The 55564-nt window shown below is 72.5% G+C and carries 52 protein-coding genes and 3 pseudogenes (1 of these 55 running past the window's edge); 26 read left to right on the top strand and 29 right to left on the bottom strand.

Annotated features, from left to right (window positions below):
• Window positions 1-84: 84 nt before the first annotated feature.
• Window positions 85-579 (bottom strand): redox-sensitive transcriptional activator SoxR, encoded by a 495-nt coding sequence (soxR, locus tag ACWDZ4_RS16255; protein ID WP_451509042.1) that lies wholly within the window; start codon window positions 577-579, stop codon window positions 85-87.
• Window positions 580-699: 120 nt separating this feature from the next.
• On the opposite strand from soxR, the gene ACWDZ4_RS16250 reads away from it, so the two are divergent.
• The gene (locus ACWDZ4_RS16250) at window positions 700-1161 is read left to right on the top strand and encodes a MaoC family dehydratase (protein WP_451509041.1); all 462 of its coding nucleotides are present in this window, start codon (window positions 700-702) and stop codon (window positions 1159-1161) included.
• A 30-nt stretch (window positions 1162-1191) separates the two neighbouring features.
• Here ACWDZ4_RS16250 and ACWDZ4_RS16245 read toward each other — a convergent pair whose 3' ends face one another.
• From ACWDZ4_RS16245 to ACWDZ4_RS16230, 4 genes and pseudogenes are all read right to left on the bottom strand, one after another.
• Window positions 1192-1830 carry a TetR/AcrR family transcriptional regulator gene (locus tag ACWDZ4_RS16245; RefSeq protein ID WP_451509040.1) on the bottom strand — a complete coding sequence of 213 codons (639 nt, stop codon included), beginning with the start codon at window positions 1828-1830 and terminating at the stop codon, window positions 1192-1194.
• An 81-nt stretch (window positions 1831-1911) separates the two neighbouring features.
• On the bottom strand, window positions 1912-2199 hold the full coding sequence (locus ACWDZ4_RS16240; RefSeq protein WP_451509039.1) for a YiaA/YiaB family inner membrane protein: 288 nt from the start codon (window positions 2197-2199) through the stop codon (window positions 1912-1914).
• Window positions 2200-2294: 95 nt separating this feature from the next.
• Window positions 2295-3271, bottom strand: a pseudogene (locus ACWDZ4_RS16235) (D-2-hydroxyacid dehydrogenase family protein).
• Window positions 3272-3318: 47 nt separating this feature from the next.
• Window positions 3319-4470, bottom strand: a complete 1152-nt coding sequence (locus ACWDZ4_RS16230) for an acyl-CoA dehydrogenase family protein (protein WP_451509038.1) — start codon at window positions 4468-4470, stop codon at window positions 3319-3321.
• Window positions 4471-4543: 73 nt separating this feature from the next.
• On the opposite strand from ACWDZ4_RS16230, the gene ACWDZ4_RS16225 reads away from it, so the two are divergent.
• From ACWDZ4_RS16225 to ACWDZ4_RS16195, 7 genes and pseudogenes are all read left to right on the top strand, one after another.
• Window positions 4544-5209: a TetR/AcrR family transcriptional regulator gene (locus tag ACWDZ4_RS16225; protein WP_451509037.1), complete on the top strand. Its 666-nt coding sequence runs from the start codon at window positions 4544-4546 to the stop codon at window positions 5207-5209.
• Between the two features lie 14 nt (window positions 5210-5223).
• Window positions 5224-6006 carry an ArsR/SmtB family transcription factor gene (locus tag ACWDZ4_RS16220; protein ID WP_451509036.1) on the top strand — a complete coding sequence of 261 codons (783 nt, stop codon included), beginning with the start codon at window positions 5224-5226 and terminating at the stop codon, window positions 6004-6006.
• Window positions 6007-6280: 274 nt separating this feature from the next.
• Window positions 6281-6493 carry a hypothetical protein gene (locus ACWDZ4_RS16215; RefSeq protein ID WP_451509035.1) on the top strand — a complete coding sequence of 71 codons (213 nt, stop codon included), beginning with the start codon at window positions 6281-6283 and terminating at the stop codon, window positions 6491-6493.
• Window positions 6494-6587: 94 nt separating this feature from the next.
• Window positions 6588-6710: a hypothetical protein gene (locus ACWDZ4_RS16210; protein WP_451509034.1), complete on the top strand. Its 123-nt coding sequence runs from the start codon at window positions 6588-6590 to the stop codon at window positions 6708-6710.
• Window positions 6707-7498, top strand: coding sequence for an isocitrate lyase/PEP mutase family protein (locus tag ACWDZ4_RS16205; protein ID WP_451509033.1), 792 nt, complete (start codon window positions 6707-6709; stop codon window positions 7496-7498). The genes ACWDZ4_RS16210 and ACWDZ4_RS16205 overlap by 4 nt, the downstream gene beginning before the upstream one ends.
• 964 nt (window positions 7499-8462) lie before the next feature.
• Window positions 8463-9680: a glycosyltransferase gene (locus ACWDZ4_RS16200; RefSeq protein ID WP_451509032.1), complete on the top strand. Its 1218-nt coding sequence runs from the start codon at window positions 8463-8465 to the stop codon at window positions 9678-9680.
• Between the two features lie 602 nt (window positions 9681-10282).
• Window positions 10283-10714 (top strand): annotated as a pseudogene (locus ACWDZ4_RS16195) (AAA family ATPase); the annotation flags it as partial.
• A gap of 298 nt (window positions 10715-11012) precedes the next feature.
• Here ACWDZ4_RS16195 and ACWDZ4_RS16190 read toward each other — a convergent pair.
• The 6 genes from ACWDZ4_RS16190 to ACWDZ4_RS16165 all read right to left on the bottom strand — a co-directional run bounded on the left by ACWDZ4_RS16190 (window position 11013) and on the right by ACWDZ4_RS16165 (window position 16472).
• Window positions 11013-12101 (bottom strand): Zn-dependent alcohol dehydrogenase, encoded by a 1089-nt coding sequence (locus tag ACWDZ4_RS16190; protein WP_451509031.1) that lies wholly within the window; start codon window positions 12099-12101, stop codon window positions 11013-11015.
• Between the two features lie 19 nt (window positions 12102-12120).
• Window positions 12121-13515: an aldehyde dehydrogenase family protein gene (locus ACWDZ4_RS16185; protein ID WP_451509030.1), complete on the bottom strand. Its 1395-nt coding sequence runs from the start codon at window positions 13513-13515 to the stop codon at window positions 12121-12123.
• A gap of 80 nt (window positions 13516-13595) precedes the next feature.
• On the bottom strand, window positions 13596-14414 hold the full coding sequence (locus ACWDZ4_RS16180) for a dioxygenase family protein (RefSeq protein ID WP_451509029.1): 819 nt from the start codon (window positions 14412-14414) through the stop codon (window positions 13596-13598).
• A 43-nt stretch (window positions 14415-14457) separates the two neighbouring features.
• Window positions 14458-15363: a helix-turn-helix domain-containing protein gene (locus tag ACWDZ4_RS16175; RefSeq protein ID WP_451509028.1), complete on the bottom strand. Its 906-nt coding sequence runs from the start codon at window positions 15361-15363 to the stop codon at window positions 14458-14460.
• Between the two features lie 36 nt (window positions 15364-15399).
• On the bottom strand, window positions 15400-15645 hold the full coding sequence (locus ACWDZ4_RS16170; protein WP_451509027.1) for a DUF397 domain-containing protein: 246 nt from the start codon (window positions 15643-15645) through the stop codon (window positions 15400-15402).
• A complete protein-coding gene (locus ACWDZ4_RS16165; RefSeq protein WP_451509026.1) occupies window positions 15642-16472 on the bottom strand; it encodes a helix-turn-helix domain-containing protein in 831 nt (276 codons plus the stop codon). Before ACWDZ4_RS16165 ends, ACWDZ4_RS16170 begins: the two co-directional genes overlap by 4 nt.
• A 157-nt stretch (window positions 16473-16629) precedes the next feature.
• Between ACWDZ4_RS16165 and ACWDZ4_RS16160 the strand changes: the two genes are divergently transcribed.
• Complete coding sequence (locus tag ACWDZ4_RS16160) at window positions 16630-17076, top strand: ATP-binding protein (RefSeq protein WP_451509025.1); 447 nt, start codon at window positions 16630-16632, stop codon at window positions 17074-17076.
• A 9-nt stretch (window positions 17077-17085) separates the two neighbouring features.
• Here ACWDZ4_RS16160 and ACWDZ4_RS16155 read toward each other — a convergent pair whose 3' ends face one another.
• The 7 genes from ACWDZ4_RS16155 to ACWDZ4_RS16125 form a co-directional block, all read right to left on the bottom strand.
• Window positions 17086-17544, bottom strand: a complete 459-nt coding sequence (locus ACWDZ4_RS16155) for a DUF3574 domain-containing protein (protein ID WP_451509024.1) — start codon at window positions 17542-17544, stop codon at window positions 17086-17088.
• 109 nt (window positions 17545-17653) lie between these two features.
• Window positions 17654-18388: a class F sortase gene (locus ACWDZ4_RS16150; protein WP_451509089.1), complete on the bottom strand. Its 735-nt coding sequence runs from the start codon at window positions 18386-18388 to the stop codon at window positions 17654-17656.
• A gap of 49 nt (window positions 18389-18437) precedes the next feature.
• On the bottom strand, window positions 18438-19070 hold the full coding sequence (locus ACWDZ4_RS16145) for a hypothetical protein (RefSeq protein ID WP_451509023.1): 633 nt from the start codon (window positions 19068-19070) through the stop codon (window positions 18438-18440).
• A gap of 180 nt (window positions 19071-19250) precedes the next feature.
• Window positions 19251-20474 carry an MFS transporter gene (locus ACWDZ4_RS16140; RefSeq protein ID WP_451509022.1) on the bottom strand — a complete coding sequence of 408 codons (1224 nt, stop codon included), beginning with the start codon at window positions 20472-20474 and terminating at the stop codon, window positions 19251-19253.
• Entirely contained in the window at window positions 20474-21883 is a 1410-nt protein-coding gene (locus ACWDZ4_RS16135; RefSeq protein WP_451509021.1) for a CitMHS family transporter, read from the bottom strand. Before ACWDZ4_RS16135 ends, ACWDZ4_RS16140 begins: the two co-directional genes overlap by 1 nt.
• A gap of 121 nt (window positions 21884-22004) precedes the next feature.
• A complete protein-coding gene (locus ACWDZ4_RS16130; RefSeq protein WP_451509020.1) occupies window positions 22005-24230 on the bottom strand; it encodes a molybdopterin-dependent oxidoreductase in 2226 nt (741 codons plus the stop codon).
• 95 nt (window positions 24231-24325) lie between these two features.
• Window positions 24326-24934 (bottom strand): TetR/AcrR family transcriptional regulator, encoded by a 609-nt coding sequence (locus ACWDZ4_RS16125; protein WP_451509019.1) that lies wholly within the window; start codon window positions 24932-24934, stop codon window positions 24326-24328.
• Window positions 24935-25050: 116 nt separating this feature from the next.
• On the opposite strand from ACWDZ4_RS16125, the gene hmgA reads away from it, so the two are divergent.
• The 3 genes and pseudogenes from hmgA to ACWDZ4_RS16110 form a co-directional block, all read left to right on the top strand.
• Window positions 25051-26370, top strand: coding sequence for a homogentisate 1,2-dioxygenase (gene hmgA / locus ACWDZ4_RS16120; RefSeq protein WP_451509018.1), 1320 nt, complete (start codon window positions 25051-25053; stop codon window positions 26368-26370).
• A gap of 30 nt (window positions 26371-26400) precedes the next feature.
• Window positions 26401-27150: a GntR family transcriptional regulator gene (locus tag ACWDZ4_RS16115; RefSeq protein WP_344493190.1), complete on the top strand. Its 750-nt coding sequence runs from the start codon at window positions 26401-26403 to the stop codon at window positions 27148-27150.
• 30 nt (window positions 27151-27180) lie between these two features.
• Window positions 27181-28392 (top strand): annotated as a pseudogene (locus tag ACWDZ4_RS16110) (type ISP restriction/modification enzyme); the annotation flags it as partial.
• A gap of 498 nt (window positions 28393-28890) precedes the next feature.
• Here the strand turns inward: ACWDZ4_RS16110 and ACWDZ4_RS16105 are convergent.
• On the bottom strand, window positions 28891-29604 hold the full coding sequence (locus ACWDZ4_RS16105) for a TetR/AcrR family transcriptional regulator C-terminal domain-containing protein (RefSeq protein ID WP_451509017.1): 714 nt from the start codon (window positions 29602-29604) through the stop codon (window positions 28891-28893).
• 64 nt (window positions 29605-29668) lie between these two features.
• Here ACWDZ4_RS16105 and ACWDZ4_RS16100 point away from each other — a divergent pair, with 64 nt between their 5' ends.
• The 3 genes from ACWDZ4_RS16100 (at window position 29669) to ACWDZ4_RS16090 (ending at window position 32754) form a co-directional block, all read left to right on the top strand.
• Window positions 29669-30634, top strand: a complete 966-nt coding sequence (locus ACWDZ4_RS16100) for an ATP-binding cassette domain-containing protein (protein ID WP_451509016.1) — start codon at window positions 29669-29671, stop codon at window positions 30632-30634.
• Complete coding sequence (locus ACWDZ4_RS16095; protein ID WP_451509015.1) at window positions 30631-31413, top strand: ABC transporter permease; 783 nt, start codon at window positions 30631-30633, stop codon at window positions 31411-31413. The genes ACWDZ4_RS16100 and ACWDZ4_RS16095 overlap by 4 nt, the downstream gene beginning before the upstream one ends.
• 138 nt (window positions 31414-31551) lie before the next feature.
• Complete coding sequence (locus tag ACWDZ4_RS16090; RefSeq protein WP_451509014.1) at window positions 31552-32754, top strand: CaiB/BaiF CoA transferase family protein; 1203 nt, start codon at window positions 31552-31554, stop codon at window positions 32752-32754.
• A 28-nt stretch (window positions 32755-32782) separates the two neighbouring features.
• Here the strand turns inward: ACWDZ4_RS16090 and ACWDZ4_RS16085 are convergent, their stop codons facing one another.
• Both ACWDZ4_RS16085 and ACWDZ4_RS16080 read right to left on the bottom strand, forming a co-directional pair.
• On the bottom strand, window positions 32783-33046 hold the full coding sequence (locus ACWDZ4_RS16085) for a hypothetical protein (RefSeq protein ID WP_093801570.1): 264 nt from the start codon (window positions 33044-33046) through the stop codon (window positions 32783-32785).
• A 702-nt stretch (window positions 33047-33748) separates the two neighbouring features.
• Entirely contained in the window at window positions 33749-34558 is an 810-nt protein-coding gene (locus ACWDZ4_RS16080) for an SGNH/GDSL hydrolase family protein (protein ID WP_451509013.1), read from the bottom strand.
• Window positions 34559-34742: 184 nt separating this feature from the next.
• Here ACWDZ4_RS16080 and ACWDZ4_RS16075 point away from each other — a divergent pair, with 184 nt between their 5' ends.
• The 6 genes from ACWDZ4_RS16075 (at window position 34743) to ACWDZ4_RS16050 (ending at window position 43316) form a co-directional block, all read left to right on the top strand.
• Complete coding sequence (locus ACWDZ4_RS16075; RefSeq protein WP_451509012.1) at window positions 34743-35156, top strand: hypothetical protein; 414 nt, start codon at window positions 34743-34745, stop codon at window positions 35154-35156.
• 1 nt (window position 35157) lies between these two features.
• Window positions 35158-36300, top strand: coding sequence for a GNAT family N-acetyltransferase (locus tag ACWDZ4_RS16070; RefSeq protein WP_451509011.1), 1143 nt, complete (start codon window positions 35158-35160; stop codon window positions 36298-36300).
• A 321-nt stretch (window positions 36301-36621) separates the two neighbouring features.
• On the top strand, window positions 36622-37440 hold the full coding sequence (locus tag ACWDZ4_RS16065) for a glycosyltransferase family 2 protein (RefSeq protein WP_451509010.1): 819 nt from the start codon (window positions 36622-36624) through the stop codon (window positions 37438-37440).
• The gene (locus ACWDZ4_RS16060; RefSeq protein ID WP_451509009.1) at window positions 37437-38489 is read left to right on the top strand and encodes a glycosyltransferase family 2 protein; all 1053 of its coding nucleotides are present in this window, start codon (window positions 37437-37439) and stop codon (window positions 38487-38489) included. Before ACWDZ4_RS16065 ends, ACWDZ4_RS16060 begins: the two co-directional genes overlap by 4 nt.
• Before the next feature lie 20 nt (window positions 38490-38509).
• Window positions 38510-39286: a polysaccharide deacetylase family protein gene (locus tag ACWDZ4_RS16055; protein ID WP_451509088.1), complete on the top strand. Its 777-nt coding sequence runs from the start codon at window positions 38510-38512 to the stop codon at window positions 39284-39286.
• On the top strand, window positions 39279-43316 hold the full coding sequence (locus ACWDZ4_RS16050; RefSeq protein WP_451509008.1) for a lipopolysaccharide biosynthesis protein: 4038 nt from the start codon (window positions 39279-39281) through the stop codon (window positions 43314-43316). The genes ACWDZ4_RS16055 and ACWDZ4_RS16050 overlap by 8 nt, the downstream gene beginning before the upstream one ends.
• 76 nt (window positions 43317-43392) lie before the next feature.
• On the opposite strand, the gene ACWDZ4_RS16045 is transcribed toward ACWDZ4_RS16050, so the two are convergent.
• On the bottom strand, window positions 43393-44817 hold the full coding sequence (locus tag ACWDZ4_RS16045) for a xylan 1,4-beta-xylosidase (RefSeq protein ID WP_451509007.1): 1425 nt from the start codon (window positions 44815-44817) through the stop codon (window positions 43393-43395).
• 140 nt (window positions 44818-44957) lie between these two features.
• On the opposite strand from ACWDZ4_RS16045, the gene ACWDZ4_RS16040 reads away from it, so the two are divergent.
• Window positions 44958-46067: a DUF5925 domain-containing protein gene (locus tag ACWDZ4_RS16040; protein ID WP_451509006.1), complete on the top strand. Its 1110-nt coding sequence runs from the start codon at window positions 44958-44960 to the stop codon at window positions 46065-46067.
• Between the two features lie 145 nt (window positions 46068-46212).
• On the opposite strand, the gene ACWDZ4_RS16035 is transcribed toward ACWDZ4_RS16040, so the two are convergent.
• Window positions 46213-46587: a GntR family transcriptional regulator gene (locus tag ACWDZ4_RS16035; RefSeq protein ID WP_451509005.1), complete on the bottom strand. Its 375-nt coding sequence runs from the start codon at window positions 46585-46587 to the stop codon at window positions 46213-46215.
• A 70-nt stretch (window positions 46588-46657) separates the two neighbouring features.
• On the opposite strand from ACWDZ4_RS16035, the gene ACWDZ4_RS16030 reads away from it, so the two are divergent.
• Window positions 46658-47578 (top strand): N-acetyltransferase family protein, encoded by a 921-nt coding sequence (locus ACWDZ4_RS16030; protein ID WP_451509004.1) that lies wholly within the window; start codon window positions 46658-46660, stop codon window positions 47576-47578.
• Complete coding sequence (locus ACWDZ4_RS16025) at window positions 47559-48047, top strand: DUF402 domain-containing protein (protein WP_451509003.1); 489 nt, start codon at window positions 47559-47561, stop codon at window positions 48045-48047. Before ACWDZ4_RS16030 ends, ACWDZ4_RS16025 begins: the two co-directional genes overlap by 20 nt.
• Window positions 48048-48053: 6 nt before the next feature.
• On the opposite strand, the gene ACWDZ4_RS16020 is transcribed toward ACWDZ4_RS16025, so the two are convergent.
• From ACWDZ4_RS16020 to ACWDZ4_RS15995, 6 genes are all read right to left on the bottom strand, one after another.
• A complete protein-coding gene (locus ACWDZ4_RS16020; protein ID WP_451509002.1) occupies window positions 48054-48362 on the bottom strand; it encodes a hypothetical protein in 309 nt (102 codons plus the stop codon).
• Between the two features lie 376 nt (window positions 48363-48738).
• Window positions 48739-49896, bottom strand: a complete 1158-nt coding sequence (locus ACWDZ4_RS16015) for a methyltransferase domain-containing protein (RefSeq protein WP_451509001.1) — start codon at window positions 49894-49896, stop codon at window positions 48739-48741.
• Window positions 49897-50173: 277 nt separating this feature from the next.
• Window positions 50174-50677 (bottom strand): GNAT family N-acetyltransferase, encoded by a 504-nt coding sequence (locus tag ACWDZ4_RS16010; protein ID WP_451509000.1) that lies wholly within the window; start codon window positions 50675-50677, stop codon window positions 50174-50176.
• Window positions 50674-52173, bottom strand: a complete 1500-nt coding sequence (locus ACWDZ4_RS16005; RefSeq protein ID WP_451508999.1) for a tripartite tricarboxylate transporter permease — start codon at window positions 52171-52173, stop codon at window positions 50674-50676. Before ACWDZ4_RS16005 ends, ACWDZ4_RS16010 begins: the two co-directional genes overlap by 4 nt.
• A 3-nt stretch (window positions 52174-52176) precedes the next feature.
• Window positions 52177-52713 carry a tripartite tricarboxylate transporter TctB family protein gene (locus ACWDZ4_RS16000; RefSeq protein WP_451508998.1) on the bottom strand — a complete coding sequence of 179 codons (537 nt, stop codon included), beginning with the start codon at window positions 52711-52713 and terminating at the stop codon, window positions 52177-52179.
• Window positions 52710-53693 carry a Bug family tripartite tricarboxylate transporter substrate binding protein gene (locus ACWDZ4_RS15995; RefSeq protein WP_451508997.1) on the bottom strand — a complete coding sequence of 328 codons (984 nt, stop codon included), beginning with the start codon at window positions 53691-53693 and terminating at the stop codon, window positions 52710-52712. The genes ACWDZ4_RS16000 and ACWDZ4_RS15995 overlap by 4 nt, the downstream gene beginning before the upstream one ends.
• Before the next feature lie 143 nt (window positions 53694-53836).
• On the opposite strand from ACWDZ4_RS15995, the gene ACWDZ4_RS15990 reads away from it, so the two are divergent.
• Together ACWDZ4_RS15990 and ACWDZ4_RS15985 are read left to right on the top strand one after the other, a co-directional pair.
• Complete coding sequence (locus ACWDZ4_RS15990) at window positions 53837-54541, top strand: response regulator (protein WP_451508996.1); 705 nt, start codon at window positions 53837-53839, stop codon at window positions 54539-54541.
• Window positions 54542-54756: 215 nt separating this feature from the next.
• Window positions 54757-55564 carry the 5' portion of a lytic polysaccharide monooxygenase auxiliary activity family 9 protein gene (locus tag ACWDZ4_RS15985; protein ID WP_451508995.1) on the top strand. It continues 197 nt past the right edge of the window, so the window shows 808 of its 1005 coding nt (coding positions 1-808); its start codon is at window positions 54757-54759; its stop codon lies off the right edge, out of view.

The raw sequence follows: 55564 nt of genomic DNA, 5'->3' as shown, positions 1-55564 counted from the left end.
CTCCACGTCGCCCGTGCCCCCGCGTTGCTTGTACCGGCGCCCGCCGCCTCGCCGCCCGCCGCCTCGCGGTGGCGCCGCCGCGGCTCAGGCGCCCGGTCGCTTCTTGCGGTCCGGCGAGGCGCTCCGGCGTTCGGGGAGCAGCCGGGAGCCGGACATGCGCTCGCCGAAGACGTCGTCCGGGTTGGACAGCACGCAGGTCTCCAGCGACAGACAGCCGCAGCCGATGCAGTCGGTGAGGTGGTCGCGGAGCCGGCCGAGCTGCTTGATCCGCTCGTCCAGTTCCGAACGCCACGCCTCGGAGAGCCGCGCCCAGTCCTCGTGGTTGGGGGTGCGCTCCTCGGGGAGTTCCGCCAGGGCGTCCCTGATCGTCGCGAGCGGGATGCCGACGCGCTGCGCCGCGCGCACGAAGGCGACGCGGCGCAGCGCGTCACGGCCGTAGCGTCGCTGGTTGCCCGGGGTCCGGCGGCTGCTGATCAGGCCCTTGGACTCGTAGAAGTGGAGGGCGGACACGGCGGCGCCGCTGCGCGCCGACAGCTGGCCGACCGTGAGCTCGTGGATCTTCTCTGGTATCTGCGGCACTCCTCGAACCCTACTGGCCCTGTCGTTGACAGAACACAGGAGCCGAACCATGCTGAGCAAGCGCTTAGACAAGCCGTCGGAACGCGCGTACGCAGCCGCATGAGAGGCAGGGGCCGGGACATGGCAGAACCGAGGATCTTCACTTCCGCCGAGGAACTGCGCGCCGGGGTGGGCGAGCAGCTGGGGCACAGCGAGTGGCTGGACGTCGACCAGAAGCGGATCGACCTCTTCGCCGAGGCCACCGGCGACCACCAGTGGATCCACGTGGACCCGGAGAAGGCCGCGGCGGGCCCGTTCGGAACGACGATCGCGCACGGCTACCTGACGCTGTCGCTGCTGCCGGCGCTCGTGCCGCAGATCATGCGGGTCGAGGGCGTGAAGATGGGCATCAACTACGGCACCGACAAGGTGCGCTTCCCGTCGCCCGTGCCGGTCGGCTCGCGGCTGCGCGCGACGGCGGTGCTCAAGGAGGTCACCGAGGCGGGCGGCGGCGTACAGGTGGCGGCCGTCGTCACGGTGGAGCGCGAGGGCGGCGACAAGCCGGCGTGCGTGGCGGAGTCGGTGTCCCGCTACTACTTCTGAGCCGCTGCCGCTGCCCCGGCCACGGCCGAGTTACTTCTGAGCCGTGACCATCCGCAGGACGAGGTCGGCGTACAGCGCGCCGACCTCGTCGGGCGTCCTGCGCCCCTGCGTGTTGAACCAGCGCGCCACGTCGATGCACAGCGACAGCACGGCGAGGGTGGTGCCCGGGACGTCCGGGACGTCGAACTCCCCCGCCTCCACGCCGTCGTTCAGGATGCGGCGCACGGCGGCGTCGCTGCGGCGGCGCAGTTCGACGATCTCGGTGCGGTGCTCCTCGCTGAGCGCGTCGAGTTCGTACTGGACGACGCGCGCCGTGGTGTGCCGTTCCGCGTGCCAGCGGACGAAGGAGCGTACGGCGCCGTCGAGCCGCTCGGCGGCCGTGCCGGAACCGTCCGCCGCGGCCCGGAGGATCTTCAGGGCCTTGTCGTGCCCGATGCGGCTGATCCGGTGAAGGAGCTCTTCCTTCGTCTTGTAGTGGATGTAGAGCGCGGCGGGGCTCATCCCCGCGCGGCCGGCGATGTCGCGGGTGGTGGTCGCGTGGTAGCCCCGCTCGGCGAACGCCTCGACGGCGGCGACCAGCAGCTTCCTGGCCGCCTCGGGGGTGACCTCGCCCCACGGCTTGCCCGTGCCGTCGGCCGTCTCGCCGGCCGTCTCGTCCGCCGCACCCATGGCTCGCCCCTTCCGTCTTCGGTCCCGCAGGAACGAACACCATACCCCGAAGGTGAGCAAGCGCTTAGAGCCTGCCCGGCCTCAGAGCTTCTGGAACGGGTCGTGCTCGGCGAGGAGCTTCTCCAGGCGGGCCTGGTCGACGCGGCTCACGATCTGCCCGGCCTCCTGCCGGTCCCTGATCACCTTGGCGAGGGTGAAGGCGGAGGTCACCAGGTACAGGACGCCGATGCCGAGGAAGGCACGCACCCAGGGGTCGGCGTCCATGGAGAGGATGCCCAGGGTCACCGCGCCCAGGGCCACCGCGAAGGCGGCGACGGCCTGCCCGTAGTACGCCGTCGTGTTCTGCTGCTTGACCGGTGTGTCGCTCATGACCGACAGCATGGGCGGGGGCGGCGCGGGCCGCATCCGCTCCCGTACTCACTTCGCGTACTCACTCACCCCACGTGCGCACCCGCTTCGCGTGCTCAGAGCCGGCGGACCGGATCTCCCTCCAGGAAGGCGGCGATGTCCTCCACCGCCTGCCCGTAGTAGATGAGGTAGTTGCGTTCGGTCACGTAGCCGAGGTGCGGCGTGGCGAGCAGGTTCGGCAGCGAACGCAGCGCGTGGCCGTCGGGGAGCGGCTCCGTTTCGAACACGTCCACGCCCGCGCCCGCGATCCATCCCTCGCGCAGCGCCCGGACGAGCGCCGCCTGGTCCACGATGGCGGCGCGCGAGGTGTTGACGAGGTAGGCCGAGGGCCGCATCCGCTTCGGCTCGTCCGGGCCCAGCAGCCCGCGGGTCCGGTCGCCGAGGACCAGGTGGACCGAGACGAAGTCGCTGGTTTCGAGCAGCTCCTCCTTGGTGGAGGCGAGCCGGACGTCCTCGGCCCGCGCCCGCTCGGCGGTCGGGTTCCGGCTCCAGGCCGTCACGTCCCTGCCGAAGGCCCTGCCGATCCGCGCCACCCTGCTGCCGGTCCTGCCGAGGCCCGGCAGCCCCAGGCGGCGGCCGTACAGGTCGGTGCCGACGGTGCTCTGCCACGGGCCGTGCTCGCGCAGGGCCGTGTTCTCCCGCACCACCTGCCGGGCCAGCCCGAGGATCGGCGCCCAGGTGAGCTCGACCGGCGGCGCGGAGCCGCTCGCCGTCCCGCACACCGTGACGCCGCGCCGCACACCGTGACGCCGCGCCGCGCGGCGACGTCGAGGTCGATGGACGCGTTGCGCATTCCCGGGGTGATCAGGAGCCTGAGGCGGGGCAGCCGGGCGAACAGCCGGCCGGTGAACGGCGTGCGCTCCCTCATCACGACGACGATCTCGCAGTCGCCGACCGCTTCGGCCAGCTGGTCCTCGTCGGCGAAGTGCCGCCGGTACGAGGTCACTTCCACCGCGTCGGCCACCCGGGACCAGTCGGCGGCGGACAGCGCGACGCCCTGGTAGTCGTCGAGCACGGCACAGCGCAGCTTCATCGTCGTCCTTCCGGTCACGGAGCTCAGACGTGAGTACGCAGGCCGGTTCAGAAAGCGGAGACCCCCGTCAGGGCGCGGCCGATGACGAGCTTCTGGATCTGGCTGGTGCCTTCGTAGAGCGTCATCACGCGGGCGTCGCGCAGCAGCTTGCCGGCCGGGTACTCGTCGATGTAGCCGTAACCGCCGAAGACCTGGAGGGCGTTGTTCGCGGCGCGCACGGCGGCCTCGGAGGCGAAGAGCTTCGCCTTGGACGCCTCGGTGACGAACGGTTCCCCCCGGTCGATCAGGTCGGCGACGCGCCAGGTCAGCAGGCGGGCGGCGTCCACGTCCACCGCGATGTCGGTGATGAGCTCCTGGACGAGCTGGTGGTGGGCGATGGTCCTGCCGAACTGCTCGCGCTCGGTCGCGTACTTCACCGCCGAGTCCAGGGCCGCCTGGGCGATGCCGACACAGCCCGCCGCGACCGACATGCGGCCCTTGGCGAGGGCGGACATGGCGACCGAGAAGCCCTTGCCCTCGCTTCCCATCATCGCGGAGGCGGGGACCCGTACGTCCTCCAGGGACAGCTCCGCGGTGGCCTGGCCGCGCAGACCGAGCTTGCCGTGGATCTCGCGGCGGGTGAGGCCCGGGGTGTCGGTGGGCACCAGGAACGCGGAGACGCCCTTGTGGCCGGGGGCGTCGGTGGAGCGGGCGAAGAGCAGCACCACGTCGGCCCAGGTGCCGTTGGTGATGAACATCTTGGAGCCGTTGATGACGTACGCGTCGCCGTCGCGCACGGCGCGGGTGGTGAGGTTGCCCGCGTCGGAGCCCGTGCCGGGTTCGGTGAGTCCGAAGCAGCCGACCAGGTCGCCGGAGGTGAGACCGGGCAGCCACTGCCGCTTCTGCTCCTCGGTGCCCCAGTGCGCGATGGTCTTGGCGACCAGACCGAGCGATACGGACACGATGCCGCGCACCGAGGAGTCGCCGCGGCCGAGTTCCTCGGTGACGAGGCAGTACGCGAGGTGGTCGCCGCCGGAGCCCCCGTACTCCTCGGGGATCGTCAGACCGAGGAAGCCGAGGGCCCCGAGCTTCTTCACGACTCCGCGGTCGACGCTCTCGGCCCGGTCCCAGGCGACGACGTGCGGCGTGATCTCGCGGTCGGTGAAGTCCTTGGCGAGCTGCCGCACCGCGGCCTGCTCCTCGCTGAGCTCCAGATTCATCCCGGCACCCCACTTTTCACGAGCGTTTAATTAGCACTGCTAGTTTCTTGTTGGCATGCCTACTATGTGCCGCATGGCCCGACCGCGCAAGCCCCTCCTCAGCCGTGACCGCATCGTGGGCGCGGCGGGTGCGCTCGTGGACTCCGAGGGGCTCGACGCGGTCTCCACGCGCCGGCTCGCCGCCGAGCTCGGGGTCAGCGGGCCGTCCCTCTACAACCACTTCCGCAACAAGGAAGAGATCCTCGACGCGGTCGCCGACACGGTCAGCGCCAAGGTCGACCTGTCGATGTTCGACCCGGCGGACGGCCGCGACTGGCGGACCGCGCTGCACGACTACGCCGTCTCCTACCGCGCGGCGCTCACCGAACACCCCAACATCGTCCCGGTGCTGGCGCGGGGGCCGGGGCGGCGGCCCGCGGGGCTGCGGGTCGCCGACGCCGTGTTCGGCGCGATGGTCAGGGCGGGGTGGCCGCCGGCCCAGGCGACGTACATCGGCGCGCTGATGCGGTACTTCATCACCGGCTCGGCACTCGGCTCGTTCGCGAGCGGCTTCGTCGACGACGAGACGGCGTACGACCCGGCGGACTATCCGCACCTCGGCCAGGCCCATCTGCTCGCCGAGCGGCGGCAGAAGGTCGACGAGGGCGCCTTCGAGACGGGGCTGCGGGCGCTCGTCGACGGCTTGGCGCTCCAGCACGCGCAGTTGGGGACGGTTCGGCCCGCGCCGAACCGTCCGTGACGCACCCTGGGACCATGGCGCACCACGGCTCCCCCGCTCCCTCCCCTTCTCCCCCCGCCCCCTCCCCTTCTCCTTCCCCTGCGGGCCGCCTCGCGGCGCTCGCCGCGCTCCTCGCCGACGAGACCCGGGCCTCCTTCTGCCTGGCACTGCTCGACGGGCGGGCCTGGACGGCCGGCGAGCTGGCGCGCCACGCGGGGGTGGCCGCGTCGACCGCGAGCGAACACCTCGGCAAGCTCGTCGGCGGCGGGCTCCTCGCCGAGGAGCGGCAGGGCAGGCACCGGTACGTCCGGCTCGCCGACGCGCGGGCGGCGCACCTCGTCGAGGACCTCGCCGCCCGGACGGCGCCGCCGGCCGGCGAGCGGCCGGGCCGGCCCCGCTCACTGCGGGCGGCGAGTGCGAGCAGCGCGATGGCGCGCGGGCGTACGTGCTACGACCACCTGGCCGGGCGGATCGGCACCGTGATCGTGGACGCGATGACCGCCCGCGGCCTGCTGCGGCAGGACGCGGGATTCGCCCTCACGGACGAGGGAGTGGGCTGGTTCGGCGCGCTGGGCATCGGCCTGGAGCGCACGGGCCGACGGCCGCTGGTGCGCGCCTGCCTCGACTGGACGGAGCGCCGGCCGCACCTGGCGGGGGTGGCGGGAGCGGCGCTGTGCCGTCACGCGCTGGATACGGGGTGGTGCGTACGGATCGGTTCGGGGCGGGCGGTGAAGGTGACGCCGGAGGGGGAACGGGCGCTGCGCGAGGCGCTGGGGATCGAGCCGGGAACGCTCCTGCGGACACCGGCCCGCGACTGAGGCGGGCCGGGACTGGTGCGGGCCGGGACTGGTGCGGGCCGGCGCCGCCGGCGTGCCCCGGGCCAGGACCGGGTTGCCCGGATCGATGGAGGCTCGCAGCGCGCCCTTCGGCGCCAGGTCCCCGGCGACGGCAGCAGTCGAGGTCGTCATGGGGCGCAGTGCAGGACCGTCCCCCGGCCTTCCCCGTATGCGAAAAGCCGTGCCCTTCCGCCTGTCCGCTGCCAGACTGGCGGTGCTCAGTCCGTCCAGTACCAGAGTGAGGAAAACAGCGATCATGCGTGCCAGGACTGCGGGAGTGATCGGCGGGGCGCTCGCCCTTGTCGCCCTGACGGCCGGCGCCGCCCAGGCGGGCCACCACCAGACCCACAGCACCCCGCCGGCGGGTCAGCACCAGCCCCACAGCGTCGCGTCGGCCGACGACGTCTCGGTCGACAGCGGCCCGTACAAGCCCGTCGGCGCGCTCAACAACCCCAGCCCGCTGGGCTGATCGTCCGGGTCCTCGCCCACCGGCCCCGGTGGGCGAGGAGGACCTCCCGCACTCTTCGGTGAGGGCCGAACTGTCACGGCGTTACGTTCAGGGCATGACGATGCCCGCACCGGACGCACGTGCCGTGCTCTGCGCCCCCCGGTTCCTCGTGCCCGAAGCACCGGCCCACGGCGTACTCGGCGTACTCGGCGTACTGCTGGAGGAGACCGCCCCGTGAACCGCTGCGAAGCGTTCCGCGCCCTGCACCACCGCCCCGGCGCCCCGCTGGTCCTCCCCAACGCCTGGGACCACGCCTCCGCCGCCGCGCTCGCCGAGGCCGGTTTCGCCGCCGTCGGGACGACCAGCCTCGGGGTCGCCTCGGCGGCCGGAAAACCGGACGCGACCGGCGCGGCACGCGAGGAGACCGTCCGTCTGGGCACCTCGCTCGCCCGGCTGCCGGTCCCGGTGACCGTGGACATCGAGGGCGGGTTCGGCGCGGATCCGGCCGGGGTGGCGGAGCTGGCGGCGGAGCTCGTACGGGCGGGGGTGGCCGGGGTGAACATCGAGGACGGGCGCCCCGACGGCACGCTCGCGCCGGTGGCGTACCAGCAGGAGCTGATCGGCGCGGTGAAGGCGGCGGCGCCGGCGCTGTTCGTCAACGCGCGCACAGACACGTACTGGCTGCCGGGCCACGCGGACGGGACGACGCGCCGGCTGTCCGCCTACCGGGAGGCGGGCGCGGACGGCTTGTTCGTGCCGGGGTTGCAGGACGAGCCCGTCATCGCCGCCCTGACGGCCGGGTACGAGGCGCCGCTCAACATCCTTTACGTCCCGGGGCGGTTGACGCTCGCACGGCTGGCCGAGCTGGGCGTGGCCAGGGTCAGCACGGGGTCCCTGCTGTTCCGGGCGGCCGTTCAGCACGCGGTGGACGTGGCGGGGGTGGTGGCCCGGGGCGGCGGGGTGGACGTGGCGGGCGTGCCGGCGTACGCGGTGGCTGACGGGTGGGCGGACTCGTACGGGAAGTAGGACGCGGGTCCGTCCTGCGGGGGCTTCTCCCCTGCCCGCCCCCGCCCCCCCGTCCCCGTCCCCGCCCCGTCCCGAACCGGGGGCGCCCCCAGGTACCCAGACCCCCTGCGGGCGTGTCCTCAAGCGCCGGACGGGCCGGGTACCCCCGCAGGGTCAGCCGTGCGCTTCCGGCGGCAGCGCCCGCCCCCGGCCATCGCTTCCCCGAACGCCCCCTCCCCCGCGCCGCTTTCGCCCGCGCCCTGTCCACGTCGGCGCGTTCCGACGGCGGCAGGCTCGCGTCCACCGAATCGCGGAGGGCGGGGGCCGTGCCCAGGAGTTCGGCGGCGCGGGCTGCCTCGCCCGCCGCCGCCCGCGCGCCCGCCGGGCCCTCCGGAGCCAGGGCCGCCGCCCGGGGATCACCCGTCCTGCGAGCCGCCGTCAGGCCCTCCAGGTGGAGAAAGAGCGCGCGCTCCGCGTCCCCGCGCTGTCTGGCGACGCAACCGAGCCGCGCCAGGACCAGCGCGGTGCCGGAGTCGACACCGAGGCGGCGGTTCCACTCCAGCCGGAGGTGCGGGTACTGCTCGGCGGTGCCGGGGTCGCCCCGGCGGCGGGCACCGAGGGCGAGGCCGGCCGCGGCGAACTGTTCGGCGGGGCGGTGGGACCGCTCCGCCGCGAACCGCGCGGCCCGCCCGGGGTAGTCGGTGGCGCGCCGCGTACGCCTTCCTGGCGCAGGCGGGCCGCCTCCTCGTACGATCCGGCGATCTCCGCCAGTACGCAGCCTCGGACTGATCGCCGTACGCGGCAGCGGCGCCGCTTCGCGAGGGGGTTGTCCGTCCACAGCGGACGGCAAAAAAACAAAGGCAAGGAGTGAGTACTCTCCTTGCCACTCTCAACTTATAGCGCACTGGGGGGCTTGCCGCAAGGCCCCGGTCGTGCCGCAGAATCGTCGGCCGAAGCCGGAATCTGCGGAAGTGAGAGTCACGAAATGCGTGTGTTGTTGTCGACGTACGGGTCGCGCGGCGACGTCGAACCGCTGGTGGGACTCGCGGTGCGGTTGCGGGAGCTCGGCGCGGAGGTACGGGTGTGCGCGCCGCCGGACGAGGACTTCGCGCGGCTGCTGGCCGGTGTCGGCGTGGAGCTGGTGCCGGTCGGCCGGTCGGCGCGCGCGCTGATGACCGGGGCACCACCGCCGTCGTCGGCGAACCTGCCCCAGCGTGCGGCGGAGTTGATCGCCGGCCAGTTCGACGCGGTCACCGCGGCGGCCGAGGGGTGTGACGCGCTGGTGGCGACCGGGGCGATGCCGGCCGCGGCCGGCGCGCGGTCGGTGGCCGAGAAACTGGGCATCCGCTCCGTGTCCGTGACCTTCCAGCAGCTCACCCTGCCGTCGCCGTACCACCCGCCCCTGGCGTATCCGGGCCGGCCGTTCCCGCCGGAGGTGACCGACAACCGGGTGCTGTGGGACCTGGACGCCCAGAGCGTCAACGCGCTGTTCGGTGAGGCGCTCAACACGAACCGGGCGTCGATCGGCCTGCCCCCGGTGGACAACGTCCGCGACTACGTCGTCGGCGGCCGGCCGTGGCTGGCGACGGACCCGGTCCTGGACCCGTGGCAGGAGACGCCGGGCCTCGACGTCGTACAGACCGGCGCGTGGACCCTGCCGGACGAACGCCCGCTGCCGGCCGAGCTGGTGGCGTTCCTGGAGGCCGGCGAACCACCGGTGTACGTGGGCTTCGGCAGCATGCCCATGCACGCCTCGCGGGACGCCGCCCGGGTGGCCGTCGAGGCGGTCCGCACGCAGGGCCGCCGCGCACTCGTCTCCCGCGGCTGGGCCGACCTGGCCCTGATCGACGACCGGGACGACTGCTTCGCCGTCGGTGAGGCCAACCACCAGGCACTGTTCGGCCGGGTGGCCGCCGTCGTGCACCACGGCGGCGCGGGCACCACGACGACGGCCGCCGGGGCCGGCGCGCCGCAGGTGGTGGTACCCCAGGCGGTGGACCAGCCGTACTGGGCCGGCCGGGTGGCCGAGCTGGGCATCGGCGCGGCGCACGACGGTCCGACTCCGACCTTCGCGTCCCTGTCGGCCGCGCTCAGGACGGCCCTGAGCCCCGAGACGGGCGTACGGGCGAGGGCCGTGGCCGGCACGGTCCGCACCGACGGGGCGGCGGTGGCCGCGAAGCTGCTGCTCGACGCGGCCGGCTGAGGAAGGCCGCCGGTACCCGCGTGAACCACGCGGGACCGTCGTACCAGCACCCAGCGCCCAAGGCCCAGAGCCCAGAGCCCAGGATCCAAACCCCACCCGGTGTCCGGAGCACGAGAACCTGCACGCCCTGGCGAGCTGGACCGACACCGGCCACCGGGCGGGTCCACGCCGGGCGGAGCGTCGCCCGTCATGGCCACCGGGTTCGTCACGCCGGTCCGTCCGGACGCCTCGCCGCGCGCAACGGCCGCAAGCGGCCTCACAGCGGAGCTCACGCCATGAATCCCCTGACCACCAGCGCGTTCGACCTTCCCGACCGCCCCTCCCCCAAGGCCGACCCGGCGCTGATCGCCGGCGACGAGCAGCACTTCGCGGCCATCGCGGAGTGCCTCGACCGGACGATCGCCGACCTGTCCGACCGCCTCGCCGCCGAGCGCAGGGCGCCCGGCGGCCTGGGCCGGCAGGCGATGGACCGGGACACCGAGATCCACCGGCTGACCGCTCGCCTGCGCGCGCTGCGTCGCTTCGGTCTGGACCTGTGCCTCGGACACATGGCCGGCGCGGACGGCTCCGAGCCCGTGTACGTCGGACGGCTCGGCCTGACGGACAGGCTGGAACGGATCGGGTTCGACCGGATCAGCCTGGCCTCGCTGAACATCAACTGCCGGACGCCGGAAGAAATCATGGCGGAAGCCGAGCCGGTCATCCGGGCCGTGCTCCCGGACGCCAACGTGCCGGCCTCGATCCGCAGCGGCGGCGTCCCCGTCGTCCACGGATCCGCTGCGGATCTGAGCCGGGTCCTCGACACCTGGCTCGCCGCGCACGACGAGGGGATCGCCTGTGTCATCGGTGATCCCGCGTTCCGGCCGACGTCCCGCGTCCGGTCGCTGACCCCGGAGCTGTCGAAGGGGCTCGAGTTCGACCTGGTCGTCCTCGTCGACCCGCAGGCGTTCGGCGAGGGGGTCGAAGGAGCGGTCGACCGCTATGTCGCGATGACCCGGGCGACCCGGCAACTCGTCGTCCTCACGAGCTCCTGACGCCGCCCTGGCGGACGGCCGGTGCGGCCTGCCGTGGCGTCCGTGAGCGGGGAAGGTGCCGTGTCCATGCGGTGCACACTCCGGTGGGTGCGGGGACGGAAGAGGGGTGGCGCCGTGATGTGCCGGGACCGTACCGACCGGGTGGTACGGAGGTCAACGGGTCCGGCAGCAGGACTTTCTCCCGCCGCACCGCCCGTACGGAGCGGCGTACGGGCAGCACGAGCACCCCGGCCGCGGGGAAGCGGCCGGGGTGCTCGTGGTGGTGCCCGTGGGTGTCCGCGTGCCGGAGAAGGCCGCTTCAGAAGACGACCAGGGCGCGACCCCCCTTGCCCGCCAGCATGTTGTCGAACGCGGCGGGAATGCCGTCGAGTCCGATCTGTTCGGTGACCATGCTGCTCAGGTCGAGGCGGCCGGCGCGGATGTGGCCGGCCAGTACGGGCAGGTCGCGTGCCGGGTCGGAGTTCCCGTAGACGCAGCCCGAGAGCGTACGGCCGAAGTGGAAGATCTCCAGGGCGTTGAAGGTGACCTGCTGGTCCTTGCCGCCGATGCCGACGACCGTGGTGCGCCCGCCGCGGCGGGTCGATTCCCAGGCCGTGCGGATGGTGACGGCCCGTCCCACGCACTCGATCGCGACGTCGACGCCCTGCGCACCGCCGGTCAGCTTGCGGATCTCCTTCGCGGTGGTCTGCGAGGCGATGACGAAGTCGGTGGCCCCGGCGGCCCGCGCCAGCTCCTCCTTCTCCGGGGAGACGTCGACGGCGACGATCTGCCCGGCCCCGGCGATCCGGGCGGACTGGAGGACGGCGAGTCCGACCCCTCCGACGCCGAAGACGGCGACCGACTCGCCCTCGCGGACCCGCGCGCTGTGGTGGACGGCTCCGTACCCCGTGAGGACCGCGCACCCGAGCAGCGCCGCGTCGGTGAGCGGGATGCCGTCGGGGACCGGCAGGACACAGTTCGCGGCGACGACGGTCTCCTCGGCGAACGCCGCGACGTTCAGGCCGGGGTGGAGGTCGGTGCCGTCGGCGGTACGGGCGTGGACGCTGCCGGCGCCGGACAGGGCGTTGGCGCACAGCCACACCTCGCCGATGGAGCAGTGGTGACAAGTGCCGCAGGAAGGTGCCCAGTTGAGGACGACCGGGTCGCCGGGGGCGACGTGCGTGACGCCCTCGCCGACGGAGACGACGGTGCCGGCGCCCTCGTGGCCGAGTACGGCGGGGACCGGCACGCGCATGGTGCCGTTGGTCAGGGAGAGGTCGGAGTGGCAGACCCCGGCGGCGGCGAGCCGGACCCGCACCCGGCCGGGGCCGGTCTCCGGCAGCTCGATGTCGGTGATCTCCAGCGGAGCACCGACGGCGGACAGGACGGCGGCACGGACACGGGCCATGGTGTGCGTTGCTCCCGGATCAGAACTGGAGGGACTTGGTCTGGAGGTACTCGGAGAGGCCGTGCGACCCCAGCTCGCGGCCGACGCCCGACTGCTTGTAGCCGCCGAAGGGGGCGAGCGGGTTGAAGCGGCCGCCGTTGATGTCGACCTGGCCGGTGTCCATGCGGCGGGCGAAGGCGACGGCCTCCGCGTCGTCGGCCGCCCAGACGGCGCCGGCGAGGCCGTAGACGGTCCCGTTGGCGATCCGCAGGGCCTCGTCCTCGTCGGCGTACTTCAGGAGGGAGACGACCGGGCCGAAGATCTCCTCCTGGGCGATGGTCATGTCCGGCGTGACGTCCGCGAAGACGGTCGGGGCGACGTAGTAACCCGTGTCGAGCGGCGCCTCGGGGCCGCCCGCGACGATGCGCGCGCCCTCCTCGACGCCCTTCTCGATGTAGCCGCGCACGCGCGCCTGCTGCTTGGCGTTGACCAGCGGGCCGACGCGGTCGCCGACGGTGTACTTCGCGACGGCGGCGGCGGCGGCGGCCACCGCCTCGTCGTACTGGTCCTCGTGGACCAGCATCCGGGTCCAGGCGCTGCACGTCTGGCCGGAGTTTCCCATGACGTTGGCGACGCCGACGTTGACCGCCTTGGCCAGGTCCGCGCCCGGCAGGATGACGTTCGCCGACTTGCCGCCCAGCTCCAGGGCGACGCGCTTGACGGCGGCCCCGGCCGTCGCGCCGATCTTCCTGCCCACGGCGGTGGACCCGGTGAAGGACACCAGGTCCACGCCCTCGTGCTCGGCCAGCGCCTGCCCGGCGACCGGTCCGAGGCCGGTGACGAGGTTGAAGACACCGGCGGGGATGCCGGCCTCGTCCACGGCCTCGGCGAAGAGCTGGGCGGTCAGCGGGGTGTCCTCGGCGGGCTTGAGGACGACCGTGCAGCCGGCCGCGAGGGCGGGGGCCACCTTGGCGACGATCTGGTGCAGCGGGTAGTTCCACGGCGTGATCGCGCCGACCACGCCCACCGGCTCCAGGAGGACGGTGGAGTTCCCGACCTTCTCCTCGAAGGAGTACGTCGCGGCCAGCTCGGCGTACGAACCGGCGACCAGGATCGGCACGCCCGCGTGCACCATCTGCGAGAAGCCGAGCGGCGCGCCCAGCTCGGCGGTGACCGTCTCGGCGATCTCGTCCTTGCGGGCCACCAGCACGTCGCGCAGGGCGGCGATCCTCGCGGCGCGCTCGGCGGGCGGGGTCGCGGCCCAGCCGGCGAAGGCGTCGCGTGCGGCCCGTACCGCCGTGTCGACGTCCTCGGCGGTGCCGGCCGGGACGTGGCCGATGACCTGCTCGTCGACCGGGTTCACGACCGCGATCGTGTCCTGGCCTGCGGCTTTCTGCCACTGGCCGCCGATGTACATCGCGTCGTGGGGCTTCATCGCATTCCTCCAGGAGTGGCGTTGGCGTCCACGCCCCAAACTAGCGCTGTTAGTTTTTGGGCGCCAGGGGCCCCGGCAGCCTACTGCGCCCGCCAGATCGCCGGTACGTTCGGCGGCTCCCAGCCCACCTGGGCGGTGTGCCCCTGCAAGCACGCGTACGAGCGTCCGCCGTAGGTCACCCTGTCGCCGGCCCGGTACACCGTCCCCGCCTTCCAGGTGCCCCCGGCCGGCGGATCGGTCGGCGGGTCGGTCGGATCCCCCGGCCCCGGCGTCTGCGGCACGTTCAGCACGAAGTCGAAGCTCGCCTCGCGCGCCGGGCCGTTGGTCCGGACGGTCATCAGCAGCTCGGGGTCGAAGATCGTGTCGGTGGTGTTGCGCGGCTCGCCCGGGAAGTACAGCTGGGTCGTCAGTACGGGGCGGCCGGGCGCCTGCACCTTGACGTGGAGGTGGCGGGTGCGTCCCGGATACAGCCCCGGCACGATGGTGGTCAGCGAGAACCTCCCCTGCGCGTCACTGAACTGGTGCCCCCGGAAGCGGTAGCCGCTGTTGTCGTACGCCCCGTTGGTGTCCGCCTGCCAGAAGTCCAGCAGAGCGTTCGCGATCGGCAGGCAGGCCGCCCCGAACACGTAGCCGGTGACGGTCAGCCGGGTGCCCGGGGTGCTCGCGTCGACCAGCGAGGTGCGGCGCGGCGAGTTCGGCTTGAAGTACGGCCCCTCGGTCTGCGCGGGCGTCGGGTCGTCCCCGTCGTCGCAGGCCGGGGTGAAGGCGGGTAAGGCGCCCCGGTCGCGCGCGGTCCGCGCGAGCGCCGGTACGCCGGCCATCGCGATCGGCACCGAGGCGCCGGCCGCGAGGGCGGCTTTCAGTACGGTCTTGCGGCTGAGGTGACTGTCACGGTCCATCGGGGGACTCCTTGACGACGTGGGGTCGGGGATTGGTCCGAACCTACGCAGGGGGCCGGGGATGGTCGATGGACGGAATGCGGTAGTCGTGGTGCGAAGCACCGCTGCCCCGCCGGAACTCGCTGGGGCTCAGCCCCGTCTCCCGCCGGAAGTACCGGCAGAAGTACGCCGGATCGGCGAACCCCACCTCCCCCGCCACCTGCCGCACGGTCAGGTCGGTCAGCGCGAGCAGCCGCTTCGCCTCGTGCGTCCTGGTCTGCCGGACGAGCTGCCCCGGGGTGCGGCCGGTGACCTGTTTGACGACCTCGTCGAGGTACCCGACGCTCACCCCCATCCGCGTGGCCCAGGACCGCACCGACCGGACACCGGCCCCCGGGCCGGCCAGCAGCCGTACGAACTCCTGCGCGACCGCATCCGCCCGCCGCGGGCTGCCCGGACCACCGCCGCCGGGCCCGGACATGCGGGTGGCGCGCAGGATCAGTACGTGCAGACAGGCGCGCAGGACGTCGGCGAACCGCGGTCGCCCGAGGGTGTATTCGCGTTCCATCTCGGTGACGAGCGGGGCGATGTCGGCCGTGTCCGTACGGGAGAGACTCAGCCAGGGCTGTTCACCGAGCTTGCGCAGCAGGTCGCGGTCGCCGGGGTGATCGAGCAGGAAGTCGTCGGTGAAGAGGATGACGACGCCCTGGAGGCCCGAGACGTCCTCCCAGTAATGGACCTGCCCGGGCACGACGAAGGACAGGTGCGGGGGACGAAGCTCCCACCGGGAGAGATCGAGGACGTGGGCGCCCGTCCCGCCCGTGACGTGCACGATCTCGTAGAAGGTGTGCCGGTGCGGAAAAGCCGCCCGTGAGAGCGGCCCGATGGTGTCGAAGGACCCGATGGCGAACGGCAGCAGATGGACCTCGGGCACGTCGAGCCGGTGCAGTGGTACGGGACCGTCGTCCATCCGCCCCTCCCCTCCCGCCGGGCGCGACCCGGCCGCTCAGCCTCGCGCGGCGAGGACGAGGAAGTCCGCCCAGGCGCGGGGCGGGAGGGCGAGGGCGGGGCCGTCCTTGTCCTTGGAGTCGCGCACGTGGACGGCGGCGGGGCAGGCGGCCACCTCTATGCAGTCATCGCCCTGGGCACTGCTGTAGCTGGACTTCTGCCAGGACAGGGCGACTTCGACGCAGCTGTCGCCCTGGGCGCTGCTGTAACTGCTCTTGAACCAGGCGAGTTCGGTGGTGCTCATAGGGCTCCTCGGATCCGCTCCAGCAGGCCACGCGAGTCCTTGGGGGTAAGTGCCTGCGAGCGCAGTGTCGCATAACGCTGATGGAGCACGGCAACCTCTTTCACGACCGAGATCAGCCGACCGTTCTGCTGCCCCTCGGAGTATGCGAATCGCCGCCCGTCCGGCGTCTCCAGCAGTTGCAACGGGCCCGCAAGACAGGCGTGGTGCTCGCAGCCCAGCGGCATGAGTTGCAAGACAACGTTCCGTGGCTTCGTACTGTCCAGCACGTGGTCAATAAGCTCGGATGTGACCTCGACGCCGCCGATACGACGCCGGAACACAGCCTCGTCGACGATAAAACTGAACGAGGTATTGGGCCGCTCACGCAGCAACCGCTGCCGATCCATCCGGGCGGCCAGCTGAATCTCCATCTGCTCATCCGACAGCGGCGGAGTGTCGTCCTCGAACACGGCACGCACATAGCTCTCGGACTGCAACAGGCCCGGCACCAGCCTGCACTCGTACGTGTCCAGACTGACCGCCGTCCGCTCCAGCCGCGCCCACTTCCTGAACCAGGCCGCCAGCCCCGGCTGCCGCGTCAGGTGTCCGAATGCCCTCCGCAGCGCCCCCGTGCCCCCCAGCACCGGCTCCGCCCGTTCCACGAAGTCCCTGTCCGGCATCCGCCTCCCCAGCTCGATCGACTCGATCATGTGCTTGGAGAACTGCACCAGCGCCCCGAACTCCTCCCTCGTGAAGCCCGCGTGTTCCCGCAGCCCCTGGACGAAAGCCCCGAAGGTCTTCATGCTGTCCGACGAATCCGGCTCGTCGTGTTCCCAGTCCCCGGCCATGCCCGGCCACCTCCCAGTGAGCGGATCTCCCCGCATTCAGCTCACCCAGGGTTACGGCATGGACGGCCGTACCGTCTACAGCGTGCGTCCGTACGGTGACCCAGCGTACGGACGTGTCCGCTGGCGAACCACGTCGACGGCCCGCCACGGTGGCCCCATGCATACCGAGATCCAGCCGTCCGAGGCCCAGCCGCCCCTTACCGTACGTGTGTTCCGGCAGCGGTTCTCCGCCACCCGCAAAGCGGCCAGGCTGGCCAGACTGCTGGCCGTGCACCAGTTCCACGAGTGGGGCATTCCGTACGGCAGCGACTCCTCCGACGCCGCCGCGCTGATCGTCGCCGAGCTCACCGCGAACGCCGTCACCCACGGCCGCGTCCCGGGCCGCGACTTCGAGCTGCGGCTGGCACTGGAGGCCGGCGGCCTCCTGCGCATCGAGGTCACCGACGCCCGTACCGAACGCCGGCTGCCCGCGCCACCGCCCCGGGCCCCGGCTCCCGACGCGGAGGCGGGGCGCGGCCTGCTGCTCGTCGAGGCGCTGGCCGCCACGTGGGGCGTCACCGGCCGGCAGGTCGGCAAGACGGTGTGGGCGACGTTCCGGCCGTGAACCGGAGGATCAGAAGTCGGCCCGGGTCGGCTCGTCGAGGCGGGCCACGGACTCCTGGGCGTACGCGCGCTCGTAGGCGTCGCGGATCCGCTCGATCCGCGCGTCGCGGGTCTCGGCCTGCGACGCCGGGTAGAGGAGGATCAGTTCGTACGAACGCTCGCGCCCGATCGTGCCGTCGGCGTCCCGCCACTGCCCGCGGCCGTCCTGCACGGTCAGCCCTTCCGGGAAGCCGCGCGTCACCTGCCGGTCGACGAAGCCCATGAACTGCTCGTCGGTGACGTCCGGCCCGCCGTCGGGCCGCTCGGTCCCGAAGAACAGCCGCGTTTCCACGTACGCCTCCCCCCGCGCGGCGGCTCGGGACGGCGGGGCCTCCCCGCCGAACGTGGCGTACGCGGCGGGGGCGCCGGCGGCGAGGAGTACGCCCGCGCCGGTGGTGGCCAGGCGGGCGGGTGTGATCCGGAGTGGCACGGTGAAACCCTTCGGTCGGTCGGAACCCGCGGTACGGGAAAGCCCCCGGCCGGGCCGGCGACCGACGGCCGGACCGAGGGGCTTTCCCGTACCGCGGGGACCGGAACCGTCAGGCGTATTTCACGTCCGTGAGGTGGGCGAAAACGACGACGTTGGAGCCGTAGCCGGTCTTCTTGTCGAAGCTCCCGCCGCAGGTCAGTACCCGCAGCTCCGGGCGGCCGGTCTTGTTGCCGTACACCTCCGTGTCGGGGAAGGCGTCCTTCTTGTACGTCCGCACGGCGTCGACGGTGAACACCGCGGTCCGGCGGTCTTCCCGTGCGACGTTGATGACGTCGCCGGGGTCGAGTGCGTTCAGGTTCAGGAAGATGGCCGGTCCGGTCCGGGTGTCCCGGTGGCCGACGAGCAGGGAGGTCCCGGCCTCCCCGGGGGTCGGGCCGTCCTTGTACCAGCCGACCAGGCGGGGGTTGTCCACCTGCGGGGTCGCCAGCCGGCCCTCCGGATCGAGCCCGAGGCCGATCACGGGCGCCTCGATGGTGAGGGTGGGCACAGCCACCCTCACGACGGGAGAGGGCGGCAGCGGCGGATGCGACGCCGGGACCGGCGTCGGCGTCGGTGTCGGCGTCGGCTTGGGCACCACGGGTGTCGCGACCGGCCGGGTCTCCGTCGGCGTCGGCGTCGGAGCCGCCGGCGTGGACACCGGCGGCTCCGGACTCGGTGAACTCGGTTTCGGCGCCGGGTTCTTGGCGGCCGTGTCGTGAGCGGCGGCGACCGGGGCGTCGGGGGGCGTATCGCCACACCCCCGGACGACACCGGTCACCAACGACACCGTCGCGGCCGCCGTCATCGCCAGGCGGCAGCCCCGGCTCGGTCCGCGCCGACGGCTGTAGGGGGTGTTACGCGGCGCCATGGGCGCGGCGGCGGGCCCGTCGGACGAAGATCAGCCCGGCCACTCCGGCGGCGCCCGCGACCAGTGCGGGGGCCACGGCGCTCGACGAACCGGCGTCGGCCCCGGTGCCCGTGCCCGAGGTCCCGCCGCCGCCCGCGGGGACGGGGCCGCGCGGGGCGGGTTTCTCGGTGGCCTTCTCCGCGGCCTTGTCGTCGTTCTTCGCGCAGTCGACCTTGAAGATCTTCTGCTTGGAGACGCCGCCCGGGAACGTCCAGTTGAGCTGGTAGTGCCCGTTCGGGAGCGAGAAGTCCGCGGTGTGCCCCTCGCCCTTCACCATGACGATGCCTCCCGTCAGGATGGGCTCGGCGGGCGCCTTCGGCTGCGGAGGGGTGACCGTCCAGTTGACCAGCTGCACCGTCTCGAAGTTGGACGCGGCCAGGTTGAACGTGCAGACCTCGTAGTGGTCCTTGGTGTCGGAGAAGCTGGTACCAGCCTTGTGGATCTTGATTTCTCCGCTGTCACCGGGCACGGCGAGAGCTGCCGACGCGCCCCACAGGGACACTCCTGCGAGAGCCAGCGTGGCGAGGGCGGCCGTGCCCGAACGGACACCGTGGGAGCGGAGAGATGCCGAGGTGGTCATGCGGGGCTCCTTCAAGCCGAGATGATTGTCGTACTGATCACTCGATCGCCTGATTAGATGTCACATATCGGGCAGGAAGAGGCGGCGAAACGCTGAGAAATCGTCAGATGTAACCTGACTGGCCGACAGGAACCGTCTGCCGCCCGGGGGACCCGGAGCGTCCGCGCCCTCGCGGGACCTCTACTTCGCCGGGGTGCGGCGGGGCGCGGGCGCGGCGGGTGCGCCGGCGGCCCGTTCCGCGGGGCGGGGGCCCCTGTCACGTACCGCCAGGGCCGAGGCGCCCAGGAGCAGGGCCGCCAGCAGCACGAACGGGGCCGCCGTGCCCGCCGCACCGGCGGCCAGGCCCGCCGAAGCGGGCGCCGCGACCTGGCCGAGACGGTTGCCGGTCAGCCGCAGCGCGAGCGCCGTCGAACGCGCTTGTGGCGGGGCCGCCCGGACCACCGTCGTCATCGACAGGGGCTGGCCCACCCCCAGGCAGAACCCGAGGGCGGCCAGCATCGGCGCCATGCCCCACACCGGCACCGGCAGCGCGACGCCCACGCACAGCAGCCCGGCCAGCAGGCAGGTGACGGTCAGCAGCGCGGTGCGGCCGAGCAGCCGGATCATCGGCGTCATCACCAGCCGGCAGGCGATCGTCGCCGCGGCCCGCAGGCTCAGCAGCAGGCCGACGACCGAGGGCGAGACACCCCGGTGTTCGCCGATGACCGGGAGGTACGCGGTGAGGATGTCGGTCGCGGAGAGCACGGCGAGGCTGATGAAGATCCCGGCCGGCACACCGCGGGTGCGCAGGATGCGGTGGACGGGCACCTCGGCGCGGTCCGCCCCCTCCACGCGCTCCGCCCGGTGTTCGATCCGCCAGAGCGAGGTGAGCGAGACCGCCGCGACGCCCGCCGCGACGATCAGGGCCAGAGCGCTGGTGCGGGCCATCGCGCCCTCGTGCCCGTCGACCAGCAGCCCGGCGGCGACGGGGCCGACGAGCTGGCCGAGGGAGGCGCCGATGGTGAAGTGGCCGAAGTCGCGGTCCTGTTCGGCCGGGGCGGACTGGCGGGCGACGATCGACTGGGCGCCGATGACGAAGCACAGGTGCCCCAGGCCCATCACGCCGCTCCAGGCGGCCATCGCCACAAGGGAGTTCGCCAGGCCGCCGGCCGCGCAGCCGGCCCCGATCAGGAGGACGCCGACGGGCAGGAGGGGGGCGCACCGCCCGTGATCCGTCCGGCGCCCCAGCGGTACGGCGGCGAACAGGGGCAGCAGCGCGTACACACCCGCGATCACACCGATCGCGCGCTCGTCCGCGCCCAGCGCGAGGGCCCGGTACGAGACGGCCGGGCGCGCCATCGACACCGCCGCCTGCGCGAAGCCGAAGGCGATGACGAGGCGCAGCAACCACCCCCGGCCACGCATCAGATGATGCCGAAGAGAATTCCGGCGCCGAGCACCACCAGCGAGGTGAGCGCGGCCCATTTGACGGTGAACCTGGTGTGGTCGCCGAACTCGACCTTGGCCATGCCGACCAGGACGTACACGGCGGGCACGAGCGGGCTGGACATGTGCAGGGCCTGGCCGACGAGGGACGCGCGGGCGATCTCCAGCGGCGGGACGCCGTGCGCCGCGCCCGCTTCGGCGAGTACGGGCAGGACGCCGAAGTAGAAGCCGTCGTTCGACATGAAGTAGGTCAGCGGGAGGCTGAGCAGACCGGTGACGATCGCCATGTGCGGGCCCATGCCCTCGGGGATCGCGCCGACGAGCCAGTCGGCCATGTGCTCGACCATGCCGGTGCCGGTGAGCACGCCGGTGAAGACGGCGGCGGCGAAGACCATGCCGGAGACGTTGAGGACGTTGTCGGCGTGGGCGGCGATACGGGCCTTCTGGTCGGCCATGTTCGGGTAGTTGACCGTGAGGGCGAGGGCCGCGCCGATGAGGAAGAGCACCGGGATCGGCATCAGCTGCATGATCATCGCGGTGAGCAGCGCGACGGTGAGCCCGGCGTTGAACCAGTAGAGCCTGGGGCGCAGGGTGGCGCGGTGGGGGTCGAGCCCCTGGAAGCCGTCGCCGTCCGCGGAGTACGCCGGACCGGTGTCCGCGTCGGCGGCGTCCCCCGTGCCGCCGGTGCTCCTGCAGGGCTCTTCGCCACCGCCGCCGGCCGTGACCAGGACCTCGGCGTCCGCATCCACCTGGACCGCCTCGTCCGGCGTGAGGTACCCCAGCCGCTTGCGCTCCCGCCGGCCCAGTACGTACGCCAGGGCGAAGACGAAGACCAGGCCCGCGCCGAGCGCCGGGATCATCGGCACGAAGATGTCGGCCGCGTCCAGCTTCAGCGCGGTGGCGGCGCGGGCGGTCGGCCCGCCCCAGGGGAGGGTGTTCATGACGCCGTTCGCGGTGGCGGCGACGCCGGTCATCACGACCAAGCTCATCCCGAGCCGCTTGTACAGCGGGTACATCGCCGAGACCGTGATCATGAAGGTGGTCGAGCCGTCGCCGTCGAGCGAGACGATCGCGGCGAGCAGGGCCGTGCCCACCACGATCCGCAGCGGGTCGGCCTTGCAGAAGCGCAGGATGCCGCGCACGACCGGGTCGAAGAGTCCGACGTCGATCATCACGCCGAAGTACACGATGGCGAACATCAGCATCGCCGCCGTGGGCGCGAGATTGCCGACGCCCTCGAGGACGTACTCGCCGAGCTCGGCGCCCTGTCCGACGAACACGCAGAAGAGTGCCGGGATCAGTACCAGCGCCGCGATCGGCGACATCTTCTTCGTCATGATCAGGACCAGGAAGGTCGCGATCATGACGAATCCGAGGATGGTCAGCATGTTGGGATACCTCACGTTCGCCCTTGAACTTCCACCAGACCAGGCGGTTCGTTGACGTTAGGTCCCGCTGCGGCGCGTTAACAAGATGTTGACGTGCGAGCAATAAGCGCAAAAGCCCAGGTCACGATATGGGTGCTACGTCGACGGAGAATCCGTTGAGCACAGCCGTGCCGGACAGCGGGTCGAGCCGGCTCCCGTCGAGCAGCTGGTTGACGTTGACGCCGGGGGTGGCGGCGGCGACCGCCGTGCGGGTGCCTTCCCGGTCGTGTCCCCAGCCGTGCGGCAGGCTCACCACTCCGGTGCGTACCGCGTCCGTCACCTCCACCACGGTCTCCAGCGCGCCCCCCTCGGCGCTGATGCGGGCGCGCTCCCCGTCGGTGAGACCGAGCCGCGCCGCGTCGTCGGGGTGGACCTGGAGCGTGCAGCGGTTGCTGCCGCCGTTGAGCCTCGCGATGTTGTGCATCCAGCTGTTGTTGGACCGCAGGTGGCGGCGGCCGACGAGCACCAGCCCGGCGGGCCGCTCGCCGAGCGCGCGCCGCAGCCGGGGCAGATCGGCGGCGAGGGGCGCGGGCAGCAACTCGACTTTCCCGCTCGGGGTCTTGAGGACCTGCGGAAGGCGCGGCCGCAGCGGACCGAGGTCGATGCCGTGCGGGTGGGCGAGGAGATCGTCCAGTACGAGGTCGTACGGGCCCAGGCGCAGCATCATGTCGAGGCGGCGCTCGGGTCCGCCGCACCCGGTGAGCGCGGCGGCGAGCCCTTCGGGGTCGTCGCCGTGGACGGGCGAGTGGGGGGTGGCGACGGCCTTGGCGAGGGCCCGCTCGATGGCGAGGCCGTCGACGGACGCCGGATCGGCGCCGTGCATGCCGCCGACCGCGAGGATCAGTCGGGCGTGGATCTCGCTCTCGTCCATCCGGCCGCCCTCCAGGGGGACGGTGGCCGGGCTGTAGCGCGCCTGGTTGTGCACGGCGAAGCCGTTGAAGGCGAAGTCGAAGTGCGCGCTCTGGGAGGGCGGCGGCGGGGGCAGCACGACATCGGCGTGGCGCGAGGTCTCGTTGAGGTACGGATCGACGCTGACCATGAAGTCGAGGTGCCCGCTCAGGGCGCGGTCGAGGCGGTGCCCGTCGGGCGCGGAGAGCACGGGGTTGGCGGCGATGGTGATCAGCGCGCGCACCCGCCCCTCACCCGGGGTGTCGATCTCCTCGGCCAGCGCGGCCAGCGGCAGTTCGCCCTTGGCCTCCGGGTGGCCACTGACCCTGCTCTTCCAGCGGCCGAGCGCGAACCCCTTGCCGGGTCCGGCGGGGCGGGGCGCGGGGGCGGTGGCGGAGAGCGGGAAGAGGGCGCCGCCGGGGCGGTCGAGGTTGCCGGTGAGGATGTTCAGTACGTCGACGAGCCAGTTGGCCAGGGTGCCGAACTCGACGGTGGAGCTGCCGACCCGGCCGTACACCGCGGCGGTGGGCGCGGCGGCGAGCCCACGGGCCAGCAGGCGGATCTCGTCGGCGGGGACGTCGCAGGCCGCCGACACCGCTTCGGGTGTGAAGTCCCGTACGGCTTCCCGTACTTCGGACAGCCCTTCGGTCCACTCCCCCAGCTCTCCCAGGTCCGTCAGCTTCTCCTCGAAGAGGACCTGGGCCAGCGCGGCGAGCAGCAGCGCGTCCGTACCGGGCCTGATGGGGACGTGCCGGTCGGCGAGCCGGGCGGTGCGGGTGCGGCGCGGATCGACGACGACGAGCGTGCCGCCGCGGCGGCGCAGCGCCTTGAGCCTGCCGGGGAAGTCGGGGGCGGTGCACAGGCTGCCGTTGGAGTCGAGGGGGTTGGCGCCGAGGAGCAGCAGATGGTCCGTACGGTCCAGGTCGGGCACCGGGATGGCGAACGGGTCGCCGAAGAGCAGCCCGCTGGACACGTGCTTGGGCATCTGGTCGACGGTGCTGGCGGTGAAGAGGCTGCGGGTGCGCAGCAGGGAGAGGAGGAGGGGCGGGTAGAGGGCGCCGGCCATGGTGTGCACGTTGGGGTTGCCGAGCACGACGCCGACGGAGTTCGGCCCGTACTCCTCGGCCAGCGGCCGCAGCCGGGCGGCGACGAGGTCGAACGCCTCGTTCCAGGTGGCCTCCCGCAGGACGCCGTCCTCACGGACGAGGGGCCCGGTGAGCCGGTCCGGGTCGGCGTCGAGGTCCGCGAAGGCGGCGCCCTTGGGGCAGACGAAGCCGTGGCTGAAGACGTCGTCACGGTCGCCGCGCGCTCCGGTGACCGTGGTGCCCTCGATGGTGAGGGTCAGGCCGCAGGTGGCTTCGCAGAGCGGGCAGATGCGCAGGGCGGTGCGGGATGCTGCGGCTACGTCTTGACCGGGCATGGGCCCTCCAGGGGCGGCGACGGTGGCGCGGGGCACGGGAGCACAGCCGAGCATACCGACCGGTAGGCACGGCGGGGAGGGCCGGACCGCGGGGATCAGTCGAAGGTCTTGGCCAGATAGGCGTGCAGGACGGCCCGGGTCTCGCCGATGAGGTCCGGGTCGCCCGACGGCCGGACCCGGAAGGCCAGTTGGAGGAGGGCGTCGGCGGCCTCGACGGCGACCAGGACCGTCCGGCGCAGGCCGGCGTCCGGGGCGCGGCCGAGGTGGGCGCAGAGCAGGTCGGTCAGGCGGTCGGTGACGCGGTAGTCGATGTCGGCGCCCGGTTCGCCGACCGGGACCTGGACGCCGAAGTCGACGAGGGCGAAGCCGGGGGCGGTGCGCTTCATGGCGATGTACTCGTCGAGCACGGCGTCGATGGCGCCGCGCCAGTCCTCCCCCGGCAGCGCGGAGATCCGGCCGCTGATCCGCTCGGCGTAACGGTCGAGGTTGCGCAGCGCCAGGGCGTCGGCCAGGGCGCGCTTGTTGGTGAAGAAGCGGTAGACGGAGCCGATGGGAACGCCCGCGCGGGCGGCGACGGCCCGGGTACTCAGCCGTTCGTAGCCCGTCTCGTCGAGGAGCTGGGCACAGGCGTCCAGTATCCGGGCGAGCCGGTCGGCACTGCGTTGCTGTACGGGGGGTCTGCGGAGCGAGTTCGTCGGGGGCACGGGCCCATGATGCCGACAGTCCCACGGGCACGGCACCCGTTGACGGGCGCGCTCTCGAATCCTACTGTCGACCATAGGATTCACGCAGGTACCCTTCGGCACCCCGGGAGCGGACGATGAACGGCATCGAGCAGGCGAGAAAAACGGCCGAGGGACTGGCCCACTCCTCGGGCTTCGGCAACGAGCACAGCTCCGAGGCCGTCCCCGGCGCACTGCCGCACGGCCGCAACTCGCCCCAGCGCGCACCGCTGGGTCTGTACGCCGAGCAGCTGAGCGGATCGGCCTTCACCGAGCCGCGCGCCCACAACCGGCGCTCGTGGCTGTACCGGATCAGGCCGTCGGCGGCCCACCCGCCGTTCGTACGCACCGACAACGGCCACGTGCGCGGCGCGCCCTTCACCGAGACCGTCCCCGACCCGAACCGGCTGCGCTGGAACCCGCTGCCCGAGCCCGCGCCCGGCACCGACTTCCTGGCCGGCCTGTGGACGGTGGGCGGCAACGGCGACGCGACGCAGCGCACCGGCATGGCGATCCACCTCTACCACGCCAACTCCGCCATGACGGACCGGGTGTTCAGCGACGCGGACGGCGAACTGCTGATCGTTCCGGAGCGCGGGGGACTGCTCCTGCGCACCGAGTTCGGCCTGCTGCGCTGCGAGCCGGGGCACATCGCGCTGATCCCGCGCGGGGTGCGCTTCCGCGTGGAGCTGCTGGACGAGAGCGCCCGCGGTTACGTCTGCGAGAACTACGGGCAGCCCTTCCAGCTCCCCGACCTCGGCCCGATCGGCGCCAACGGCCTGGCCAACGCCCGCGACTTCCTCGCTCCGGTGGCGGCGTACGAGGACACCGAGGGCCCGGTCGAAGTCGTCAACAAGTTCTGCGGGAACCTCTGGTCGGCGACGTACGGCCACTCGCCCCTGGATGTCGTCGCCTGGCACGGCAACCACGTCCCGTACGTCTACGACCTGCGCCGCTTCAACGTCATCGGCTCCATCAGCTACGACCACCCGGACCCGTCGATCTTCACGGTCCTCACCTCGCCGTCCGACACCCCGGGCCTGGCGGGCGTCGACTTCGTCGTCTTCGCGCCGCGCTGGCTGGTCGGCGAGGACACCTTCCGGCCGCCGTACTTCCACCGCAACGTGATGAGCGAGTACATGGGTCTGATCGAGGGCGCGTACGACGCGAAGGCCGAGGGCTTCGTGCCGGGCGGCGGCTCGCTCCACAACATGATGTCGGCGCACGGGCCCGACCGCGAGACCTTCGACCGGGCGAGCGCCGCCGAGCTGAAGCCGCAGAAGATCGACGACGGCCTGGCCTTCATGTTCGAGACGCGCTGGCCGGTCACGGCGACCGCGCAGGCGGCGACCGCCGACCATCTCCAGGCGGCGTACGACGACGTGTGGCAAGGTCTGCAACGCCACTTCAGGTCGTAGTACGAACCGTACCTACGGAGACATGAACCCGTGACCGCATTCGCCCCCGACTCGCTGGTCCTGAACCGGAAGCTGCCGCTCTGGTACCAGGTCTCGCAGTCCCTGCGCGCCTCCATACTGGGCCGCACGCCCGACGCGGCGCTGCGGCTGCCCACCGAGGAGCAGCTCGCCGCGCACTACGGCGTGAGCGTGCTCACCATGCGCCAGGCCCTCAAGGAGCTGGAGGCCGAGGGCCTGATCAGCAGGCACCGGCGGCGCGGCACGTTCATCGAGCCGGGCGCCCGGCGCGGCGCCCCGCGCCGGCTGCTCGGCTCGATCGACGCGATCGTGGCCCAGCAGTCCGGGGAGCTGACGACGATCCTGGGGCACGGGCCCACGCCCGTCCCCGGGGACCTCGTGGAGCACTTCCCGGACACGGACGAGGTGATCACCTACCGGCGGCTGCGCAGCGACGGGGAGAGCGGCGAGCCGACCAACTGGGCGGAGAACGCGGTACGCCCGGAGGTCGCCGCCGGCATCGACCTGGCCGATCTCGAACGCTGGCCGATGACGAAGGTGCTGCGCGACGCGGTGGGCGTACGCATCAGCAAGATCACGGACACCGTCGAGGCGCGGCTCGCGGACCCCGAGACGGCCGGCCTTCTCCAGGTCCCGCTGCTCAGCCCGATCCTGCACTACACAGGTGTGACGTACGACCGGGAGGGGCGGGTCGTGGACGTGGCCCGCATCCGGTACCGGGGCGACCGCTTCTCCTTCTCGGTGACGGTGGACGCGCACTGACCGGCCGGCCGCCGTGGCTACCATGCCCGCATGACTGCGACGCGGTCCGGGGTCCCGGACGCTGCCCCGCTGCTCGGTGAACTCATGCCCTGGTCGGTGGCTCCTCCGCGGCTGGGCCGCGACTGGGTGCTGGCGCCGGACCGGCGTACGCTGCGGGCCCGTTGGGACGCGCTGGTACGGGCCGAAGGCGCCGGGCGCGAGGAGCTGTTCGGGGCCACCCGGGCGCGCACGACGCGCAGTTCGGTGGCCGCGCTGCCGGGGCAGCGGACCGGTACGGGCCGGCTCGCGCGGGAGAGCGGGCCCTGCCCGGAGCCGGTGCGCGTCCTGCGCGGCCCCTTCGACGAGCAGTGGCTGATCCCGGACCACCGGCTGATCGACGCCGCCCGGCCGGAGCTGTGGCGGGTGGCCGACGCATCGCATCAGCTCTTCGCCGTGGAGCAGGGGTACGTGCCCGGTCCGGCGGCCGGGCCCGCGCTGCTGGTCGGCGCCCTGCTGCCGGACGGCCGCTCCCCCGCCGGCCGCCCCGGCCGCATCCGCCCGCTGTACCGCCGCCCCGGCGGCCGCGAACCGAACCTGGCGCCGGGGCTGCTGCGGCTGCTGAGCGGGCGTTACGGGCACGAGGTCGCGGCCGGGGACGTGCTGGCGTGGGCGGTGGCGGCGGCGGAGCCGTCACCGGCGGGGGCGGCGGTGCCGCTGCCGGCCTCGGCGGAGGTCTGGGCGGCGGGGGTCGGGCTGGGGCGGCGGATGACGGCGGTGCAGGTGCGCGGCGCGCGGGGCGGGGACCGCCCCCGGCTGCCGGGCGGCCGGCGCCCGTACGTCCGGTCGGCGGTCACGGCGTGGCCCGACGCACTGCGGTACGACGCGCAGGCGGAGGTGGTGCACCTCGGGGAGGGGCGCGTGTCGCCCGTACCGGCGGCGGCCTGGGACTTTCACGCGGGCGGGGTGCGGGTGCTGGAGCTGTGGTTCGAGCGGCGTACGGCGGTGGGCGAGCCGGGCACGCTGGAGGCGATCCGCCCTTCGGCGTGGCCCAGAGAGTGGACGTCCGACCTGCTGGAGCTGATCACGGTCCTGACCCTGCTGGCCCGGCTGGACGCGGGCCGGGAGGAGTTGCGGGAGGGGAGGCGGATCACCCGCGACGAGCTGACGGAAGCGGGGGTGCTGCCGGTGCCGGACGCGGCGCGGCGCCCGGCGTCGGTCCTGGACCACCAGGAGGAGGGCCCGGAGGGCCAGTTCGCGCTGCTCCAGGAGAGCGCGGCGGGCGCCCGCCCGGTGCGCCGGGGGCATCGCGAGAGCCCCGGCGACGGCCCGGGCCCTGACGCTAGGGCACGAAGAGGAAGAACACTCCGGCGAATCCGGCCGCGCCGAGGACGGTTCCGGCGACCGCGGTCCCCATGCGTCCGACGCCCTGGCCGGCGTAGTGCATGCCCGCCACTCCGAAGGTGACGGCGAGGGGTCCGGCGATGAGCGCCAGGGGGAACACGGGCACCCATGGCCATAGCGCGGAGAGGACGCCGAGGACCAGTGCGGTGGGGCCCAGCGCGACGGCGGGCGTGTCGGTCCGGTCGGGCACGATCGGTTCAGGCATGACCCGCTCCCCCTTTGAACGCGTTCAAAACGTACGGCGACCGTAGCAACAGGGCCGGGGGGCCGACCGGGTGGGGCCAGGACGCGACGGAGCCCCCGCCGCCGGGCGGGGGCTCCGGGAACAGCGGCGGCGGCTCGGACGGGAGTCCGCCGCCGCTACGCGAAGCTGCCCACCACGCGTTCCAGCATCCGCTCGAACGCGCCGTCCGGATCGACCGGCCCGGCGCCCTCCGCGAACGCCCGCGCCATCCGCGGGTACTTGCCCGTGGCGATCGCACGCCCGAGGTAGGCGTTCCGCACCGCGTCCTCCTGCTCCTGCGACCACGGCAGCGACCGCGACCGCTCGGCGGTCGCGAGCTCGTGGGCGACATACGTCGTCACCATGCCGTTGACCATCGCCACCAGCTCCAGCTTCGTCCCCGGCGGTACGTCCAGCCCCTCCAGGCAGCCGAGGCAGTGCTCCAGGTACCGGAGCACGTTGGGGCCGAAGCTGTGGACCGGTGACATCAGGCCCGGCAGCCACGGGTGCCGGTGCATCAGCGCCCGCGCCCGGTGCCCGAGCGCGACCATCTCCGCGCGCCAGTCCCCCGACGGCTCCCGGGACAGGTCGAACTCCCCGCTGACGGCGTCGACCATCAGCTCGTACAGGTCCTCCTTGCGCGGCACGTAGTTGTAGAGCGACATCGTGCCGCAGCCGATCTCCGCGGCCACTTTGCGCATCGACACCGCGTCGAGCCCGTCCGCGTCCGCGATCCGCACCGCCGCGGCCGCGATGTCGGCGCGGCTGTACGCCGGCCTGGGTCCGCGGCCGGCCCGTTCGGGACGGGCCCAGATCACCTCGGGTGTCGCGGAACGCCCGTCGACCGTCATGGATCATCACCTCGCCCACCATCCTAGTTACGTACAGCGTACGTAGTGCGGTACGGTGGGCCGCATGACAACTACGTACGCTGTACTTAGTGAAGGTCTGGAGAAGCGGTTCGGCGCCGTCCACGCCCTGCGCGGCCTCGACCTCGCCGTCGAACAGGGCACGGTCTGCGGCATCCTCGGCCCGAACGGCGCCGGCAAGACCACCGCCGTCCGCGTTCTCACCACCCTCACCGCCCCCGACGCCGGCACGGCGGCCGTCGCCGGTCACGACCTGCTCCGCGCCCCCGGCGCCGTGCGCCGCGTGATCGGCGTCACCGGCCAGTACGCGTCGGTGGACGGCGACCTCTCCGGCCGCGAGAACCTCCGCCTCTTCGCCCGGCTGCTGCGCATCAGGGGCGCGGCCGGCGCCGCCCGCGCCGACGGACTCCTGGAGCGGTTCGAACTCGCCGAAGCCGCCGACCGCCCCGCCCGCACCTACTCGGGCGGCATGCGCCGCCGGCTCGATCTCGCGGCCGGCCTGCTCACCCGGCCCGAGGTGCTCTTCCTCGACGAGCCGACCACCGGACTCGACCCGCACAGCAGGAACCAGATCTGGGACGCGGTGCGCGACCTCGCGGACCGGGGCACGACCGTGCTGCTCACCACGCAGTACCTGGAGGAGGCGGACCGGCTCGCCGACGACATCGTGCTGATCGACCGGGGCCGGGCCGCCGTCACCGGCACTCCCGCCGAGCTCAAGGCCCGTATCGGCTCGTACGCCGAAGTGGTGGTCGCCGACGGGTCCGCGATGCTGCCGGCGGCCGCCGTACTCGACCAGCTCACCGGCGCGGAGCCGGCCCTCGACCACGAGCGGCGCACGGTGGGGGCCGTCACGGCCGACCCCGCGCTCACCCTCCCCCGGATCGTCCGCGAACTCGACGCGGCGGGCGTGCCGGTCCTCGACGTGGGCCTGCGGCCTCCGACGCTCGACGAGGTCTTCCTGCGCCTGACCGACCGCAGTCCCCACCCCTCGAAGGAGCGCGCCGCATGAGCACCCTCGCGTACGACGGCACCGCCATGCTCGGCCGTCACCTCCAGCGCATCAAGCACGCCCCGGGCGTACTGATCCTGACGCAGACCATGCCGATCACCATGCTGCTGTTCTTCGGCTACGTCTTCGGCAGCGCGCTCGCCGTGCCGGGCCAGGAGTACCGCGCCTTCCTGGTGCCGGGCCTGCTGGCCGCGACCGCCGCCAACGGCATCATGACCGGCATGTTCCAGGCCGCCCAGGACTCCCACCGCGGCGTGATGGACCGTTTCCGCACGATGCCGGTGAGCCGGGCGGCGGTGCCGCTCGGCCAGACCGCCGCCGACCTGCTGGTCACCACCCTCGGCCTGGTGCCCCTGGCCCTGGTGGGGCTCGCGGTCGGCTGGCGCGTCGAGGGCGGGGCGCTCGCGGCGCTCGGCGCCTTCGGCCTCCTCGCCCTCTTCCGCTTCGCGACCGCCTGGGTGGGCTGCTACCTGGGCCTGCTCACCCGCAACGAGGAGGCGGCGGGCCAGCTCGGGAGCGCCACTTTCGTCCTGCCGCTGCTCTCCAGCGCGTACATCCCCACCGACGGCCTGCCGGGCTGGCTGCGCACGCTCACCGAGTGGAACCCGATCAGCGCCGCGGCCGGCGCCGTGCGCGACCTCTGCGGGAACGCCGCGCCGGCCGCGGACGCCGCCTGGCCCTCCGCCCACCCGGTGGCGGGGACGATCGCCTGGTCGCTGGTGCTGCTCGCGGTCTTCGTGCCGCTCACCGTCCGCACGTACGCGAAGAGCGGACGGTGAGCGGCGGCCTCCGGCCCCGGACGGCGGCCCGCTGCCGGTTGTTGTACGAGGCGGCCGGTTCGCGCGCCGTCCCCGGCGGGTTTTCCGCCAACGTGTCCGAGTGACAAAGGTGTTACGTACACGATAGTCAGTGCTGTCATGAGCACTCAGCCCCAGCCCCTTCCCCTGGACGGCATCACCGTCGTCGCCGTCGAGCAAGCCGTGTCGGCGCCCTTCGCCACCCGCCAGCTCGCCGATCTCGGCGCCCGCGTCATCAAGATCGAGCGCCCGGACGGCGGCGACTTCGCCCGGGGCTACGACACCGCCGCGCGCGGCCTCGCCTCGCACTTCGTGTGGTGCAACCGCGGCAAGGAGTCCCTCGCCGTGGATCTGAAGGACCCGCGCGGCCTGGACGTGGTGCGCCGGCTCGTCGCCGGAGCCGATGTGTTCGTGCAGAACCTCGCGAACGGCGCGGCGGCGCGGCTCGGCCTGGACGCCGCGGCCCTGTGCGCCGCGCACCCGCGCCTGGTCGCCGTCGACATCTCCGGTTACGGCGCCGACGGGCCGTACGCCGGCAAGCGGGCGTACGACATGCTCGTCCAGTGCGAGGCGGGGCTGGTGTCCGTCACCGGCACGCCCGAGCAGCCCGTCAAGGCGGGGATTCCGGCGGCCGACATCGCGGCGGCGATGTACGCGTTCTCCGGGGTCCTGGCCGCGCTGCTGCGGCGCGGGACGACCGGGCTCGGCGGGCCGGTCGAGATCTCGATGCTGGAGGCGCTCGGCGAGTGGATGGGGCATCCGCTGCACCACGGGATGCACGGAGGCGAGGCGCCGGCGCGCACCGGGGTCGCGCACGCCGTCATCTCGCCGTACGACGCCTACCCGACGGCGGACGGCGGCCAGGTGCTGCTGTCGGTGCAGAACGACCGGGAGTGGCGGCGTCTGGCCGAGCGGGTGCTCCGGCGGCCGGAGCTGGCGGACGATCCCGCCTTCGCCACCAACACCGCCCGTACGGGCAACCGGGTCACGACGGACGCGGTGGTCGCGGGGGCGCTGGGAGTGATGAGCGCGCCGGAGGCGATCGCGGCACTGGATGCGGCCGGGATCGCCTGTGCCCGGCTGAACACGGTGGCCGACGTGGCGGCGCATCCGCAGTTGACGGCGCGGGACCGCTGGCGGGAGATCGGTTCACCGGCGGGGCCGCTGCGGGCGATGCTGCCGCCGATCACGATGCCGGGCGGGGCGGACCCGCTGATGGGTCCGGTTCCCGCGCTCGGCGAACACACCGACGCGCTGCTGCACGGCCTGGGGATGACGGACGTACAGGTGTCAGCGCTGCGCCGGGACGGTGTGGTCGCCTGAGCGCGTCCGTGAATCCGGTCCGCCCGGGTCAGTGGCGGCTGCCGAAGAGCGAGCGACGCAGCCGCCGCAGCGGGGCGAAGAGCGAGACGCGCGCGCCCCTGCCCGTCCGCGAGTGCGCGACATCACGTGATGTGAGCTCGCGCATCAGCAGTGTCGCCTCCGCCGTTTCGCCGTGCGGTACGGCTGGTCCGCCGAGCACCGCGAGATGGCGGTCGAGGCGCGAGCTGGTCGCGCTGCTCCCGCATGTGATCGCAGGCACTCGAGGCCTGCTGCGCACCGTTATCTGTTCCATGTCACTCCCCACCCGTACGAGGGCACCCGGCCCGGGCAGGTTAACCCTATCCCCCCGTCAGGGCACACATGTATCCCGCCCATGTGATTCACCACCGCAGTACGGGTGTTGACGATCACTCTCCGAATACATCTGATTCCAGGGCGAGTTGGACAGTTTACGCACCATGCCCTCTCGGACGGGCGGATTGAGCCCCAAAAGGGCTGCACATGGCTTGAGTTGAGCAGGCTTCGGCGGGTTTCCGTCGTGATGCCGTTCCGCTGCGGACAGGAGGCTCACCGGCGAGCGGACAGCCGGGCAACGAGCAGCGGGTGGCGGGTGGCGGGTGGCGGGTGGCGGCGGACCGTTACCGCACGCCGCACGGGGCGCAGGCGGCGTCCTTCGCCGCGACGTTCACCGTCGGCCGCGTCCCGGCCGAGGTCGTCCACCGGTGGGTGGCCGGGGGCGGCGAGTCGTCCGGCCCCGGCCGGACGACACTGCGTTTCGGCCGGGGCCGAGGAGAGGACGAAGCAGGTGGAGTACACCGAGCCGACGTACAAGGAAGGACGGAGTCCTCCACGACGGGGGCGGCGCGGCGGTCAGGGACCCGGTGCGGGCCGCTTCCGGCACCGGGTCGGTCGTTCCCGGTGATCTGTGAGCAGGAGGCCCCGGCCCCGGCGGACGGAGCCTCCTGCCCGGCCGGCGACGCGGCGGGTGCGCGGGTCAGGCGGCGGAGGTGAAGACGGGCAGGTAGCCGCCCGACTGGCCTGCCGCGGTGGGGTGGTACGAATCGCCGATGTTGGTCCACTTCACGCTGTGCAGCCACGGCGCCGACGAGCAGATCTCGTGACCGGTGAAGGCCTCGGTCACCTGCGCGAAGGTGTAGCCGTGGTCCGCCGCGCGCTTGGCGGTGGCGGCATTGAGGTGGTCGGAGGCGTCGTTGATCGCGGCGCGCTCCCGCTCGGTGAGCCCGGCGATGCAGTTCCCGCTGAGCTTGTAGAAGCGGGGGTAACCGAGCACGACGACGTGCGCCGCGGTGGCCTTCGCCCGGATCGCCGAGTACACGGAGTCGAGCTTGCCGGGCAGGGTGGTGTCGACGTAGGCGCGCGCCTCGGCGATCCGGGCCAGGCAGGCGGAGTCGGACTGGAGTACGCACGTCGTCATGACGTCCGCGAAGCCGGCGTCGTTGCCGCCGACGGTGAGGGAGACGAGGTCGGTCGAGGCGTTGAGCGGCCCGAGCTGACCGGTTGTCACATCACCCGTACGAGCGCCCGAGCAAGCGGTGAACGCGAACGTCGAGGGTGAATACGACGCCGCCCACAGGGCCGGGTAGGCGCGCGTGCTGCGCTTGCAGGCGCCGCTGGCGCTGTCGTAGCTGCCGGCCCCGACACCCGAGGAATAGGAGTCGCCGAGGGCCACGTAGTCCGGGGATTGGGCCTGTTCGGCCGCATGCGCCGCGCTCGCCCCGGTGAGGGCGAGCGCGGCGGCGAGCAGGAGCGAGGATGAGAATGCCGCGATTCGGGACAGTTTCATGGAACCTCCCTTAGCAGGATTTCCGCCTCAACTTTCGTAGCAGTCCCCCTACATCACCGGAAGTGTCCATGCCAATAACTTTCGCCGGGGCCTTCCGCACCGTCTCTCCGCATCCTTGACGCGCCCGAGCGGGCTGAGCGACATTGAAGCCCGGCATCCGGCGCGTCGGGGGGCGAAGTCGCCAATGCAGGCCATCGGTAACAAGCCATCAGCGGCTGTCACGGACTCGCTGCCCGTTCTCGCGGGCGCGGCGCTCGCCGTATCGGCGGTCGGCGCCGTCCTGGCGCTCGCCGACCTGGCGTCGCCGCTTCGCGCGCCGTTCACCCTCTTCTTCCTGATCGCGGCACCGGCCTGCGCCGTGGCCGCGGGACTTCGGGGCCTGGAACCGCTGGGCCGCCTGGTGGCATCGGCGGCGGGAGCGGTGGCGCTGAACCTGCTGGTCGCCCAGACGATGCTGGCCACGCGCATCTGGTCGGTCAGGGGCGGGGTCGCGGCGATCACCGCGATCAGCGCCCTGCTCTTCCTCCTGGCGCTGGTACGGGTACGGGTACGGGTACGGCGCCCCGGCGGCCCCACGGCGAGAAGGCAGACCTCCTGACATGGACCTCGACATCAGCGTGCACCGCCCCGGCGAGCTCAGCGCCGCCGACCGGGCGGCCTGGACCGCCCTGCAGTCCGAGGCCCACCTCCACGGTTCGCCGGAGCTGGCGAACCCCTTCCTCTCCCCGGAGTTCGCACTGGCCGTCGGCCGGTACCGGCGCGGGGTGCGCATAGCCGTCGTACGCGAAGACGGTGAGCCCGCGGCCTTCTTCCCGCACCAGAGATCCACCACCGGCGTCGGCCGGGCCGTCGGCCTCGGGGTCTCCGACAGCCAGGGGCTGGTGCACAGACCCGGCTTCGTGTGGGACGCGCAGGAACTGCTGCGGGCGTGCGGGCTCGCGCTGTGGGAGTTCGACCACCTGGCGCAGGGGCAGGAGCCGTTCGAAACCGGTGCCACGGGCTCGTTCGCCTCACCCGTGATCGACGTCCAGGACGGTTACGAGGCGTACCTCACGCACCTGCGGAAGAACGCGCCGAAGTTCGTCAAGTCGACCTTCCTCAAGGAGCGCAGGCTGCTGCGTACGGTGGACGAGCTGAGGTACGTGCACGACGAGCGCGATCCGGCGGTGCTGCGCACGCTGATGCGCTGGAAGTCCGCGCAGTACCGCAGGACCGGTCGCAGCGACCGCTTCACCCAGCCCTGGATCACCGGGCTCGTGGAACACCTGTTCCACACCCGGACGGACTCCTTCAGCGGCCTGCTCTCGGTGCTCTACGCGGACGGCCGGCCGATCGCCGCGCACTTCGGTCCGCGTTCGGAGAGGATCATCAGCTGCTGGTTCCCGGCCTACGATCCGGAGTTCGCGAAATTCTCGCCCGGCCTGCTGATGCACCTGCGCATCGCCGAAGCCGCCGCCGCGGAAGGCATCGCGTACATCGATCTCGGCCGCGGCCAGAAACAGTACAAGGACTCCCTCAAGACCCGCGAGATAACGGTCTCGGAGGGCTGGGTGATGCGCCGTCACCCCGTCGCACTCGGGCACTGGGCGCACCGCGCTCCGGTCCGGGCGTTGCGCAATACCGTGGTCGAACGGCCGGAACTGTTCGAACCCGCGGACAGGCTGCTCAAGCGGATCGGGGAATTCCGATCGGGACGGTTGCATATCCGACCGTTGAATCACGGCCGAAAACGCCAAAAGTGAGGCCGAGTTCCAGGTCTTGCCCTACAGTCCCAGTCATCAATACCGTCGTACAACCACCCGCACCGGTCCATCATGCAGAGCGGCTCTAGGGGAGGGCTCAAGCGTCGCGATGGGGGCCGGAGCGGAGCGCGGTAGGGGGGTGCCGTGCTCGGTGACCACAACGGTGCCGAGTCGCGGGCCGCGCGACCAGCAGTGCCGACTTGCCCGTCCCGCACGGAGTCACATGCCGTCACGGGCCGGGGGAGAACCCCCCTTTCGAACCGGAAACTCATCCGGACCGCCCGGGGGCGGGCGGTCCACCGGTGGAGAGGGAAAAGACTCATGAGCTCATTCCTCCGCCCTGCGGTCGAGGGGCAAGATCCACTCATATCCGGCAGCTACCGGCGCATCTCTTCGCATCTCGCCATAACGCCGCCCGTGAGTGTCGTGATCCCCGCCATGAACGAGGCGGAGAATCTCCCGTACGTCTTCAAGACACTCCCCGACTGGATCCACGAAGTGGTCCTGGTCGACGGGAATTCGACCGACGACACCGTTCAGGTGGCCCGTGATCTCTGGCCGGGAATCAAAGTCGTCACACAGCGCGGAAAAGGCAAGGGCGACGCACTGATCAGCGGATTCGCCGCCAGTACCGGCGAGATCATCGTGATGGTCGACGCGGACGGCTCGGCCGACGGCCACGAGATCGTCAGCTACGTGTCGGCGCTCGTCTCGGGGGCCGACTTCGCCAAGGGCTCGCGCTTCGCCAACGGCGGCGGCACGGACGACATGACGCCGATCCGCAAGCTCGGGAACCGGGTGCTGTGCGCCGTGGTCAACGCCAAGTTCGGCGCCCGCTACACGGACCTGTGCTACGGCTACAACGCCTTCTGGCGCCACTGCCTCGACAAGATCGACCTCGACTGCACCGGCTTCGAGGTCGAGACCCTGATGAACATCCGGGTCGTCAAGGCCGGCCTGCGGGTCCAGGAGATACCGAGTCACGAGTACGTCCGCATCCACGGCATGAGCAACCTCAGCGCCGTGCGGGACGGGCTCCGCGTCCTCAGAGTGATCCTGAAGGAGCAGGGGAAGCGGCGCACCGGACGCCGTCGCCCGCCGGCCTTCGCGCCCGGAGCCAGCCGGGGAGAGGTGTCTTGAGCCACCTGGACATCTCGGTGGTGATCTGCGTGTACACCGAGGACCGCTGGGAGGACATCCTCGCGGCGGTCGGCTCGGTGCGCCGCCAGTCACGGCCCGCCGCCGAGACGCTGCTGGTCGTCGACCACAATCCGGCGCTGCTGGAACGGCTCGGCACGGAGTACGGGAACGACCGGGAGGAGGTGCGGGTGCTCGCCAACGCGGGCCCCCGCGGCCTCTCCGCGGGCCGCAACACCGGTATCGCCGCGGCCTGCGGCGAGATCGTCGCCTTCCTCGACGACGACGCCGTGGCCGAGCGCGACTGGCTGCTGCACTTCGCCGAGGGGTACGACGATCCGCGCGTGATGGCCGTCGGGGGCCGGACCCTGCCCGCCTGGGCGTCCGGCCGCAGGCCGGTCTGGTTCCCCGAGGAGTTCGACTGGGTCGTCGGCTGTACGTACAAGGGCCTGCCGCCCGGACGGGTGCGGGTCCGCAACGTCCTCGGCGGGAACGCCTCCTTCCGCAAGTCGGCGTTCGACGTGGCGGGCGGCTTCGCCACCGGCATCGGCAGGGACGGCGACAAGCGGCCGCTGGGCGGCGAGGAGACGGAGCTGTGCATCCGGCTCACCCGGGCCATGCCGGACGCGGTGCTGCTGATCGACGACCGCGCGGTGATCCACCACAGGGTTCCGGCCGTCCGGGAGCGCTTCGGCTACTTCCGTACGCGGACCTACGCCGAGGGGCTGTCGAAGGCGCTCGTGGCGCGAAGCGTGGGCGCGGGCAAGGGACTTGAGTCCGAGCGCCGCTACACGACACGGGTACTGCCCGCCGGTGTCGCCCGGGGGCTGCGCGACGCGGCCCTCGGGCGGCCGGGCGGCGTGGGCCGGGCCGGGGCCATTGTGGCGGGAGTGGCGGCTGCGGCGGGCGGGTACGTGCTCGGGAGCGTCCGGGCCCGCAGGAACGGGAACTCGTTCTCGGTGCCGGGCGTGCCCTCGGCACCTCCGGAGGGTGCGCCCTCCGTTCCCCTCCCGGCCGCCGGAAGAGCGCACGCGCGAGGTGAGACGCGGTGAACGGGCCGGTACCGATCCTGATGTACCACGCGGTGGGGCACCGGCTCTCGAAGGCGACGTACGGCCTCTCGGTCTCCCCCGAGGCGTTCGCCGAGCAGATGGAGCTGCTCGGCGCGCGCGGCTTCACCCCGCTCACCACGGCGCGGCTGGGCGCGGCCTGGCGGGGCGGCGGCACGCTGCCGGAGCGGCCGGTGCTGATCACCTTCGACGACGGTTACGAGGGCGTGCACCGGCACGCCCTCCCCGTTCTCGTCCGGCACGGTTTCGCGGCCACCCTGTTCGTCTCGACGGGCTGGCTGCGCGGCCCGTACGGCGACGGGGACCCGCCTGCGGACACCATGCTGGACTGGGACCAGGTGCGGGACCTCGCGGCCGCCGGGACCGAGATCGGCGGCCACAGCCACACCCACCCGCAGATGGACCAGCTCACGGACGAGGAACTGCGGTTCGAGACGCGGCGCTGCCGGGAGATCGTCACGGAGGAGGTGGGCGCCCGGCCCGTCTCCTTCGCCTATCCGTACGGCTACTCCAGCCGGCGCGTGCGCCGCACGGTGCGCGAGGCCGGGTTCGCGCAGTCCCTCGCCGTGGGCAACGCGCTCGCGGAGCGGCGCCAGGGGCCGTACGCCCTGGAGCGGGTGACCGTACAGCGCAGTACCGGCATCGAGGAGTTCGAGCGGCTGGTGGAGGGCCGGTCGGTCGCCCGCGACTTCGCCGGGCACCGGATCCTCACCAAGGGATACGCCATGGTCCGCAGAGCCCGAGCGGCCGGCCGGAGGGTAAGCAAGATCCGTGTCTGACACGACCACCGCCCGGGCCGGCAGCGCCGGGAACGCCGAGAGCCCGGCGACGGAGAACCGGCCGCCGTCCGGGCGCCGTCTGCGCCTGCCGGGGGAGAGCGACGGGAACCCGCTCTTCCGCAACGCCTACGCGCTGATGCTCAACACGGGGATCAGCGCGCTGCTCGGCCTGGGTTTCTGGCTGGCCGCGGCCCGGTACTACTCGGAGTCCGCGGTCGGCCAGGGTTCGGCGGCCATCGCCGCGATGAAGCTGCTGGCCGGCCTGACCGCGCTGACGCTCACCGGGGCGCTGGCGCGCTTCATCCCGGTGGCGGGGCGCAGGACCGGGCGGCTGGTCCGGCAGACGTACGCGGGCAGCTCCGTGGTGGTCGCGGTGGCGGCCCTGGTCTTCCTGTCCACGCTCGGCCTGTGGGGCCCTTCGTACAGCTTCCTGCACGGTCCGCTGAACGGTCTCGGGTTCGTACTGGCCGTCGTCGCCTGGTCGTTGCTCACGCTCCAGGACGGGGTGCTGACGGGTCTGCGCAGCGCCCTGTGGGTGCCCGTGGGCAACACCGTCTTCTCCGCCGTCAAACTGGTGCTGCTGATCCTGATCGCGTCCTCCTTCCCGACCGCGGGCGTCTTCGTCTCGTGGGTCGCGGCGATCGCCGTGTCCGTGATCCCGCTGGGGTGGCTGGTCTTCCGGCGCCTGGTGCCGCGCCACGTGGAGGCCACCGCGCACACGGCGCAGCCGCCGGCACTGCGGCAGATGGGGCGTTTCCTGGCCGGTGACTACACCGGTTCGCTGTTCTCGCTGGCCGTCGTCTACGCGGTGCCGGTGATCGTCGCCTCGCAGGTTGGCTCCGAGGACAACGCGCACTTCTACATCACCACGACCATCGGCGGCACGGTCAACCTGCTCGCGATCAACATGGGTGCCTCGCTGACCGTGGAAGGCGCGCACGATCCGTCCACCCTCGCCCAGAACTGCCGGGCCGCGCTGCGCCGCATGGCGCGCATCATGCTGCCGGTCGCGGCCGTCCTGTTCCTCGGCGCCCCCTACATCCTGGGCGTGTTCGGCGAGGGCTACGCGGACGCCGCGACCCCGCTGCTGCGCTGGTTCGCCGTCGGCGCGCTGCTGCGCGTCGTCATAGAGGTGTACTTCGCGGTCCTGCGCGCCCAGAGCCGCACTTCCCCGCTCGCCTACCTCCAGGGCGGACTGTGCGTCCTGGTGCTCGGCCTGACGCTGCTGCTGCTGCCGCGCATGGGGCTCGTGGGGGCGGGGGTCGCGGAGATCTCCAGCCTGGCGGTCGTGGCCTCGGTCGCGGGCGTGATGCTGTACCGGGTGGTGCGGTCGGCGCCGCCCGCCGCTGCCGGGTCCACGGGGGCGGGCGCGGCGGCTCCCGACGGCGGCCCGGCGGCCGACGGCGACGCGGCAGGCTCCCCCGGCGGCGACCGTGCGGACGGGGAAATGCTGTCCGTCGGCGAGTCCGGGGCGCACCGGGTGCTGCGCTCGGCGCTCGGTCCGCCCACCATGCCCCTCGGGGCGCGGCTGGACTTCGACCACCCGGAGCGCAGGCCCGATGTGCGGCCGGGACCGGAGACTCCGGCCGCCGGCACGCCCGTGCCGGGAAGCGGCGGCGGCAGCGGCAGCAGAGGCAGCGGTACGACCGGTGCGGACGGCAGGGTGGACCGGGCGGGAGGGGCCGACGAGAGCGGTCGCCACCGGCCGGCCTGGGCGCTCGGATCGCCGCTGCCGAAGGCGATTCCGCCGCCCCGCTCCGCCCCGTCCGTACCGGCTCCCGCGCCCTCTTCCGAGGCGAGTGAGGAACTCGCGCTGCGGAGCGCGGTGCGGAGGGAGCGCGCGGCGGGCGAGGGGTCCGGGGCGGCGGCCTCACAGGCGTCCCAGCCTTCCCCGGCGTCCCTGGTGTCCCCGGTGTCCCCGGTGTCCCAGCCTTCCCAGGCGACCCCGGTGTCCCGGGCGTCCCCGGCGCACGACGTACTGCCCGCGCCCCGCACCACCCCGCTGCCCGCCCGGCTCCGCCTCCGCGCCCCCGAACTGGGCGTGGGGCTGCTGCTCCTGACCGCGCTCGCCCTGTACTGGCTGCCCGTGCGGGGCATCGGCGAGGACGACCTGGAGCGCATCGGCGGCCTCGGACTGATCTCCGTACTCCCGCCGGCGACCCTGGTCGGCGCGGGACTGCTCACGCTGTCCTTCGCCTGGCTGCTGTGGCTGCGCCGGCCGCGGACCGTACTGCTGACGGTGGCGCTGCTCGCCACGGTGGTGTCGCTGCACGCGCTGCCCGCCGTGCTGGAGGCCGAGCCGCGGTTCCCGACGGCGTGGCAGCACCTCGGCTTCATGGACTACATCGACCGGACCGGCACGGCGGTGCCCGACCTCGACGCGCGCTGGAGCTGGCCCGGCTTCTTCGCCCTGGCCACCTTCGTCGCCGGGGCGTGCGGCGTCTCCGACATGTCGTCCGTGATCCGCTGGTGGCCACTGGCCATGCAACTGCTCTACCTGCCGCCACTGTTCCTGCTGACGCGCTCGATGCGGGCGGGCTGGCGGGCCAAGTGGGCGGGGGCCTGGATCTTCGTCCTGAGCGGCTGGGTCGGCCAGGACTACTTCTCGCCGCAGGGCTTCACGTACGGGATGTACCTCGCCTTCGTGGCGGTGCTGCTCGTCTGGTTCCGCGAGCCGCGCGTGCTGTGGACCAAGCGGCGTCCCGGCGAAACGGAGGTCAGGCCGGCCGGGCGGCGCGAGAAGGCGGTGCTGCTGCTGGTACTGATCGGGCTCTTCGCCGCCACCGTCCCGGCCCACCAGCTCACGCCGTTCGTGATGCTCGGGGTCCTCGCCGTCCTGGTGGTGGCGGGCCGCTCGACGCTGCGCGGGCTGCCCCTGCTGTTCGGCGTCATGGTCGCGGTCTGGATCGGCTTCTTCGCCGAGCCGTACTGGTCGGGGCACTTCGACGAGCTGTTCGGCGGCGTCGGCGGCCTCGGCAGCAATGTGACGTCCTCCGTCTCCGGCCGTATCGAGGGCGGGAGTTCGACACACAAGCTGGTGCTGTACGTCCGGGTCGCGATGGCCGGCGGCGTGCTGGCCCTCGCATGCTGGGGCTGGTGGCGGCGGCGCGTCGCCGGCTACGGCGAGCGCTCGCTCCTGGTGCTGGCGTTCGTGCCGTTCCTGGGCTTCGGCATGCAGTCGTACGGCGGCGAAATGGCCCTGCGCGTCTTCATGTTCGCGCTGCCGGGCGCGGCCCTGCTGGCCGGCCTCGCGCTCTTCCCGCGGACCGGTGTCACCACCGCCGGGCGGAAGGCGGACCGGGGGAACCTCGCGCCGCTCGCCGCGCTGCTGACGGGGCTGCTCCTGATGGGCGGTTTCCTGGTCTCCCGCTGGGGCAACGAGTCCTTCGAGCGGACCAGGAGCGGCGAGGTCGCGGCGATGGAGTTCGTGTACGCGCACGACGATCCGTCGGTGCGGCTGCTGTGGATGAGCAACGACACCCTGAACAACGTGACGCCCGCGATCCCCTGGGGCGCGCGGGACATGGAGAAGGTCACCTACGTGCCGACGCTCGCCCCCGTCGACCCGGTGCTGGTGGCCGGGCTGGTCAAGTCGTTGAAGGATGCGGGCCCGAACTCGTACCTCATGGTCAACCGGAGCCAGTCGACCTATCTGCGGCTCGACTCGGGCTACCCGGACACCTGGGAGAAGCGGCTGACCGCGAATCTCGACCAACGGCCCGAGCTCACGAAGGTCCTGTCGAACGCGGACGTGTCGATGTACGCGCTGCGTGAGCAGCCCGACGGCCCGGTCGAGGAGCCGCAGCCGGGCCCGGCGGGCCCGAAGATCACCTGGACGCCGTGGTCGGTGGTGGGCGCGCTGGCCGCGCTGGCGCTGATCGTGCTGCTGGCGGCGCGGGAGGTCGTACGGGTGGCGGTGGCGCCGGGCGTACGGCAGTTGCAGTGGCTGCAGAGCACGTTCTGGTTCTCGCTGCCGCTGCTGGCCGTGCTGCTGGCCTCGCTGGTGCAGCGCTTCCTGACGATGTCGTGAGGGCGGAGGAGGGCGGAGGAGGGCGGAGGAGGGCGGAGGAGGGCCGGGGAAAGCGGGAGGGCGGCCGGGCGCGGCGTCAGCGCGCCAGCCACCTCACCTCGTAACCCCGCATGCCGAAGGACTTCCCGTCGACCTTCGCCTCGATGGGCCGGTCGAGGGTGTTCACCACCAGGACGGCCCCGTCGTCGGCGAGGACGCGGACGTGGGGTACGTCGTCGGCGGCCACCCCGACCGAGTCGTCGTACCGGGTGCCCGGCGGGAACTCCCTGGCGAACCGCGACAGCAGCTTCATCATGGGCAGCGCCCCGCCGCCGTCGTCCAGCCGCGTGGAGCGCCACAGGCAGCCGGCGCACTTCGCGCCCCTGTTCTGCGGATTCCAGTAGAAGGCCGTGCCCGCGCCGCCGCGGGCCATCGCCATCAGCCCCGAGGCGTGCACGGCGACGCGGTGCGGTTCGCTCCAGCCGTCGCGGTCGTCGTCGTCGTCGCCCGGCTCGACGTAGTACTCCGCCCACCACACCGGCAGCCCGCCGGACCGGGCGCGGATCCACTCGCTCACCGCGGTCAGCTTGTCCGTGGCCCGGAACTCGTCGGGCAGCAACTCGTCGTCCCGGGTGTAGCTGGAGCCGTCGACGACGACGAAGTCGGCGCCCTTCTTGTTCTCGTTCCAGTAGGTGTAGGCGTCGAGGACCCGCTGGTCGATGCTGCCCCAGGGGCCCTTGAGAGCGGAGGCGTACGTCGTGTCGCGCGGCTCGAAGCTGTCCATGACGAGGTAGGGACCGCCGACGAGATTCTCCTTGTCGACCTTCTTCAGCTCCGCGTACACCAGGTTGTAGAGCTCGGTGTACCCCTCGTGGTTCCAGCGTTTGCGGCCGTCGTCGAAGAAGCCCTTGAACTCGTTCCAGACGATGAAGTGCCGTACGTCGGGATAGCGTCTGGCCACGGTGCCGGCGAGCTTCGCGAAGTCCTCGTAGTGCTCGGGACTCGGCGCGGTCTCCAGGGACCGCCTGCTCCAGTCGGTGTTGCCCGCCCCGGCCCGGCCGCCCTTCATCCAGTCGGGCGCGCAGCACAGCGTGATGACCGGGGTGCCGCCCGTCTTGCGGATCAGGTCGACGCGGCTGTCCAGCTCGTCGAATCGGTAGCGGCCCGGAGAAGGCTCCGGGTTCTCCGCGCCCCACCCCATGATGTGCTGGATCTGGGGCAGGGGCGTCGCGGACAGCGTGTCCTGGACTCTGCGCAGGGCGGCGCCGGCACCCTCGTCGGCGCTGTACTGCGTGTGCGTGAAACCCCAGCCGAGTTCGGGCTCCGGTGCGGCCGACGGCTCGACGGGGGTGCCGTGCACCTTGTCGCCGTCGGTGGTGGTGCCGGCGTCGCCGCTGCGGCCGTTCCCGTCGGGAAGAGCCGTACACATCGTCAGGACGAGGGCGATCGCGGCCATTCCCACGCCGACCAGCGCGACGAACCGCCACCGCCTTGCCCCGGAGCCCCACCCATGGCGTCGCATCACCGGCCAGCGTATCGGCGGGGGACGGCATTCCGGCAGGTACCAGAGGAACAGGCACGTAACGGCACGCCGCTCCGTGGAACGGATGAACGTATGAAACCCGGGTGCACGGGACGGCCCCGTGCCGGATCATGAGCGCCATGTCCGCACACCCTGAGGCCGCTCTGCCGATCCGGCTGAACGTCGACGACAGCGACTCGCCGTCGGACGTCGTCGACGCGCTGTTCCTCGGCCGCTTCGCGACGGGCGAACAGCCGTACTCCCACAGCAAGTCGATCGACCGCGTCAAACCCGGTGCCACCCTCCTCCCGCCGTCCGCGAAGGTCCTGCGCGCGGCCCGCGACGACGACCGCAGCGCGACCCTCGCCGAGGGCGAGGGGTGGACGCTGCTGGTGTCCCGCTGGACCCGCGGCGCGGACGTCACCGTCACCGCCGTCACCTCCGACCTCGCGGAGAAGGTCCTGAAGCAGGCGACGGACGACGCGCAGGACGAGCCCGAACCGCAGCCCGAGAACGTCACGATGGGCTTCTGGTACGTCTCCCCGCGCCGGGGCCCGCACCGCACCACCCGGCAGATCGCCGCCGGTACGTGGGACGAGGTGCGGTCCAACTACACGGCGCCGGTGGCCGACGCCATGGACCGGCTGATGAAGGTGACACCGGACGACATCGCGGGCCGTCTGCTCCTGCTGCACGGCCCGCCCGGTACGGGCAAGACGTCCGCGCTGCGCACGCTGGCCCGCTCGTGGCGGGACTGGTGCCAGGTCGACTGCGTACTGGACCCGGAGCGGCTCTTCAACGACGTCGGCTATCTGATGGACATCGCGATCGGCGAGGACGACGGCTCGGCGAAGGGGCGCTGGCGGCTGCTCCTGCTGGAGGACTGCGACGAGCTGATCAGGGGCGAGGCGAAGCACACGGCGGGCCAGGCGCTCTCCCGCCTGCTGAACCTGACGGACGGGCTGCTCGGACAGGGCAGGAACGTCCTGGTCGGCGTCACCACCAACGAGGACCTGGAGCGCCTCCATCCGGCGGTGGTGCGGCCGGGGCGCTGCATGGCGCGCATCGAAGTCGGCTCGCTGACGCGCGCGGAGGCGGTGGGCTGGCTCGGTGGGGAGGCCCACGGCCTGGAGGAGGCCGTCGGCCGCGACGGTGCGACGCTGGCGGAGCTGTACGCGCTGCGCCGCGGCAGCGGCCCGGCGTCGGTCCCGGCGCAGCACGAGGGCCCGGACGCGGGCCTCTACCTGTAGCCTCCGGCGGTTTCCCCCGCCCCGCCCCTCTCCTTCCCGGCCGGGGTTCCGCCCCGGTTACGGGAAGGCGCGGGGCGGCGCGAGGCGGGGAACAAGCCCCGCACAGCGGCACCCCGCACTCCACCGCACCGCGCATCGCACCCCGTTACGCCTCGTACGCCGCCCGGAGCGCCGCCTCGACCGCAGCCGACGCCTCCGCCCGGCCGAGGCCCAGCCGCTGGACCCGCTCCGCGTACGCCTGCGCCGCCCCCGCCGCCTCCCGGCGAGCAGCGTCCCCCGCCGCCGCGACGAACGTCCCGTTCCGCCCCCGCGTCTCGATCACCCCGTCGCCCTCCAGCGCGCGGTACGCCTTCGCGACGGTGTTCGCGGCAAGGCCCAGTTGCTCCGCGAGGCCGCGTACGGTCGGGAGCCTGTAGCCCACCGGCAGCGCACCGGCGCGGGCCTGTTCCGAGATCTGGGCGCGCAGTTGCTCGTACGGAGCGCTGCCGGAGTCCGCGTCAAGGGAGATCTTCAAGGTCACGGTCCGATTGTCTCCCACCACCGGAAATGGGGAGGCACCGGAACACGTCCCACGCGTAACGTGCCGCTCCATGACACTGATCGTCCGTGACTTCACGGCTGCCGACACCGACGCCTGGATCGGGGTGCGCCGCGCCACCGTCCCCTTCATGGTCGTGACCCCTGCGTCCGTGGCCTTCGAACGGAGCACCGCGCATCCCGCCAAGAAGATGCGCATGCTGGTGGCCGAGCGGGGCGGTGAAGTCATCGGCACGGCTTTCGCCGGTATCGCGTACGACAGCGCCGAACCGGGCCAGGCGTACGTCACCCCGTACATCCACCGCGGCCACCGCGGCCGGGGCGCGGGGTCGCTGCTGCTGCGCGCGGCCGAGGAGCATCTCGGCGCGGAGGGCGCCACGGCGGTCCACGCCCGGGTGGCGGACGTGCCCGCATCGCGCGCGTTCGCCGAGAAGCGCGGCTACCGGCCGACCCGCTCCCTGCACTTCCAACGCCTCGACCTGGCGAAAGGGCCGCTCCCCCGGCGGCAGCCGCTCCCCGCCGGGGTGGAGCTCCGTACCGCCGCGGACTTCCTGGACGACCCGCGGCCGATGTTCGAGGCCGACGCGGAGGCCACCGCCGACGAACCGAGCGACATCAGCACCGGCTTCACCGATTACGACGACTGGATCAACCACACCTGGAACCATCCGCTCCTCGACCACGGCCTCTCCACGGTCGTGGTGGCCGACGGGCGGGTCGCGGCGTTCACCGCGGCCCACACGGACGGCCGCACCCGCTACTGGTCCGGCATGACGGGCACCGTGCGCGCCCACCGCGACCGGGGCTTCGCGAAGCTGGCCAAGACCGACTCGCTGCACCGCGCCCGCGCCGCCGGCTATACGGACGCGTACACCAGCAACGACACGGACAACGGTCCGATGCTCGCCGTCAACAAGTGGTTCGGATACGGGATCTGCGCCTCGGAGGTACGCCATGTCCACGAGCTCGGTTGAGATAGCCCTCGTCAAGGCCGGCCGTACGAAGATCCGCTACCCGGCGTCCGTGGTCTTCGACGACGGCACCCACCTGGTGGTGCGGGCGCCGTGGGCGGCGCCGGGGGTACGGGACTTCGGCTTCGTACGGTTCGAGCCCGGTGACGTCTTCACGGAGCACTACTGGCGGGACCGGTGGTACGCCGTCAAGGAGGTCAGGACGGCGGACGGCACGCTGAAGGGCTGGTACTGCGACGTGACGCGTCCGGCGGTCGTGGGGGACGGCCGGGTGGAGGTCGAGGACCTGGACCTCGACCTGTGGCTGTCGGCGGACGGTTCCACCGTCCTGCGGATGGACGAGGACGAGTTCGAGGCGAGCGGCCTGGCGGACCACGATCCGCAGGCGGCGGCCGAGGCCCTTCGCACCCTCGACGCCCTGGAAGCCCTCGCCCGCAGCGGCCCGGCCTTCGCCGAGGCGCTCAGCCACTGAGGGGACTCAGCCGGTCGCCCCCATGTCGTTGCCGGGGGCGCCGTCCCCCACCGGGGGCAGGTCGCCCACCGGGGGCAGGTCGCCGCGCTCGGGCATCTCGTCCGCGCCGGTGCCTTCGCCGCGCTCCGGGAGGACCGCGTCCGGCTCCCGGTCGTCCGCCCGGTGCGCCTTCTCGGCGGCCCGCCGCAGGGTGTCGCGGTCCACGGTGCCCCGGTCGGCGCCGACCCGCACCACATGCCCGTCGTACGCCCGCGCGTACGCGTGCGAGGTGCCCGAGGCGCGGCGCGGTACCAGTGGTCGCCGTCCCGCTCGCACTCGCCTCCCCCGCCGGGCCCGGACTCCGTCCCCGTTCCCGTCTCCGCCCCCGTCCCCGTTCCCGTCCCTGTCTCCGCCCCCGTGGGCACTGTGGTGCAGTTCGCCTCGTCCAGCTTCCCCCGGTCGGCTGTCAGCTGTATCTGTCCGCCGCTCCCCGGGGAGAAGTACGCGGCCGGGAAACCGTCGTTCCCGATGACGCCGACGGACTGCTCGGCCAGCTCGTACCCGGACACCCCGGTCACGTGGATCAGCTCCAGGACCGACTCCCCGGCCCGCGCCTCGGGTTCGGCGGGCGCAGAAGCGGCGGCCTTCTCCGTACCGCAGGCACCGAGCACCGGCGGAAACAGCAGAACGGCGGGCGCGCGCACACGCTTCCTCATGACGACCCACCTGCCGCACCTGCCGTACCCGGTGTGCCCGGTGTGCCCGGTGTGCCCGTCGCCGGAAGGTGGATCGCTCGCGACCGGCCCTTCTCGTCGTAGGCGATGGAGTCGCCGTCCTCGTGCCAGTGGACCACAAAGCGCTCACCCGCCCGGTACGCGTCGAGGCCCGCGCGGCAGTAGGCGACCATGTCGGCGGGCAGGGCGCTCAGGGGGTGCCAGGCGAGCTCGGAGCACTTGTCCGGTTCCCGGTTGTACGGCTCGCCGCCGGCGCCGTACCGCACCTCGAAGAACCAGCCCGTCCTGGGGTCACCGCCCGGCGCGCGGTGCTGCATGACCAGCGCCACGCGCAGGTCGTCCGGGGCCGGCGTGATGCCGATCTCCTCCCCCGCCTCGCGGATCATCGCCGCGCGGACGTCCTCGCCGTCCTCCACGTGCCCCGAGGGCCCGTTCAGCAGGCCGTCCGCGTACCCCGTGCCGGCACGGCGGGCGAGCAGCACCTCGTCGCCCCGGCGGAGGATCAGGTGCACGTCGACCACTTCGGTGTGGCGGGGGCGCGGAGCCGGGCGGTCCGGACGGGCCACCACGGCGTAACGCTCGTCGTCGACGGTACGGCCCCACAGGGACGGGTCGCCGGAAAGCCGTTCGTACTGGACGTGCGGGGCGAGCGGGGCGAGGGCGTCGGTCACCTCACGCGCCGGGATGCCCGCGCCGTCCCACACCCCCTCGATCAGCAGCAGCCGCCCGCCGGGCCTCAGCAGCGAGCACCAGTGCCGCAGGGCGGCGCCCGCGTCCGGCAGCAGCCACAGCACATGACGGGCCATCACCACGTCGAACTTCCGCTCCCCGACCGGCGGCCGGTAAGCGTCCCCGACGAGGACCTCGGCCGCTGCCGTTCCCGCCAGCTTGATCCGGGCGAGGTCCACCATCCGGGGTGAGCGGTCGATCCCGGTCACCCGGTGTCCCTGTTCGGCGACGAGCAGGGACAGGCTGCCCGTACCGCAGCCGAGGTCGAGCACCTCGGCCGGCCCGTCCTGCGGCAGCCACGCCCTCATCCTCGCCGCCCACGCCCCGCGCACGGCGGGGTCGAGCAGCCCGTGGTCCGGCTCCTGGTCGAAGGAGTCCGCGGTCGCGTCCCAGTCGATCGTCGTCATGCGTCCGATCGTCGCAGCCACCACTGACAGTCACCGGCGATCAGCCGGGCGCGTGGTCCGCGAACACCGGAGCGCCCGGTTCCGGGCGAGGCGGGCGGCCCGTGCCAGGAAGCCGACCGCCTGGTAGCAGCCGCACAGCGTCAGCAGGTCGAGGAGGTGCCCGTCGCTGTGCCGACGACGATCTCGCGCTCGCACGGTCCGACGCTCGGGCCCGCCCCCCGGCGTCGCCCCTGCGCATCCTCTGGGAGCTGCACCGGGCCACGCTCGACGGCCTGACTCAGTGGTCGGAGCGCCGGGCGTCCGGGCTCGGCGGCTCCTGACCCGTCGGCGCCGGCGGCAGCCGCTTGCGGTAGTGGAAGCGGTCGTACACGCCCTCCACCCGCCGCTCCACCAGCTCGTACCCGAACCGGGGGTACAGCTTCTGGTTCTCCCACATCTTGGCGTTCGTGTAGAGACGCACCTCCGGCAGCCCGAGCGAGAGCGCGTGCGCGTCGGCGTACTCCAGCAGACGGCGGCCCGCCCCCCGCCCGTGGGCGTCGGGGTGGACCGCGATGCTGTCGAGGAAGAGGTGGTCCGCCCCGGGCACGAGCACCAGGACGCCCCGCACCGGGTCACCCGTCACGAACACCCGCCCCGCCGCGACGTTCGCCGCGTGATCGGCTTCCATCGGGGCCGGCACCACGCCGATCCGTTCGATGTAGTGGTGGTAGGCCGCGTCGGTCACGGCCTTCACCCCCGGTACGTCGGCGGAGGTGGCGGGGCGGACGGTGTCGTCGGTCATGCCGACACGTTACGGCGGCCGCGCTTCACCGCTTTCTTCAGCCAGGGCCAGGCCAGCAGGACGACGATCACGGCGTAGACCGTCACCGAGAAGGGCGTGTCGACCAGTCCCGTCGCGCTTCCGTCGCTGATCTGGAGCGCGCGCCGCACCTGCTGCTCCGCCGCCGGGCCGAGGATGACGCCGATCACCGCGGGCAGCACCGGCAGCCCGTACCGCCGCATGCCGAATCCGATCAGGCCGATGACCAGCAGGATCACCAGGTCCAGCGCCTCGCCGCCCACCGCGTACGCGCCGACCGCCGCGAAGAAGAGGATGCCGGCGTAGAGGTACGGGCGCGGGATGCGCAGCAGCTTCGCCCACAGCGGCGCCAGCGGCAGGTTGAGCAGGAGCAGCAGCACCATGCCGACGAAGAGCGAGGCGATCAGGCCCCACACCAGGTCGGGTTCGCGCTCGAAGAGGAGCGGTCCCGGCTGGATGCCGTACTGCTGGAAGGCGGCCAGCATGACGGCGGCGACGGCCGTCGTCGGCAGGCCGAGCGTCAGCATCGAGACGAGGGTGCCGGCGGCGGAGGCCGAGGCCGCCGACTCCGGTCCCGCCACGCCTTCGATGGCGCCCTGGCCGAACTCCTCCCTGTGCTTCGAGAGGCGCTTCTCGGTGACGTACGACAGGAACGTCGGGATCTCCGCGCCGCCGGCCGGGATCGCACCGAACGGGAAACCGATCAGCGGGCCGCGCAGCCAGGGCTTCCAGGTGCGCTTCACGTCTGCCCTGCCGAGCCAGGGGCGGCCGACCGGAATGGGTTCGGCGGCCGAGCGCCGCAGGTGCGCGGCGACCCACAGCGCCTCGCCGATCGCGAAGAGGCCGACCGCGACGATCACCACGTCGATGCCGTCGGCGAGCTGGAGCGAGCCGAAGGTGAGACGCTGCTGGCCGGTCATCCGGTCCAGGCCGACGAGACCGATGGTCAGACCGATCAGCAGCGACGCCGCGCCCCTGATACGCGACGAGCCGAGCACGGACGTCACGGCGATGAACGCCAGCACCATGATGGCGAAGTAGTCCGGCGCGCCGATGTCCACCGCCAGTGAGGCGACGGCCGGGGCGAGGGCCACCAGCAGGATCGTGCCGATCATGCCGCCCGCGAAGTGGCCGATGGCGGCGGCCGCCAGCGCCTGCGCGCCACGTCCCGCCTTCGCCATCGGGTTGCCCTCGATGGCCGCCACCACGGCCGCGCTCTCGCCCGGGGTGTTGAGCAGGATGGAGGTCGTGGAGCCGCCGAACATCGCGCCGTAGTAGATGCCCGCGAACATGATGAAGGCGCCGGTGGGTTCGAGACCGTACGTGACCGGGAGGAGCAGGGCCACCGCCATCGCGGGGCCGATGCCGGGCAGGACGCCGACGGCCGTGCCGAGCAGGACGCCTACGGCCGCCCAGAGCAGGTTGACGGGGGTGAGGGCCGTGCCGAAGCCGTCGAGGAGGGAGTTGAGGGAGTCCATGACTCAGAGCACCTCCATCAGGGGGCCACCGGGGAGCGGGACTCCGAGCAGGTTGTCGAAGACGAAGAAGGTGACGAGGGAGAGGCCGGCCGCGATGAGCGGGTCGCGGTCGTAGTGGCGGCTGCCCAGCGCGTACGCCGATCCCCAGAAGAGCAGGGCCCCGGAGACCGGGAAGCCGAGCGGGTCGATGAGAACCGCGTTGCCGAGGAAGACCCCGGCGAGGAGCAGGACCGTACGCCAGTCACCCGGCTCGCTCAGATCGACGTCCTCGCCGCCCTCGGCCTCGCCGCGGCCGCCGCGCAGGACGTCGACGGCGAGGAGTACGGCGACGAGCAGCAGGGCGACGCCGACGACGACCGGGACGGTCCTCGGCCCGACGGGTCCGCGCTGGGTGAGGTCGACGTCCATGGTGAGGGCGTCGGTGAGGACGAGACCACCGAGCAGCAACAGCAGCACGCCGACGCCGATTTCGGAGTGTTCGCGCAGCCACCCGCCGCGGCCGGCTGGCGCGGGGGTCCCGGCTTCGGTTCCGGTCGTCACAGCCCCAGCTCCTTCAGTACCGAGTCCACGCGCTCGTCCTGCTCGTCCAGGAAGTCGCCGAACGCCTCCCCGGTCAGGAACGCGTCGTCCCAGCCGTTCTTCTCCATCGACGCCTGCCACTCGGGCGAGGCGTGCAGCTTCTCGATCAGCGCGACGAGCTTGTCGCGCTCGGCGTCGGTGAGTCCGGGCGGCGCGACGATGCCGCGCCAGTTGGTGAAGTCGGTGTCGAGGCCCGACTCGCGCAGGGTCGGGGCGTCGAGGCCCTCGACGCGCTCGGGCCCGGTGACGGCGAGGAGCCTCAGCTCGCCCGACTTGATCTGGTCGAGGTACTCGCCGACGCCCGAGACGCCGAAGGCGATCTTGTTGCCGAGGATGGAGGCGAGGAGCTCGCCTCCGCCGTCGAACGGGATGTAGTTGACGGACTTGGGCTCGATGCCCGCCGCCTTCGCCATCAGCATGGGCGCGAGGTGGTCGGGCCCGCCGGGTGAGGAGCCGCCGCCGACGGGGAGCTCGGCGGGGTCCTTCTTCCAGGCGGCGAGGAGGTCGTCGATGGTCTTGTACGGGGAGTCCTTGCCGACGACGACGATGTCCTGCTCTTCGGTGAGCCGGGCGATCGGTGTCGTGTCGCCCAGTGTCCTGGGCGACTTGTTGGTGTGGACGGCGCCGACGACACCGAGCCCCATCGACATGGCGAGCTTGCCGTTGCCGTGTTCGCCGACGAGCCGGGTGAGACCGACGGTGCCGCCGGCTCCCGGCAGGTTGAACACCTCGATGTTGTGGGTGAGGCCGGCGTCCTCGGCGTTCTTCGCGGCCGTGCGGGCCGTGATGTCGTAGCCGCCGCCGGGGGTATTGGGAACCATGAAGCGCAGGCCGGGGATCTGCGTGCCGGTGTCGGCGCCGCTGCCTGTCGTGAGCAGCGGCGGCCCCACCAGTACCAGCAGTGCCGCCCCGAGCAGGGAGAGGGGAGTGCGCACGCGCACCTGGGCCACCACCTGTCCGTTTGAACTGGGGATTCAGGGAAATTCGTGAAGTGGCCCACATGCTGCCCGCACGTCGACAAGCTGTCTCCCTTCCGCAATCAACGGACGTTGTGGTCGTTGTGGTCGCGCCCTAGCCTTGCGCGGTGACCAAGGTGCTGGTGGTGGACGACGACTTCATGGTCGCGAAGCTGCACAGCCGCTGCGTGTCCGCGATGGACGGTTTCACGGTCGTCGGAGTGGCGCACAGCGGCGCCGAGGCGCTGCGCGCGGCCGAACGGCTCCGTCCCGATCTGGTCCTGCTCGACGTATATCTGCCCGACATGGACGGGATCAGTGTGCTGCGTGAGCTGCGCGCGGCGGAGGAGCGGGCCGCGTCCACGGAGGACAGGTACACCGTGGACGCGCTGTTCATCACGGCCGCCCGCGATGCCGGGGTCATCAGGGCCGCACTGCGGGCCGGCGCCCTGCACTATCTGATCAAGCCGTTCGACCGGGCGGCCCTTCAGGAGCAGCTGCGGCACGTGGCGTCGGTGCGTACCCGCTTCGACGAACTCGCCGAGCGGGGCGAGGCGCGCCAGGCGGACGTCGACCGGATCTTCGGGCCCCGCCCGCCCGGCTCGCGCGAGCTGCCGAAGGGCCTCGCGACGCCCACGGCGGAGCTGGTCGAGCGCGCCTTGCGCGAGCACCCCTCGGGCCTTTCCGCCACCGAGTGCGCCGAGTCCGGATCGCTGTCACGCGTCAGCGCGCGCCGCTATCTGGAGTTCTTCGCGGACACGGGCCGCGCCGAGGTGACGCTGCGGTACGGCGGGACGGGGCGGCCGGAGCGCCGCTACCGGTGGATCGGCTGACGGTTCTTAACGAGCGCTGAGTGGGTCCTTAAAGGCACCATAAGGATCGCGGTCCCCCGCCCCGGGCGGGGGATTTCGCTGTTTCCGGGGGCTAGCGTGCTGATCGCCGGGGCGGAGTTCAGTCCGTCGGCGCCGCTTGTTTTCGGGGGGCCGCGCCGCCGGACCCGGTCCCCGCCCCGTGCGCCATGTGTCCCCACCGCAAGGAGAACGACCCGATGACCGCTCGTCGCACGGACCGCAAGGGCAGCACGGCTGCCGTAATCGCCGCCCTCGGCATCGCGCCGCTCGCGCTGACCGCCCTGTCGGCCGTTCCGGCTTCCGCCCACGGCTCGATGACGGACCCGGTCTCCCGGGTGTCGGCCTGTTACGCGGAGGGACCGGAGAGCCCCGACTCGGCGGCGTGCAGGGCGGCGGTCGCGGCCGGCGGTGTGCAGGCGTTCTACGACTGGAACGCGGTCAACATCGCGAACGCCGCCGGGAACCACAAGCAGCTGATCCCGGACGGCGAGCTGTGCAGCGCCGGCAACGACAAGTACAAGGGCCTGGACCTGCCGCGTGCCGACTGGCCGTCGTCGAAGCTGGCCGCCGGCAAGCACACCTTCCGTTACAAGGGCACGGCTCCGCACAAGGGTTCGTTCGAGCTGTACCTCACCAAGGACGGCTACGACCCGACGAAACCGCTGAAGTGGTCCGACCTGGAGGAGAAGCCCTTCGCCGACGTCACGGACCCGAAGATGGAGAACGGCGACTACGTCTTCGACGGCACGGTCCCGAACAAGTCGGGCCGGCACCTCGTCTACAGCGTCTGGCAGCGCTCGGACAGCCCCGAGGCCTTCTACACCTGCTCCGACGTGGTCTTCGGCGAGGACACCGGCGGGTCGGGCGCCGACGAGTCGTCCGTGGAGCACAACGGCCACGGTGACGACGACCACGAGACCGGCGCAGAGGTGACGGCCCCGGCCACCGGTCAGGAGACCGGTGCGGACACCGGTGAAGACACCGGTGAAGACGCTTCCCGGCCTG

It is taken from the genome of Streptomyces sp. NPDC003016, assembly GCF_053591455.1.
This window is presented reverse-complemented; position numbering and strand designations above follow the sequence as displayed.

Coding starts and splice junctions, on each gene's coding strand:
- ACWDZ4_RS16180 (WP_451509029.1), bottom strand. CDS start 14,414: ATGGACCGTGACAGTCACCTCAGCCGCAAGACCGTACTGAAAGCCGCC.
- ACWDZ4_RS16240 (WP_451509039.1), bottom strand. CDS start 2,199: ATGAGCGACACACCGGTCAAGCAGCAGAACACGACGGCGTACTACGGG.
- ACWDZ4_RS16130 (WP_451509020.1), bottom strand. CDS start 24,230: ATGCCCGGTCAAGACGTAGCCGCAGCATCCCGCACCGCCCTGCGCATC.
- ACWDZ4_RS16250 (WP_451509041.1), top strand. CDS start 700: ATGGCAGAACCGAGGATCTTCACTTCCGCCGAGGAACTGCGCGCCGGG.
- ACWDZ4_RS16055 (WP_451509088.1), top strand. CDS start 38,510: ATGTACCACGCGGTGGGGCACCGGCTCTCGAAGGCGACGTACGGCCTC.
- ACWDZ4_RS16140 (WP_451509022.1), bottom strand. CDS start 20,474: ATGCGTGGCCGGGGGTGGTTGCTGCGCCTCGTCATCGCCTTCGGCTTC.
- ACWDZ4_RS16080 (WP_451509013.1), bottom strand. CDS start 34,558: ATGAAACTGTCCCGAATCGCGGCATTCTCATCCTCGCTCCTGCTCGCC.
- ACWDZ4_RS16165 (WP_451509026.1), bottom strand. CDS start 16,472: ATGGCCGGGGACTGGGAACACGACGAGCCGGATTCGTCGGACAGCATG.
- ACWDZ4_RS16170 (WP_451509027.1), bottom strand. CDS start 15,645: ATGAGCACCACCGAACTCGCCTGGTTCAAGAGCAGTTACAGCAGCGCC.
- ACWDZ4_RS16245 (WP_451509040.1), bottom strand. CDS start 1,830: ATGGGTGCGGCGGACGAGACGGCCGGCGAGACGGCCGACGGCACGGGC.
- ACWDZ4_RS16220 (WP_451509036.1), top strand. CDS start 5,224: ATGGCGCACCACGGCTCCCCCGCTCCCTCCCCTTCTCCCCCCGCCCCC.
- ACWDZ4_RS16185 (WP_451509030.1), bottom strand. CDS start 13,515: ATGAAGCCCCACGACGCGATGTACATCGGCGGCCAGTGGCAGAAAGCC.
- ACWDZ4_RS16070 (WP_451509011.1), top strand. CDS start 35,158: ATGGACCTCGACATCAGCGTGCACCGCCCCGGCGAGCTCAGCGCCGCC.
- ACWDZ4_RS16040 (WP_451509006.1), top strand. CDS start 44,958: ATGTCCGCACACCCTGAGGCCGCTCTGCCGATCCGGCTGAACGTCGAC.
- ACWDZ4_RS16145 (WP_451509023.1), bottom strand. CDS start 19,070: ATGACCACCTCGGCATCTCTCCGCTCCCACGGTGTCCGTTCGGGCACG.
- ACWDZ4_RS16230 (WP_451509038.1), bottom strand. CDS start 4,470: ATGAATCTGGAGCTCAGCGAGGAGCAGGCCGCGGTGCGGCAGCTCGCC.
- ACWDZ4_RS16045 (WP_451509007.1), bottom strand. CDS start 44,817: ATGCGACGCCATGGGTGGGGCTCCGGGGCAAGGCGGTGGCGGTTCGTC.
- ACWDZ4_RS16090 (WP_451509014.1), top strand. CDS start 31,552: ATGAGCACTCAGCCCCAGCCCCTTCCCCTGGACGGCATCACCGTCGTC.
- ACWDZ4_RS16025 (WP_451509003.1), top strand. CDS start 47,559: ATGTCCACGAGCTCGGTTGAGATAGCCCTCGTCAAGGCCGGCCGTACG.
- ACWDZ4_RS16085 (WP_093801570.1), bottom strand. CDS start 33,046: ATGGAACAGATAACGGTGCGCAGCAGGCCTCGAGTGCCTGCGATCACA.
- ACWDZ4_RS16005 (WP_451508999.1), bottom strand. CDS start 52,173: ATGGACTCCCTCAACTCCCTCCTCGACGGCTTCGGCACGGCCCTCACC.
- ACWDZ4_RS16190 (WP_451509031.1), bottom strand. CDS start 12,101: ATGGCCCGTGTCCGTGCCGCCGTCCTGTCCGCCGTCGGTGCTCCGCTG.
- ACWDZ4_RS16160 (WP_451509025.1), top strand. CDS start 16,630: ATGCATACCGAGATCCAGCCGTCCGAGGCCCAGCCGCCCCTTACCGTA.
- ACWDZ4_RS16030 (WP_451509004.1), top strand. CDS start 46,658: ATGACACTGATCGTCCGTGACTTCACGGCTGCCGACACCGACGCCTGG.
- ACWDZ4_RS16065 (WP_451509010.1), top strand. CDS start 36,622: ATGAGCTCATTCCTCCGCCCTGCGGTCGAGGGGCAAGATCCACTCATA.
- ACWDZ4_RS16175 (WP_451509028.1), bottom strand. CDS start 15,363: ATGGACGACGGTCCCGTACCACTGCACCGGCTCGACGTGCCCGAGGTC.
- ACWDZ4_RS16075 (WP_451509012.1), top strand. CDS start 34,743: ATGCAGGCCATCGGTAACAAGCCATCAGCGGCTGTCACGGACTCGCTG.
- ACWDZ4_RS16225 (WP_451509037.1), top strand. CDS start 4,544: ATGGCCCGACCGCGCAAGCCCCTCCTCAGCCGTGACCGCATCGTGGGC.
- ACWDZ4_RS16210 (WP_451509034.1), top strand. CDS start 6,588: ATGACGATGCCCGCACCGGACGCACGTGCCGTGCTCTGCGCCCCCCGG.
- ACWDZ4_RS16010 (WP_451509000.1), bottom strand. CDS start 50,677: ATGACCGACGACACCGTCCGCCCCGCCACCTCCGCCGACGTACCGGGG.
- hmgA (WP_451509018.1), top strand. CDS start 25,051: ATGAACGGCATCGAGCAGGCGAGAAAAACGGCCGAGGGACTGGCCCAC.
- ACWDZ4_RS16095 (WP_451509015.1), top strand. CDS start 30,631: ATGAGCACCCTCGCGTACGACGGCACCGCCATGCTCGGCCGTCACCTC.
- ACWDZ4_RS16135 (WP_451509021.1), bottom strand. CDS start 21,883: ATGCTGACCATCCTCGGATTCGTCATGATCGCGACCTTCCTGGTCCTG.
- ACWDZ4_RS16215 (WP_451509035.1), top strand. CDS start 6,281: ATGCGTGCCAGGACTGCGGGAGTGATCGGCGGGGCGCTCGCCCTTGTC.
- ACWDZ4_RS16200 (WP_451509032.1), top strand. CDS start 8,463: ATGCGTGTGTTGTTGTCGACGTACGGGTCGCGCGGCGACGTCGAACCG.
- ACWDZ4_RS16105 (WP_451509017.1), bottom strand. CDS start 29,604: ATGACGGTCGACGGGCGTTCCGCGACACCCGAGGTGATCTGGGCCCGT.
- ACWDZ4_RS16100 (WP_451509016.1), top strand. CDS start 29,669: ATGACAACTACGTACGCTGTACTTAGTGAAGGTCTGGAGAAGCGGTTC.
- ACWDZ4_RS16150 (WP_451509089.1), bottom strand. CDS start 18,388: ATGACGGCGGCCGCGACGGTGTCGTTGGTGACCGGTGTCGTCCGGGGG.
- ACWDZ4_RS16015 (WP_451509001.1), bottom strand. CDS start 49,896: ATGACGACGATCGACTGGGACGCGACCGCGGACTCCTTCGACCAGGAG.